General features: G+C 58.4%; 50 protein-coding genes and 4 pseudogenes (1 of these 54 running past the window's edge). 15 read left to right on the top strand and 39 right to left on the bottom strand.

All coding sequences use genetic code 11. The features are described 5' to 3' along the window. From AAC014_RS10475 to AAC014_RS10465, 3 genes and pseudogenes are all read right to left on the bottom strand, one after another. Positions 1-482 (bottom strand): annotated as a pseudogene (locus AAC014_RS10475) (IS3 family transposase); it reaches 572 nt to the left of the window's first position. Positions 483-932: 450 nt separating this feature from the next. Further along, positions 933-2,183: an MFS transporter gene (locus tag AAC014_RS10470; RefSeq protein WP_339708058.1), complete on the bottom strand. Its 1,251-nt coding sequence runs from the start codon at positions 2,181-2,183 to the stop codon at positions 933-935. A 27-nt stretch (positions 2,184-2,210) separates the two neighbouring features. After that, positions 2,211-3,395 carry an amino acid aminotransferase gene (locus AAC014_RS10465; protein ID WP_339708055.1) on the bottom strand — a complete coding sequence of 395 codons (1,185 nt, stop codon included), beginning with the start codon at positions 3,393-3,395 and terminating at the stop codon, positions 2,211-2,213. A gap of 164 nt (positions 3,396-3,559) precedes the next feature. Here AAC014_RS10465 and AAC014_RS10460 point away from each other — a divergent pair, with 164 nt between their 5' ends. Both AAC014_RS10460 and argE read left to right on the top strand, forming a co-directional pair. Then, entirely contained in the window at positions 3,560-5,176 is a 1,617-nt protein-coding gene (locus AAC014_RS10460) for a thiamine pyrophosphate-dependent enzyme (RefSeq protein WP_339708052.1), read from the top strand. A gap of 17 nt (positions 5,177-5,193) precedes the next feature. After that, a complete protein-coding gene (gene argE, locus AAC014_RS10455; RefSeq protein ID WP_339708049.1) occupies positions 5,194-6,357 on the top strand; it encodes an acetylornithine deacetylase in 1,164 nt (387 codons plus the stop codon). 6 nt (positions 6,358-6,363) lie between these two features. On the opposite strand, the gene AAC014_RS10450 is transcribed toward argE, so the two are convergent. Next, on the bottom strand, positions 6,364-7,125 hold the full coding sequence (locus AAC014_RS10450) for a helix-turn-helix domain-containing protein (RefSeq protein WP_339708046.1): 762 nt from the start codon (positions 7,123-7,125) through the stop codon (positions 6,364-6,366). A gap of 93 nt (positions 7,126-7,218) precedes the next feature. Then, on the bottom strand, positions 7,219-8,250 hold the full coding sequence (locus AAC014_RS10445) for a protocatechuate 3,4-dioxygenase (protein WP_339708044.1): 1,032 nt from the start codon (positions 8,248-8,250) through the stop codon (positions 7,219-7,221). Between the two features lie 84 nt (positions 8,251-8,334). Here AAC014_RS10445 and AAC014_RS10440 point away from each other — a divergent pair, with 84 nt between their 5' ends. Then, positions 8,335-9,309, top strand: coding sequence for a fumarylacetoacetate hydrolase family protein (locus AAC014_RS10440; RefSeq protein WP_339708041.1), 975 nt, complete (start codon positions 8,335-8,337; stop codon positions 9,307-9,309). Here AAC014_RS10440 and AAC014_RS10435 read toward each other — a convergent pair. The 4 genes from AAC014_RS10435 to AAC014_RS10420 are packed head-to-tail and all read right to left on the bottom strand — an operon-like array spanning position 9,306 to position 13,999. Continuing rightward, positions 9,306-10,715, bottom strand: coding sequence for an aldehyde dehydrogenase family protein (locus AAC014_RS10435; RefSeq protein ID WP_339708038.1), 1,410 nt, complete (start codon positions 10,713-10,715; stop codon positions 9,306-9,308). The genes AAC014_RS10440 and AAC014_RS10435 overlap by 4 nt on opposite strands. Next, entirely contained in the window at positions 10,712-11,698 is a 987-nt protein-coding gene (locus tag AAC014_RS10430) for an amidohydrolase family protein (protein WP_339708035.1), read from the bottom strand. The genes AAC014_RS10435 and AAC014_RS10430 overlap by 4 nt, the downstream gene beginning before the upstream one ends. Positions 11,699-11,703: 5 nt before the next feature. Further along, complete coding sequence (locus AAC014_RS10425; protein ID WP_339708032.1) at positions 11,704-12,666, bottom strand: fumarylacetoacetate hydrolase family protein; 963 nt, start codon at positions 12,664-12,666, stop codon at positions 11,704-11,706. Positions 12,667-12,721: 55 nt separating this feature from the next. Beyond that, positions 12,722-13,999: an aromatic ring-hydroxylating dioxygenase subunit alpha gene (locus AAC014_RS10420; protein ID WP_339708028.1), complete on the bottom strand. Its 1,278-nt coding sequence runs from the start codon at positions 13,997-13,999 to the stop codon at positions 12,722-12,724. Positions 14,000-14,146: 147 nt separating this feature from the next. Between AAC014_RS10420 and AAC014_RS10415 the strand changes: the two genes are divergently transcribed. Then, on the top strand, positions 14,147-14,932 hold the full coding sequence (locus tag AAC014_RS10415; protein WP_339708025.1) for an IclR family transcriptional regulator: 786 nt from the start codon (positions 14,147-14,149) through the stop codon (positions 14,930-14,932). 4 nt (positions 14,933-14,936) lie between these two features. Here the strand turns inward: AAC014_RS10415 and AAC014_RS10410 are convergent, their stop codons facing one another. From AAC014_RS10410 to AAC014_RS10395, 4 genes are all read right to left on the bottom strand, one after another. Then, positions 14,937-15,854: a DJ-1/PfpI family protein gene (locus AAC014_RS10410; RefSeq protein ID WP_339708022.1), complete on the bottom strand. Its 918-nt coding sequence runs from the start codon at positions 15,852-15,854 to the stop codon at positions 14,937-14,939. Between the two features lie 20 nt (positions 15,855-15,874). Then, positions 15,875-18,634, bottom strand: coding sequence for a TonB-dependent receptor (locus AAC014_RS10405; RefSeq protein ID WP_339708019.1), 2,760 nt, complete (start codon positions 18,632-18,634; stop codon positions 15,875-15,877). A gap of 973 nt (positions 18,635-19,607) precedes the next feature. Further along, on the bottom strand, positions 19,608-20,375 hold the full coding sequence (locus AAC014_RS10400) for an anti-sigma factor (RefSeq protein ID WP_339708016.1): 768 nt from the start codon (positions 20,373-20,375) through the stop codon (positions 19,608-19,610). Next, a complete protein-coding gene (locus tag AAC014_RS10395) occupies positions 20,372-20,884 on the bottom strand; it encodes a sigma-70 family RNA polymerase sigma factor (protein WP_339708013.1) in 513 nt (170 codons plus the stop codon). Before AAC014_RS10395 ends, AAC014_RS10400 begins: the two co-directional genes overlap by 4 nt. A 152-nt stretch (positions 20,885-21,036) precedes the next feature. Here AAC014_RS10395 and AAC014_RS10390 point away from each other — a divergent pair, with 152 nt between their 5' ends. Together AAC014_RS10390 and AAC014_RS10385 are read left to right on the top strand one after the other, a co-directional pair. Next, entirely contained in the window at positions 21,037-22,113 is a 1,077-nt protein-coding gene (locus AAC014_RS10390; protein ID WP_339708010.1) for a catalase family peroxidase, read from the top strand. Next, positions 22,110-22,718 carry a cytochrome b/b6 domain-containing protein gene (locus tag AAC014_RS10385; protein ID WP_339708008.1) on the top strand — a complete coding sequence of 203 codons (609 nt, stop codon included), beginning with the start codon at positions 22,110-22,112 and terminating at the stop codon, positions 22,716-22,718. Before AAC014_RS10390 ends, AAC014_RS10385 begins: the two co-directional genes overlap by 4 nt. 489 nt (positions 22,719-23,207) lie before the next feature. On the opposite strand, the gene AAC014_RS10380 is transcribed toward AAC014_RS10385, so the two are convergent. The 15 genes and pseudogenes from AAC014_RS10380 to AAC014_RS10310 all read right to left on the bottom strand — a co-directional run bounded on the left by AAC014_RS10380 (position 23,208) and on the right by AAC014_RS10310 (position 35,931). Next, positions 23,208-23,468, bottom strand: coding sequence for a hypothetical protein (locus AAC014_RS10380; RefSeq protein WP_339708005.1), 261 nt, complete (start codon positions 23,466-23,468; stop codon positions 23,208-23,210). 114 nt (positions 23,469-23,582) lie between these two features. Then, positions 23,583-23,906, bottom strand: a pseudogene (locus tag AAC014_RS10375) (integrase core domain-containing protein); the annotation flags it as partial. Positions 23,907-23,968: 62 nt separating this feature from the next. Then, on the bottom strand, positions 23,969-25,051 hold the full coding sequence (locus AAC014_RS10370) for a maleylacetate reductase (protein WP_339708002.1): 1,083 nt from the start codon (positions 25,049-25,051) through the stop codon (positions 23,969-23,971). After that, positions 25,048-25,818, bottom strand: coding sequence for a CoA-transferase subunit beta (locus AAC014_RS10365; RefSeq protein ID WP_339708000.1), 771 nt, complete (start codon positions 25,816-25,818; stop codon positions 25,048-25,050). Before AAC014_RS10365 ends, AAC014_RS10370 begins: the two co-directional genes overlap by 4 nt. After that, on the bottom strand, positions 25,815-26,690 hold the full coding sequence (locus AAC014_RS10360) for a CoA-transferase (protein WP_339707997.1): 876 nt from the start codon (positions 26,688-26,690) through the stop codon (positions 25,815-25,817). The genes AAC014_RS10365 and AAC014_RS10360 overlap by 4 nt, the downstream gene beginning before the upstream one ends. Before the next feature lie 14 nt (positions 26,691-26,704). Further along, a complete protein-coding gene (locus AAC014_RS10355) occupies positions 26,705-28,171 on the bottom strand; it encodes an aldehyde dehydrogenase family protein (RefSeq protein ID WP_339707994.1) in 1,467 nt (488 codons plus the stop codon). A 13-nt stretch (positions 28,172-28,184) separates the two neighbouring features. After that, complete coding sequence (locus tag AAC014_RS10350; protein ID WP_339707991.1) at positions 28,185-29,222, bottom strand: hydroxyquinol 1,2-dioxygenase; 1,038 nt, start codon at positions 29,220-29,222, stop codon at positions 28,185-28,187. A gap of 48 nt (positions 29,223-29,270) precedes the next feature. Beyond that, on the bottom strand, positions 29,271-29,765 hold the full coding sequence (locus AAC014_RS10345) for a hydroxyquinol 1,2-dioxygenase (RefSeq protein ID WP_339707988.1): 495 nt from the start codon (positions 29,763-29,765) through the stop codon (positions 29,271-29,273). A gap of 70 nt (positions 29,766-29,835) precedes the next feature. Next, on the bottom strand, positions 29,836-30,684 hold the full coding sequence (locus AAC014_RS10340; protein WP_339707983.1) for an alpha/beta fold hydrolase: 849 nt from the start codon (positions 30,682-30,684) through the stop codon (positions 29,836-29,838). Between the two features lie 44 nt (positions 30,685-30,728). Then, the gene (locus AAC014_RS10335; RefSeq protein WP_339707980.1) at positions 30,729-31,616 is read right to left on the bottom strand and encodes a VOC family protein; all 888 of its coding nucleotides are present in this window, start codon (positions 31,614-31,616) and stop codon (positions 30,729-30,731) included. Continuing rightward, entirely contained in the window at positions 31,613-32,455 is an 843-nt protein-coding gene (hcaB, locus tag AAC014_RS10330; RefSeq protein WP_339707977.1) for a 3-(cis-5,6-dihydroxycyclohexa-1,3-dien-1-yl)propanoate dehydrogenase, read from the bottom strand. The genes AAC014_RS10335 and hcaB overlap by 4 nt, the downstream gene beginning before the upstream one ends. Then, complete coding sequence (locus AAC014_RS10325) at positions 32,452-33,687, bottom strand: FAD-dependent oxidoreductase (RefSeq protein ID WP_339707974.1); 1,236 nt, start codon at positions 33,685-33,687, stop codon at positions 32,452-32,454. The genes hcaB and AAC014_RS10325 overlap by 4 nt, the downstream gene beginning before the upstream one ends. Then, a complete protein-coding gene (locus AAC014_RS10320) occupies positions 33,684-34,019 on the bottom strand; it encodes a non-heme iron oxygenase ferredoxin subunit (protein WP_339707971.1) in 336 nt (111 codons plus the stop codon). Before AAC014_RS10320 ends, AAC014_RS10325 begins: the two co-directional genes overlap by 4 nt. A 7-nt stretch (positions 34,020-34,026) precedes the next feature. Then, complete coding sequence (locus AAC014_RS10315; protein ID WP_339707968.1) at positions 34,027-34,548, bottom strand: aromatic-ring-hydroxylating dioxygenase subunit beta; 522 nt, start codon at positions 34,546-34,548, stop codon at positions 34,027-34,029. Positions 34,549-34,590: 42 nt separating this feature from the next. After that, entirely contained in the window at positions 34,591-35,931 is a 1,341-nt protein-coding gene (locus AAC014_RS10310; protein WP_339707965.1) for an aromatic ring-hydroxylating dioxygenase subunit alpha, read from the bottom strand. 173 nt (positions 35,932-36,104) lie between these two features. Here AAC014_RS10310 and AAC014_RS10305 point away from each other — a divergent pair, with 173 nt between their 5' ends. Next, complete coding sequence (locus AAC014_RS10305) at positions 36,105-37,049, top strand: AraC family transcriptional regulator (protein WP_339707962.1); 945 nt, start codon at positions 36,105-36,107, stop codon at positions 37,047-37,049. A 498-nt stretch (positions 37,050-37,547) separates the two neighbouring features. Next, positions 37,548-37,643: pseudogene (locus tag AAC014_RS10300) on the top strand (IS110 family transposase); the annotation flags it as partial. Positions 37,644-38,130: 487 nt separating this feature from the next. Here AAC014_RS10300 and AAC014_RS10295 read toward each other — a convergent pair. Beyond that, entirely contained in the window at positions 38,131-40,527 is a 2,397-nt protein-coding gene (locus AAC014_RS10295) for a TonB-dependent receptor (RefSeq protein WP_339707960.1), read from the bottom strand. A gap of 409 nt (positions 40,528-40,936) precedes the next feature. Here AAC014_RS10295 and AAC014_RS10290 point away from each other — a divergent pair, with 409 nt between their 5' ends. From AAC014_RS10290 to AAC014_RS10280, 3 genes are read left to right on the top strand one after another with little or no spacing between them, the layout of a single operon-like run. Then, a complete protein-coding gene (locus AAC014_RS10290; protein ID WP_339707957.1) occupies positions 40,937-42,145 on the top strand; it encodes an NAD(P)/FAD-dependent oxidoreductase in 1,209 nt (402 codons plus the stop codon). Between the two features lie 17 nt (positions 42,146-42,162). Beyond that, positions 42,163-43,743, top strand: coding sequence for a class I adenylate-forming enzyme family protein (locus AAC014_RS10285; protein ID WP_339707954.1), 1,581 nt, complete (start codon positions 42,163-42,165; stop codon positions 43,741-43,743). After that, entirely contained in the window at positions 43,740-44,216 is a 477-nt protein-coding gene (locus AAC014_RS10280; protein WP_339707951.1) for a MaoC family dehydratase, read from the top strand. Before AAC014_RS10285 ends, AAC014_RS10280 begins: the two co-directional genes overlap by 4 nt. A 168-nt stretch (positions 44,217-44,384) precedes the next feature. Here the strand turns inward: AAC014_RS10280 and AAC014_RS10275 are convergent, their stop codons facing one another. The 6 genes from AAC014_RS10275 to AAC014_RS10250 form a co-directional block, all read right to left on the bottom strand. Next, the gene (locus AAC014_RS10275; RefSeq protein ID WP_339707949.1) at positions 44,385-45,737 is read right to left on the bottom strand and encodes an MFS transporter; all 1,353 of its coding nucleotides are present in this window, start codon (positions 45,735-45,737) and stop codon (positions 44,385-44,387) included. Between the two features lie 20 nt (positions 45,738-45,757). Further along, positions 45,758-46,903 (bottom strand): thiolase family protein, encoded by a 1,146-nt coding sequence (locus AAC014_RS10270; RefSeq protein WP_339707946.1) that lies wholly within the window; start codon positions 46,901-46,903, stop codon positions 45,758-45,760. Between the two features lie 5 nt (positions 46,904-46,908). After that, positions 46,909-47,337 carry an OB-fold domain-containing protein gene (locus AAC014_RS10265; RefSeq protein ID WP_339707943.1) on the bottom strand — a complete coding sequence of 143 codons (429 nt, stop codon included), beginning with the start codon at positions 47,335-47,337 and terminating at the stop codon, positions 46,909-46,911. After that, positions 47,334-48,104, bottom strand: coding sequence for an SDR family oxidoreductase (locus AAC014_RS10260; protein WP_339707940.1), 771 nt, complete (start codon positions 48,102-48,104; stop codon positions 47,334-47,336). The genes AAC014_RS10265 and AAC014_RS10260 overlap by 4 nt, the downstream gene beginning before the upstream one ends. Positions 48,105-48,165: 61 nt before the next feature. Next, positions 48,166-49,719, bottom strand: coding sequence for an AMP-binding protein (locus AAC014_RS10255; protein WP_339707937.1), 1,554 nt, complete (start codon positions 49,717-49,719; stop codon positions 48,166-48,168). A gap of 11 nt (positions 49,720-49,730) precedes the next feature. Beyond that, a complete protein-coding gene (locus AAC014_RS10250; protein WP_339707934.1) occupies positions 49,731-52,016 on the bottom strand; it encodes a TonB-dependent receptor in 2,286 nt (761 codons plus the stop codon). 173 nt (positions 52,017-52,189) lie between these two features. Between AAC014_RS10250 and AAC014_RS10245 the strand changes: the two genes are divergently transcribed. Next, a complete protein-coding gene (locus tag AAC014_RS10245) occupies positions 52,190-52,699 on the top strand; it encodes a MarR family winged helix-turn-helix transcriptional regulator (protein WP_339707931.1) in 510 nt (169 codons plus the stop codon). A gap of 558 nt (positions 52,700-53,257) precedes the next feature. Next, positions 53,258-53,542, top strand: a pseudogene (locus tag AAC014_RS10240) (IS3 family transposase); the annotation flags it as partial. A 69-nt stretch (positions 53,543-53,611) separates the two neighbouring features. On the opposite strand, the gene AAC014_RS10235 reads toward AAC014_RS10240, so the two are convergent. Further along, positions 53,612-54,931 carry a type II toxin-antitoxin system HipA family toxin gene (locus AAC014_RS10235; RefSeq protein ID WP_339707928.1) on the bottom strand — a complete coding sequence of 440 codons (1,320 nt, stop codon included), beginning with the start codon at positions 54,929-54,931 and terminating at the stop codon, positions 53,612-53,614. After that, the gene (locus AAC014_RS10230; RefSeq protein ID WP_339707925.1) at positions 54,921-55,205 is read right to left on the bottom strand and encodes a helix-turn-helix domain-containing protein; all 285 of its coding nucleotides are present in this window, start codon (positions 55,203-55,205) and stop codon (positions 54,921-54,923) included. Before AAC014_RS10230 ends, AAC014_RS10235 begins: the two co-directional genes overlap by 11 nt. Before the next feature lie 546 nt (positions 55,206-55,751). Here AAC014_RS10230 and AAC014_RS10225 point away from each other — a divergent pair. Together AAC014_RS10225 and AAC014_RS10220 are read left to right on the top strand one after the other, a co-directional pair. Further along, a complete protein-coding gene (locus AAC014_RS10225; RefSeq protein ID WP_271257001.1) occupies positions 55,752-56,027 on the top strand; it encodes an AbrB/MazE/SpoVT family DNA-binding domain-containing protein in 276 nt (91 codons plus the stop codon). After that, positions 56,014-56,403: a type II toxin-antitoxin system VapC family toxin gene (locus AAC014_RS10220; RefSeq protein ID WP_271257002.1), complete on the top strand. Its 390-nt coding sequence runs from the start codon at positions 56,014-56,016 to the stop codon at positions 56,401-56,403. Before AAC014_RS10225 ends, AAC014_RS10220 begins: the two co-directional genes overlap by 14 nt. A 129-nt stretch (positions 56,404-56,532) precedes the next feature. Here the strand turns inward: AAC014_RS10220 and AAC014_RS10215 are convergent, their stop codons facing one another. Both AAC014_RS10215 and AAC014_RS10210 read right to left on the bottom strand, forming a co-directional pair. Continuing rightward, positions 56,533-57,261: a transporter gene (locus AAC014_RS10215; RefSeq protein WP_271257003.1), complete on the bottom strand. Its 729-nt coding sequence runs from the start codon at positions 57,259-57,261 to the stop codon at positions 56,533-56,535. Between the two features lie 168 nt (positions 57,262-57,429). Beyond that, entirely contained in the window at positions 57,430-57,603 is a 174-nt protein-coding gene (locus tag AAC014_RS10210; RefSeq protein ID WP_339707913.1) for a hypothetical protein, read from the bottom strand. Positions 57,604-57,671: the final 68 nt, after the last annotated feature.

Raw genomic sequence — 57,671 nt, 5'->3', positions numbered from 1 at the left:
GAGCACTCACCATGATCCTTGGGAAGACCGCGCCGCGGCCTCGCCCGAAGACTCTGCTGGCGATGAGCCGATCGATCTGGCGCAGGTTGCCGGATATCCCGTCGGCCAGCAGGTCGTGCCAGACCTATGTAGCTGGCACGGACCTTCGTACCGATCACCTGGTTGTCGCGGGCACGCTGCGATGGCGGACGGATCAGCCTGGCACGGAAGCCACTCCGCGAGACACCCAGCGCCCCGCACATCCATGCAACCGGCCAGATATCTCGGTGCATCGCAATAAACTGGAATCTCATATCGAGTGACTCGCGAAGTAGGCGGCGGTTTTTTGGGATGTCGCGCTCCGCCTTCATTCACCTGACCGTGGCCGGGAAAGGCATGGCCCCGATCGGTGGCAAGCTCCCGGACCCAATTCCACAGCACGTCCGCATGCACATCCAGATCACGCGACGCCTGGGCGATCGTCACCCCCGCTCGCGGCCCATCCTCACCGCCTCAAGCCTGAACTCGTGGCTGAACTCCCTTCTTTGCGTCGTGGCCCTCCGATAGGTCGAAACACGCAATCTCAGTGTCCACCAAACCGGCAGTGGGCTATCATTTTGATGGTGCAGCCGATGGATTGGAATGAATGAGCCGAATTCCATTCGGTGACATTAAGTGAAAAAGTGCTGGGAACCAGCCGCTTTCTGGACGTTCCCGGACCTCGCGGGACCCTTAGCGCCCAGCACAGGACAGTAGTGAATGCGCTGCGCTGGTCAATCTCGAATTTGAAGCTCGGGACCGCTCCACTGAACAATAACGATAACTGCCAAGAGGACCGAGAAGGTCAGTCAGGCCAACGTAGAAATCACCTAATGAAATGCTTGGCACGCGTCGTCCGAAAACTTCCGCACTGCGCTTACGCAGAAAAAATGACGCCCTGTACTGTGTCACTATCATCTCATGGTCAGTCCACGCTGTTGAAGCCAGACCCCGGGCTTTACGATCAGAATCGCGACCACCGAAACAACGGGCAAGAGCATAAACAGCATCAGCGCCTCGTCGTATGAGCCCAGCCGATCAAACAGGCGCGCCATCAACCACGGCCCCGTCGCCGAGCCGATGTTCGCCATGGCGGTGAACAGGCCGAGCAGGACGCCGAGGTGCCGTACGCCAAAGCAATGTCGCCCGAGCACGGGGCCGTCGATCATCACCCCTGAATGGGCCAACGCGCGCAGCACGATGAAGAGTGCAAAGACGGCGGGGTTTGCGAGAAACAGGCAAAGGAACGCCACGACCGTCAGCAGAAGATAGAAAAGCGCGAGGCCCCGGTTCGAATAGCGATCGAGCACCGTGCCGGCCACGATCCGGCCCGCCATGCTGAGCAGCCCGATCAGGCTGACGCCGAGCGCCGCCATTTCCGGCGACACACCCGCATCATTGAACATAAGCACCTGATGCTGAACCAGCGCTTGATCGACGATGGTGACAAGAAAGAAGGCGATTGAAAGCAGCCAGAACGTGTGGCCGCGCATAAGGTCGCCGATATATGCGGCGGGTCCACTGCCCGCCGGCTCGTCCGATGCGTTCCACTCGTGGTCGCCGGCACTTGCAACAGCAATTGTCCGCATACCGTATATGAGCAGTGGCACAGCAATCAGCCAGATCCCCAGCGAAAGCAGCGCCATGCCTGCGCGCCATCCGACGGTGCCGATCAGTGCTGCCGTCAACAGCGGCATAACGACACCGCCGAGCCCGGTTCCCAGGAGCGCAATGCCAGTTGCCGTGCCCTGTGCTTCACGGAATGTGCGCGCCATCATCACGAACACGGTGACCATCGCACCTGGACCTGCAATACCGAGCATGACACCCGCAATGTAATATGTGGTGAGATCGCCAATAAAGAGGAAGCCGACGAGCGCCAGGCCACCGACCATGATCGAGAGCAAAAGCGCAATCCATACGCCGGTGAGATCGAGAAACCGGCCGACCAGAATCGAAGCCACCGCGCCGGTCAGATACTTTGCGGAAGCAAGCAGGGTCGCCTGTTCGCGCGTCCAGCCGAATTCGGCGATAACTTCGGGGTAGAGGAAGGGCAGCGCATAGGCAGGCGCCGAAAAACCGAAGAATAGCACTGCGAACGCAATCACCAGGATGCGCCAGTTTTCACGCAGTTCGCCACTAAGCGCAGAGTCAACCCTGAACATACCGTCCCTCCCGCCCCGGAACCGTTTCTATAGATCACTCACCGAAGCGATAGCCCTCGCGACGCGCTCGACATTCGCGATGTTGAGCCCAGCGACATTAGCCCGGCTTGTTCCGGTCATATGCACATGGTGCTCTTCGCGCAGTGTACGTACGGCTTCCGGACTGAGCCCCAGAAGCGCAAACATTCCGCGCTGACGGCTAAGGAACGCATAGTCGCGCGCAGCGCCCCCGAGATGCTTTACAAGCAGAGCGCGAATCATGTTGATACGCGTACGCATCTCCGCCAGTTCCTGTCGCCAGTCGGCGGCGAGTAGCGCATCTCCCAGAACATGCGCGACCACAGCTGCACCGTGATCGGGCGGCATCGACCACAACGCGCGCGCAAGCGGCATAAGATGCTCATAGGCACGATCACTGTCCGCTGCATTCGCGCCGACGATCGTGAGTGCACCGACCCGATCGCGATAAAGCGCAAAGTTCTTCGAGTAGCTCGACGCGATAACGACCTCCGGTAACCGCCGTGCGAGCAGCCGGATGCCGTAAGTGTCCTCCTCCAATCCCTCGGCAAAACCAAGATAGGCGAGGTCAACAAAGGGCAACGCGCCGGAACGTCCCAGAGTGTCCGTGATCGCCCGCCAGCCATCCGCGTCCAGATCCGCGCCAGATGGATTGTGGCAACATCCGTGGAGTAGAAGCACATCCTTTGCCGCGAGGTCCTGCAAGGCCTCCATCATCGCATCGAAGCGCAGCTTGCCGGTGGCGACATCGTAATAGGGGTAGTTCACAACTTCGCATCCGGCCGCCGCGAGCAGATGACCATGATTGGTCCACGTTGGTGTCGGAATGAAAACGCGCCCGCCGGGCCGTGCCACGCGCAGGAAATCCATGCCGAGGCGAAGCGCACCTGTGCCACCGGGGGCCTGTACGGTACGGCTGCGGGTGAAGGCGTCGCTTTGCGCACCGAAGAGTAGCGAACGGGTTGCGCTGTTGAAGGCATCATTCCCCGCCGAAGAGAAATAACGCTTGCTCATTTGCGTTTCGGTGAGCCACCGCTCAGCGGCCTTCACCGTGGCAAGCACGGGGACCTCACCGGCCTCGTCCTTGTAAACGCCGATGCCGAGATCCACCTTTTCAGGTGACGAATCGGCCGCGAAGAGCTGCGTAAGCCCAAGGATGGGATCGGCCTTGGGCACCGCAAGGTCGGAAAACATGGCGAACTCCCCTCGTCAATTGACACGACGCAATCGGCACGTCGGATTAGCACTTGCACATTATCTCATTTTTCGCAACATAGTATCGTATTACGTAACAACTTACAGGACGGTCGAGCGTGGGGAACGAAGCAAAAGCGATATCGACGGCAACGGCGAAACGGATGACCGGCGGTGACATCCTCGTCGCAGGTCTGCAACGCTGGGGAGTATCCGACATGTTCGGCGTGCCGGGCGTCCAGCTCGATGAGCTGTTCGACGCGCTCTACCGGAACGGCGAGGACATCCGCCTCGTCCACACGCGCCACGAGCAAGGAGCAGCCTACATGGCGCTTGGCTATGCGATGGTGACGGGGCGTCCCGGCGTCTGCGCCGTGGTACCTGGCCCCGGCCTCCTCAACGCCGGTGCGGCGCTTTCCACGGCCTATGCGTGCAACGCGCGCGTGCTCTGCCTGACGAGCACCGTGAACAGCGCGCTCATCGATCGCCGCCAGGGCGCCCTCCACGAGATCAACGATCAGGATGGCCTGCTCCGCAGCCTGACGAAATGGAGCGCGCGCGCCTCGCACGCGAGCGAGATCCCGGCACTTCTCGACGAGGCCTTCCGACAGCTTCTGACCGGACGTCCGCGCCCGGTCGCGCTTGAAGTTCCGCCCGACATCCTCGCGCAGACCGCAATGATCGCATGGGCGGAAAAACCGGCACTCGTGACCCCCGGCATCGACCCCGACATGATCGCGGAAGCGGCAGCCCTGTGCGCGGATGCCGAAACGCCGATGATCGTCGTCGGCAGCGGCGCGCAGGACGCCGGACCAGAGATCCGCCGCCTCGCGGAAATCCTGCAGGCCCCAATCGTCAGCCGCCACATGGGACGCGGGGTCGTGCGCTCGGACGATGCCTATGCCCTGCCCGCTGCCGCGGCGCTTCCGCACTGGAAGGATGTCGACCTCGTCATCGGCATCGGCACGCGGCTGCAGCAGCTACGGGAATGGGGATACGATTCAGGGCTCAAGGTCATCCGCATCGACCTTGATCAGGCGGAAATGACCCGCGTGGCGCCGCCTACGATCGGTATCTGCGCCGATGCCGCGGAGGCCACGGCACTGCTGGCCGAGGCGCTCGCCGCGCGCGGCATCGAAAAGCCGTTGCGCACCGCGACGTTCGCCGCCATTCGCGGCGAATTCCGCGAGGAAATCGAGCGGGACATTCAGCCGCAGATGTCCTTCCTGGACGTGATTCGCGAGGCGATGGCCGACGATGACGTGTTCGTGGATGAAATGACGCAGGTCGGCTATGCATCGCGCTACGGCCTGCCGATCTATTCGCCCCGCACTTATGTGAATTCCAGTTATCAGGGAACGCTCGGCTACGGCTTCGCCACAGCGCTCGGCGCGCAGGTCGGCGCGGGCGCTCGGCGCGTGATCTCGGTGAACGGCGACGGCGGTTTCCTGTACACCATGCCGGAACTCGCCACTGCCGTTCTGCACCGGATTCCGTTAATTGCGATCGTCTTCAACGACGGGAATTTCGGCAACGTACGCCGGATACAGGCGAACAAGTACGGCGGCCGCCTGATCGCCTCCAACCTTCACAACCCCGATTTCGTGGCACTCGCCGAATCGTTCGGTGCGCTAGGTATCCGCGCCGAAGGACCTCAAGGCCTGCGCGAGGCGCTCGCACGCGCGAAAACCGTCGACGGGCCGGTGCTGATCGAGGTGCCGAGCGACCTTGGCAAGACCGCGTCGCCGTGGAAGCATGTCCACGGGCGCAAGGTGCGCTGAAAGGAACCCGCCAGACCATGCGCCGTCCCGATCCCGCAACGCTCGACATTCTGAAGACGCTCGTCGGTTTTCCCACGGTGAGCCGCGATTCCAACCTCGAACTCATCGAATGGGTGCGGGACTATCTGGCGGAACATGGCATCGAAAGCGTGCTGACGCGCGGCGAGGATGCGCGCAAGGCGAACCTCTTCGCCACGATCGGCAACGGCAGCGGCGGCATCATCCTGTCCGGCCACACGGATGTCGTACCCGTCGACGGACAGGCGTGGTCAACTGACCCGTTCGAACTCACCGAACGAGACGGCAAGCTCTACGGGCGCGGCACATGCGACATGAAGGGCTTCATCGCGGTCGCGCTTGCCAAGGTGTCCGTGTTGAAGGCGGCGGCTGGTGAGGAACCCATCCACCTCGCCTTTTCATTCGACGAGGAAATCGGCTGCAAGGGCGTCGGCCACATGCTCGCCGACCTGGCGGCGCGCGGCCTTTCGCCACGCGGCTGCATCGTCGGCGAGCCGACGAGCATGAACACGGTTGTCGGCCACAAGGCCGGCGCCGTCTATTCCTGCACGGTCTCGGGGCTGGAGGTTCACAGCTCGCTCGCGCCGCAAGGCGTGAATGCCGTGGAATATGCCTCGCGGCTGGTGAACCGCATTGCGGAGATCGCCGAGCGCATGGCGCAGGAAGAACGCCGCCACGACGGCTATGAAGTCCCCTACTCCACGATGCAGACCGGCGTGATCGGCGGCGGCCATGCCGCCAACATCGTGCCTGCCGCCTGCACGTTTCGTTTCGACATCCGCACGCTGCCCTGGACCGATCCGGAGGCCCTGATCACGGAGGTCCGGGATTTTGCCGAAACTGCACTGCTCCCGCGGATGCACACCATCGCGCCAAACGCCGCTATCGAGATAGTACGGATCGGCCATGTCCCCGGCTTCGCCATCGACGACGATGCACCGCTGACCCGCTATGTACAGCGGCTCAATCGCAGCAACGCCGCGCCGCGCCATGTGACGTTCGGGTCTGAAGCCGGGCTGTTTCAGGCGCGCGCCATCCCGGCGGTGATCTGCGGCCCCGGCTCGATCAGCCAGGCACACAAGCCCGACGAGTTCATTTCGCTCGAACAACTTGCGCTTTGCGAGGACTTCATGGATCGCCTCGCCGCAACCGCGTTCGAGTAAGCGAGGCTATGCGCCTTGCAGCGGCATCAGCGGTGAAACCACACCTTCGGCATATTGATCCTGAATCGCGCGCGCTGTCGCCTTCACGTTTTCGAGAAGCGCCAGGTCGGGCTCCGGCATCAGCAGCGCCGACGAGAGGATGATACTGACAGTGGCAGCGATCACCCCGTCCGGCTCGAAAAGCGGCGCCGCGATACCTCCAAGACCGTTCCCGCGCACATTCGCCTCGAAATCGACTCCATAGCGTGTGAGGTTCTCGATGACGCGCGGCGGCGTTGGCTTCTTCTTTTCGAAATAATAGATGAGGCGCGCCGCAGGAGATTCCGGCAAGCCGAGAACAGCGCCGGGATGGATCATGACCCCTGGCTCGAACTGGCTGTTGACCGAAAGCACGACCATAGCGCCGCCCCGCGTGGGCGTGGAAAGTAGCGCGGTATGACCCGTCGCGTTGTGCAGATCGATGATGAAGGGCCGTGAGATTTCCACGATATTGCTGCGGTAGACGGCCGCCCGCCCGAACTTCAGCAGCTTACGGCCAAACACGTAGCCTTCGCCTTCCCGTGCCCGGTCGACCAGCCCCAGATTGGTGAGCGTCTGCAAGTGGCGCGAGACACGCGCCTTGGTCATATCGAGCTGACGGGCGAGATCCGTGACACGGACAGCGCCCGAGGCTTCTGAAAGCACGTCCAGGATCTGTACGGTAACCTCCACGCTCTTGACCCGCGCCGACGCCGCACCTTCACTGCTTCGTGTTCTTCCTGCCGCCATTCGTCATCCAATGCCCGCAGGGTGAGCCTGCCTTGTCGTTTGGCACTAGCATGTAGCCCCGGCACCGAGAAGCCCGTTCCCGACCCGGTTGAATCAAGCCACGGGTTGCCAGCGTGTGAAGGCGCAGGACGAGCCCGTACCCCCTTCGGTGCGATACAGCTTCTGATAATCCACCACCGTCATCGAAAGGCCCGCCCGATCCATCGCGGCCGATGCCGCGATCCAGCTCTTACACTCGGACGTGCCCGCCATCAGTTCGTTCTGGGGCAAAGCCCGCAAGGTCTTTGCGTCGCGCGTACGCATCGCTTCTAGGAACATACGGTCCCAGGCTTCGTCCACCACGAAGTGGGTAAGGCCGCCCGTCGTCAGAACCACAACCCTCGCGTCGACATCCCACGCGGCGATAGCATCGGCGAGCGCGGTTCCGAAATCATGACAGCGTGCCGCGGTGGGGCTGTTCTCGTAGTACCAGCAGTTCACATCGACGGGGACGTGCGGCACGACATGATCGCGCATCACGTTCTTGTAGAGAAAACCGTAAGCGTGCGGCATTCCGAAGAGCAGCGAGCGATCGCCTTGCACCGTGGGCTTTTCATGGCAGAGCGTGACATCGAAGCCGGCTTCCCGGACGAGATGCGATGCAAGGTGAAGACCGAGCGTGCGGTGGCCAGGATAGATCGTCCGATCGTCCGGCAGATGACCGTGATCGGAAATCTCGATGCCGATCGGCAGGCGCGCATTCTGTTCGGATGTTCGCGGCACGTTGACGATGGTGTCCGCCGCGATCACGGCGAAGGCCGGAATCATGTCGGAGAAGATTTCCTTCTGGTCGTTGCCGACGATCACCACGACATCGGGTGCCGCCGCGACGAAGGATGCGTGAAGCGCGTCCATCGCCGCGAAACTTCGGCGAAGCGATTCCTCGCGTGTCGCCAGATCGAGATACCGGCCGAGATTTTCGGCATCACGCTCGCGTTCCAGTTCCGCGTAGGAAAGTTTCCGCCCACGGAACCATAGCGGCACGCCGTCCTGGCGGTCGCGATCGCCGCGAATGTCCCAGTCGCGCGCAAGCGTGTGCAGTTGCGGTGTGTGCGCGCATCCGATTCCAAGCACGATTCTTGCCACGACCACTCCTCGCTTGACCCGTCATATTGTTGCGTTATTCGTTACAGTATTGCGATTTGCGATACAACTACGGATAGGCTTTCAATGAAACTCGCGACATTCGAAGCCGGCGGCGGGGTTAGAATCGGCGCTCTTGTGAAAGATGGCCTGCTCGACCTCGCAGCCGCCGCGAACCTGGACGAACGCGTATTTTTCACCTCGATGCAGACGCTGATCGAAGCAGGTGACGCCGGCCTCGATACGGCGCACGCACTGGCAGCGCGCTGGCGCGGCGATCACACCCTTGCACCGGAAAGCGTGCGCTTCCTTCCGCCGCTCCCCGTGCCCAATTCGATCCGCGATTTCGCCAATTTCGAGCTGCACTGCCTGCAGGCGCTGGAAACCAGCATGAGAACGCGCGCTCGCGGCGAGGCGGACCCGGAGGCGGCCTATGCGCGCTTCAAGGCGAGCGGCGCCTATGACCTGCCGCCGATCTGGTATCAGCGACCTTTTTACTTCAAGGGCAACCGCATGACCTGCTCCGGGCACGGCGCTACGATCCGCTGGCCGCGCTTTACGACGACACTGGATTACGAACTCGAATTCGCAGCGGTGATCGGAAAGACGTGCGTGAACGTTGCACGCGAAGACGCAGCCGGCTGCATCTTCGGCTACACGATCTACAACGATTTCAGCGCGCGCGACGAGCAGGTGCGCGATCAGCAATTCCGCATGGGGCCATCGAAGGGCAAGGACTTCGATACCGGCAACGCCATGGGGCCATGGATCGTGACGCGCGATGAGTTGCCGAACGTCTCGAATCTGTCGATGGAATCGCGCATCAACGGCGAGGTGCAGGGCCGGGCGCAGTCATCCGGCATGTGTCACAGCTTCGCGGATTGCATCGCCTTCGTGTCGCGCGACGAGACGCTGTATCCGGGCGATGTCTTCGGGTCGGGCACCGCCGGAAACGGCTGCGGGTTCGAGACAGGGCGCTATCTGGAACCCGGCGATGTCATCGAACTCGAGGTAGAGGGCATCGGCACCCTTTGCAACACGATCGGCGCGCGGCCCGGTTAACGGGGGACGCGCACCGTCTGGAGCTGCATATATTCATCAAGGCCGTGCAGGCCGAACTCGGTGCCGATACCGGACTGCTTGGCGCCACCGAACGGCGCATCGGGCGAGATGACTGAGTGATCGTTCACCCAGACATTGCCGCAGATGAGACGCCGCGCCAGTGCCGTCGCCCCCGCGATATCCGACGACCATACCGACCCGCCGAGACCGTTCTCCCCCGCATTGGCGCGGGCGAGCGCGTCCTCCGCGTCCGTATAGCGGATGATGGGCAGGATCGGGCCGAACTGCTCCTCGTCCACGACGCGCATCCCATCCGTCACATCGACGAGGATCGAGAGCGGGAAGAAATAGCCGTCGCGGTCGAGCGGCGCGCCGCCCGCGAGGAAGCGTCCGCCCTTCGCAAGCGCGTCTTCGGCGAGGCCGCAGACGAAATCGAACTGCGCCTTGTTCTGCACGGGGCCATACTCGCTCGCCGGATCATCGCCCGGTCCCATCACGGACGCGTGCGCGTGTTCAGCGAGGCGACCGGCGAGCGCATCGTGAAGGCTTTCGTGGACATAAAGCCGCTTCAGCGCCGCGCAGGTCTGGCCGCTGTTGTTGAACGCCTTCAGGAAAATCTTCTGCGCGATGGCGTCGACATCCGCGTCGGGAAGCACGATGGCGGCATCGTTGCCGCCGAGTTCGAGCGTTAACCGCTTCAGGTTCGCCGCGCCGCTCGCCATGATGGTGCGTCCGGTCGGCGTCGATCCGGTGAACACGATCTTGTCTATACACGGATGCGCGCAGATGGCGCGGCCCATGTCACCCTCGCCCGTCACCACGTTCAAAACGCCCGCGGGCAGATGCGCGTTCGCGATCTCGACAAGGCGGAGCGTGCTGAGCGGCGTACAGGATGACGGCTTGATGACGACCGTGTTCCCGGCGAGCAGCGCCGGCATGATGTGCCACACGGCGATCAGAACCGGGTGATTCCATGGCGTGATCGAGCCGACAACGCCGAGCGGCAGGCGGTGCACCTGCACCGTGCCGCTTTCGTCGTCGCGGATCGTCTCTACCGCGGGCCGTAGCTTAGCGGTTGCCCGCATCCACATGATCGCGGCGTTCATTTCGCCCATCGCCGCCGTCCGCGCGGGCTTGCCCTGCTCGGAGGAGAGCAGCCGGCCGAGCACCTCCTTCTCCGCTTCCACCGCGTCCGCGATGGCGGCAATAGCCGCCGCACGCGTATCGGCCGGAGTCGCGGACCAGCCCGGAAACGCCCGCCGCGCGGCCAACACCGCCGCTTCCAGATCGTCGAGGCTCGTCAACGGGCAATCGATGAAAGCGCGGCCTGTCGCGGGATTGATGACAGGGAAAGTCGTCGCCGTTTGCAGCGGCTTTCCATCCACGATCGGTACAGGTGCACTCATAGCCGGAACAACCTTTCCGCCGTGCCGCTACGCACCATGCGCGCGGCATCACCGCCGAGCGCATCGACACGGGCAAGGCAGCCTTCCATGTCGCCAATATTGTGCGGATAATCCGAACCGTACATCACTCGCTCCGGCCCGCCCGCGACCTCGATGCAGAGATCGAGCGCACCTTTTTCATAAACCACCGTGTCGTAGTAGATGCGCTTCAGGTAGCTGGACGGGGGCGCGCTGATCTTCTCCGCGCACGCCGGAATGCGTTCGTGACAGCGATCGAGCCGCCCGGCGAGGTAGGGCAGCGTCGCGCCACCGTGCCCCGCGATGATACCGAGCCTCTCGTATCGATCAAAGAAGCCGTCGAAGATCATGCGAGAAATCGCGAGCGTCGTATCGAACATGAAGCCGACAGGCGGCACCAGCCCGTATTCGTCCATGCCCATTGCGTCCGCGCCCTGCGGCGCTGTGGGATGCACGAGCACCGGCAGCGCATGGCGGTCGATCGCCTCCCAGACCGGCGCGAATACCGGGTCGGTGAGGTTCTTCTCGTCCACGTTCGCGGTTACGAACACGCCCGCCGCGCCGGCCTTCACCGCGCGGTCCAGCTCCGTGACCGCGCGGTCGGCATATTGCCACGGCAGCGTCGCGAACCAGCGGATACGGTCCGGGTAGCGGCCCTGCTGGAACGCCATAAGATCATTCATCCCCGCCGCCGTCGCCGCGCTCACCTCCGGCCCGCCCCAATAGGCACTCGGGCAGGTCAGCGAGACGATAGCCACATCGACGCCCGCCTTGTCCATGTTCTTCACACGCAGGTCGTAATCGAACATCTCGGGGGTCAACGTCATGAACGGCGCGCCACGCAGGAACACCGAGTCCTGCCCTGCCTTCGTGGGACGGACATCGTATTTGGGGGCGCCGTGTCGGCGGAGTTCTTCCACCCATGATGCGCTCAGCATATGTGTGTGAACGTCGATAACGGGCATAGCGACTACTTCTCCAGATTGATACGGTTAGAGAGACGACCGAGACCTTCGACCTCAACGTCGGTCAGCATGCCGTCGTAGAGATTGAGGTAGGTGCCGATATTGCCGCGCGGATGTTTCTGCGTGCCTTTCGACGCTGTTCCGGTGTGGATGCAGTCGCCTGATTCCATCGTGAACCACTTGGTCGCCTCGGAGATGACCCGCTCTACGGGGAAGAAATAATTCGCCGTGCTGTCATCCGCGTAACATTCATCGCCGATGTAGCCCCGCACACGCAGGGCGTTCGGATCGGGAATCTCATCCTTCGTCGTCAGCCACGGACCCATCGCGGCGAACGTGTCCGCGCCCTTCGACTTGCTGTGATAGATGAACAGGAGATAGGTATCCTCACCCTCGAACTTGGGGCGCCACGCCAGATGGTGCGGCTTTACAACCTCGGGCCGCTGCTTGAGCGCAATTGAATCCTGCGAGAACTTGACTCCGCTCGCCGTCACGTCGTTGGTGAGCGTGTAGCCGAAGACATAATCCAGCGCCTTTTCGGGCGGCACGTTCTTTGCCGTTTTTCCGAACACCACCACGGGCTCCGGCTCGGGAATCGACTGGCCGTGATCCTTCAGGATATCGATGGTCTTGTTGTGTCCGGTGAGTGCCGAGCGGCCCTTGGTGAAGAACATCGGCGCCGTCATCGGGCGCACGGCATACTGGTTGAGATTGTTGTTGTTGACCGCGCAGCCGAGAATCTTGGAAGGGCGTGGGTTTGGCGCCATCCAGTCCGCGCCTGCAAGGTCAATCACAGGCAGCTTTCCTGCGATCGCCGCCTCGATCGCAGCGGCGGCGGCATCGAGCCCGGCGTTCTCGGCCTCGATAAGGTCTTCCATCCAGCGGTATTCAAGCGCAACGGCCTTGTCGTCCGCTACGCGCGCAATGACCGTGGGCCTGCCCTGATACCTGATCGTCCCGAGTTTCATGGTCGCTCCTCTCCTCGCCGCAGCGCGGCAGTCCTGCTTTTATTCTGCTTTCGATTCAGATCAGGTGCGCGCCTTTCGCGATCATCCCCATCGCCTCCTGGTATTCACGCTTCACGCCATCAGGCTGGCCGATCTGGTGTTGGTAATCCGGCCGGTTGAGGCGATAGGCGAGCGAGTCGCCGAGTGTCCGGCTTTCCTCAAGCGACATCGATGTCGTGAACAACTCCCTGTGCTTGATCGGGAGCTCCACACAGCGGTTGAACTCGGGATCGCGGATGACCCCCTTGGGATCGCGTCCTTCCTCTACCGCCCTGATGCTGTCCTCATACGCGCGCCGCATCATCGCGATGCCGCGATCGCTCTGCCCAAGATGTTCCTTCGTGCGGTCGGCGATCGCCCCCTGGCCGACCCACGCCACAATATCCTGATTGAGCACGTGACTGGTGATCCATTCGCCGTTCTCGTCCTTCACCGGACCGGTCCAGTACGGCACACGCTTCTGGACATACGGCTCGCGATCCTTCGGTACGCGGTGGAACATCCACGTAATGCTGAGCGTGTTCTCGTCGTCCACCGGCACGCGCCATTCGATGTGATCCCCGAGGAAGAAGGCATTGGGCCACAGCGCGGTCGCACCGACCGTCCAGTGCTGGTTGTCCTTGTCCGTATCCTCACGTACGCGTCGGTAGATGTGCCCGAATTCGAACTCGTCGAACTTCAGCTCAAGATGCGTCGGACCATAAGCGCCGCTTCCAAAAAGGCGCGACGACCAGTTTCGGTGCATCCATTCGAAATGCACGGGATCGAGACTGTTTTCCTGACACTGGAGCCAGTTGCACGGAACGTCGGCGAATACGACCTGCCGAAAGCCGTTCTCCCATGTGAAGGGCTCCCAGTTCGGCACCAGCGGGGCAGGCTGCGGTCCGAGATAGGCCCAAAGCATCCCGGCCTTTTCCTCCACCGGATAGGCGGTAATGCGAATCTTGTCACGGAAGCGGGCGCGCGGATTCGCGATATCCTCGAAAGGCTGCTCAAGACATTGGCCGGACTCCGCGAAACACCAGCCGTGATAACTGCACCTGATGCCATCCTGTTCGATGATGCCATGCGCCATATCGGCGCCGCGGTGCGGGCAGTTGCGGGCGACAAGGCCGTAGGTCCCGTTCCCTGCCTTAAACAGCACGAGATCCTCGCAAAGCAGGCGCACCCGCTTGACCGGCCGATCATCGAGTTCGGCCGTCGCCGCTATCGGATGCCAGTAGCGGCGCAGCAACTCGCCCATCGGCGTACCCGCCCCAACGCGCGTCAGGCGCTCGTTCTGACCGGCTCTCACGAAATCATGCCCCTCATCTGTTTCATGACCGCTGACATGGGCGAACTTCCATGTTTATCGCAACAAAATGAATGACAAGTTGCGTTATACGAAACTCCATCATAATGTGCCTGCATGTCAGAACGTGATCCTCGTCGTCGTGCGCCATTGTCGGCACCGGCCAGCATCGAAACCGTCGCAACCGCCGCCGCGATCGTCGACCTGCTCGCCGAGCGCGAGGAGCCGCTCGGCGTGCAGATGATTGCCGATCTGCTGGGCATGACGAAATCGCGGATTTCGCGGCACATGACCAATCTCGAATCGCTCGGGCTGGTCGCGCGGGGCAGTTCGGGCCGCGGCTTCCGGCTCGGCTGGCGTACGATCCGTTGGGGGCAGATCGCTTCCAGCCGCATGGCGCTCGCGCAGATTCTGGCGGAGCCGCTTCGTGCGTTCAACGAACGCAGCGGACGTACCGTTCTGTTGTGTGCCGCCGCGGGCGGCGATGCGATCGTCATTCAATGTCTCCCGGCGCCCCGCGCCTTTCGCATCGATGTTCAGACCGGTTTGCTGCTCGCCCTGCCGCATTCGCCCACGGCCCGCGTGTGCTACGCGTTCCAGCCCCGTGAAACGCGCATGGCGCTCATCGATCATCTGCGCCGGCGCGAACCCGGCTTCCGCCTGGAAAACGAGGCCGCGTTCGAAGTCGAGGTCGCGGCGATCCAGCGGCGCTATCATTCATGGGACGCGAACAAGTTCAGCCACGGCTACGCGGCGATCGCCGCGCCCGTTTTCGATCGGGACATGGCGCTCATCGCAAGTGTGACCGTCATGCTACCGAGCCACGAAATCACTGACGCAACCCCGCCAGCCGACCTTGTCACGGCGCTGCTGGCGTGTGCGGAAAACTGCTCACGCCAGCTCGGCTCCACGATCCGCTTTCCGGCGGCTCGTTAAATAGTCAAATCTTGAGCCGTTTTCCTGCCGCGGCGGCGAGATCAGCGGCCTTTTGAATTGCTGGGCCGCGCGAGGTCATGATCCGGTCGTAGATCGCCTTGGGCGCGGTTTCCGGCGTTCCGGCATTGAACGGCGGCTGGGGTGCATATTCGATCGTGAGCTGGATGCGCTTTGCTTCGTCCTCGCCTTTCAGAATCGCCGCAAGCGTCAACCCGAAATCAATCCCCGCCGTCACGCCGCCGCCTGTCACACGGTTGCGATCGACGACGACGCGCTCGTGAACCGGGGTCGCGCCCATAAGCGCCAGCTGATCCCGAATCTGCCAGTAGCCGGTAGCCTTGTATCCTTGCAAAAGTCCGGCCGCGCCCAGCACGAGCGCGCCCGTGCAATCGCTGGTAACATAGCGCGCCGTCTTGCCGCGATCGGCGAGGAATGCGAGCACCTCGGTATCCTGCATCACCATCATCGACCCATTGAGGCCGCCCGGCACGAACAGGACGTCGAGATTATCCGGGCAATCGGCGAACAGCGTGCTCGGTGTCACCGGAATGCCGACCTCGGTTGAGACCGGGTTCAGGTCTTTCCATACGAGGTGGATTTCGGAATGCATGAGGTTGAACACGGTGAGCGGGCCAATGAAATCCTGCATCACCATGGCTGGATGAACAAGCATCGCGATAACCGGGCGGCCCGGTCCACGCCCTTCTGTGCCGAACACCCCCATCATCGGCCGGCGTCCGCCTTCGGCCATCATCTTCGCATGATCATGGGCAGGCGCGCCATGCGCGGGGTTATGCGCCGAATGATCCCCGGCATGCTGCGCGAACGCGGGCGCCGACGCCAGACCCGCGGCCGTCAACGCCGCACTCCGGAGGAAACGGCGCCTGCCGACGGCACCCTCATTTGTATCATCGCCCATCATCAACAGTCTCCTTCGCGACACTAGAACTTGAACCGCAGACCAACGCGATAGGCCCGCCCGATGAGATCGTAGAGCACCCCGCCGACCGGATTGTAACCACCCATTGGCGGCGGATCCTTGTCGAATACATTGTTGACGACGCCGAACAACTGCAATGATCGGTCGCCATCCTGCACGATGTCGTACTGTGCCGAAAGATTGACGTAGGCGACGGGCGACCGGCGATTGAGGTTTAGGCTGTCCGAATTCGCAGGATCGTAGTCGGGATCGTCCGGGCCGACCAGGGTCGAGTCGAACAACGTCGATCCGAGATAACGAAGCTGCGCCATCGCACCAAAACGGCCGTACGAATAGTGGACAGAAGCATTCCACGTCCATTTCGGGACGAGCTGGCGCACACGATCGATCGGACCGGTGACGCCGGTGAGCACCAGCTTGTCGACATAGGTACCGAGCGCCCGCAGCGTGACGCTGCCGGGGATCAGCGTATCCTGCGGCAGCGCGTAGGACAGCTCGACATCGACACCTTCCGTCTTCAGCGAATTGAAGTTGAGCGACTGGCCGCGCACCTCGGTGATCGTTCCGCCGGCATTCCGGATGATCAGAGCGCACAGGTCAAGGTCGCCGTCCTCGCATTGATCAACGATATTCTGTGCGGTGAGCTGGGTGATCACGTCCTTGATCTTGATGTTGTAGTAATCTACCGACGCGCGGAACCCGGGCAACCATTCCGGCTGGTAAACCATACCGCCGGTAAACGTGTCCGCTCTCTCGGGATCGAGATCGAGGTTGCCGCTGACGATCGAATTGACCTGATAGCTCGTGCCCAGGACGGGGTCGACGACAAGCCCGCGCCCGACAACCGCCCCGGCGAACAGCTCGTTGAGGTTCGGCGCGCGAATGTCGCGGGATTGCGTGACGCGAAACCGAAGGTCTGCGAACGGCTCGTAGCTGCCGCCGATCTTCCATGTCGTGACCGTACCGCTGGTGGAATAATCGGTGAGCCGGATCGCGCCGTTCAGTTCGAGCGATTTCGCGAACGCCGTCTCACGCGCCAGCGGCACGACCGTTTCGAAATACAGTTCCTTCGTATCGTAGTTGCCGCTGATCGCCTGATAGTTTCCGTAATCGAAGCGGCGCGCCTGCGAGTCCGCATTGACAGTGCTGTGCACCTTTTCTTTGCGGTACTCGGCGCCGAACGCCACGGAGACCGGACCGGCCCAGAGATCGAAAGCATCGCCCGCAACGTTGATCGCAGCCACCTGCTGCTTCGTCGTCACGTCGTTCGTCATGATCTTGCGAACATAATCAACGGCCTGATCCGAAGGCGAGTTCTGACCGAAAATGTTAAAGGGTACACAGCCCGCATCGGGACTGCCGGCCGCCCCGGGACGGCAAACGATATTGCCGCTGCCATCGAACACGGCGTCGATGGCAGCACGATAGTTCGCCATCTCCGTGCCTTCATTCTTCTGGACGTAGTTGCTACGCCCCCACTGATAATAGGCATCCCACGACCAGCGTTCAGACAGCTCACCCTTGGCGCCGAACGCAATGCGATCAACCTCCTGATCGGTGCGTAGCTTGTAGAAGCCGAAATTATCGTCGTAGGCGATGCGCCCGACCGTGATCGACTGCAGACCGAGCGTCTGCATCTGCGTACGAACGCTTTCGGGCAAGAAGGCATTATCGACCCGAATGGTGAGATTGGCATCGTCGCGGTGGCTCGCCGAATACCCTGAGAATTTCGATTCGGCGCGCGATCCCTCGACGAAGAACTCGACGCCGTCGAACGCTTCGTAGGTGAGGCGCGCGAACGCCGCGTAGCGCTCAATCGGGTTCACGAGATTGGAACCGGCAGCAAAATAGATGCCGTCGTTGCTGTTGTTTGCCCCGCCGCCCAGCATCTGGTTGCCGCCCACGAGTGTTCCTGGCGTGAAAGTACGCGTGATTCCGCCGGGCAAGAACTCGATATTGTCGAGAGGGCCGCCGACGATGACGCCGCCCGGCGCCATGCGATCCGATATGCGAACGTCCGGCAGGATGTTGCGCGACGGCGTCCCCGCAGGACGCGCGGAGAGCGCAAGATTGCCGTAAGCCTCCCTGCCCCAGTCACGCGAAGTGAAGGCGTCCGGGACACCCTTGTTGTTCACGTAATCGATGCCCGCGATGATATGGCCACGCTCGCCGGCGAAGCCGGTGCCCGCTGCCAGGCTCAGCGAATATTCCTTGTAATCGCTTTCGTCGGACTGGCCGTAGGCGATCGATCCTTCAAAACCCTCCAGCTTGTCTTTCAGCAGCAGGTTGACGACGCCCGCGACCGCATCCGAACCCCACGCCGCCGACGCACCGCCCGTCACCACCTCCGTGCGCCGGATGAGACTCGTGGGAATGAGGTTGAGGTCGACCTGACCGATCTGGTTCGACGGAACGAACCGCCGGCCATCGACAAGCACGAGCGTGCGCGCTGTCGGCGCGCCGCCAACCGCGCTGAGGCCGCGAAGATCGACGAAGCTGCCACCGCTCGATGTGCCGCCCCGCGCCGCAGCGGCCGGAGTCTGGCTCGGCCGGAATGCCGGAACCTCGTTGATGGCATCGATGACATTGGTAATGCCGCGCGCTTCGATCAATTCTTCACCGATAACGGTCGTCGGCGTAGGTGCGGTAAATCCCGTGGATGCGATACGGGAACCGGTTACGATGATTTCCGCGTCGGACACTTCGGCGGGCGACGCCGGGGCAACGGCAGCAGCCACGACGCCCTGATCTGCCGCAGCCATTGACGCTTGAGCAAGCACGGCGAATGCGCAACCGCCGAAAAGTACACGATTCCTGTTCTTCATAACCCCCTCCACAAACGTTCCCGTCCTGACGGACTTTTTTCCTCTATAAGGCTTGTTCCTCGCACCTTGTTGCAAGGCTAACATCCGAAAAATCGAGAAACAACGTTTTGCATGACAATGTCTCGTATGTCGCAACAATTTTGTTAGAGATGGCGATCCGCCGCCCCCCACGCAGCAACTTCGGCGCCGTGTATTGCAGTGGACGGCACTCACAGTCCGATGGGTTATCGAACCGGTCGTCGCTGGCGTCGGCGCCAGCTGGAGCGGCGTGTCTCGCTCTATTTTCTGAAGGAAATGATCACGTATCGTGGCCATTCCTGAACTGCGCACAGACCGCCTGCTATGAGCTTATGGCACTGCTCTTGGATGATACAGCCTTTGATATCCGCAGTTCATCAAATGTGCGCGAGCGGGGAACACAGTGATATTGGTATGCTCGTTACCACATCGGCAGAGAGACGGGAGATCGCTACCTCGGGGAGGATAGCGAATTGTTGCGCCACCGCATTGCTCGCGACAAGCATTTGAAAACCCGGTAAGAAGAGCGCCGCGTGGAGTGCGACCAGTTCATTCGCCTTTTGAGGAGCGAACGCTTTTCCAACATAGATAATGTTACGGGCAGTCCACCACCACGGCGAAGTCTGGCGTATTTCGATTTGATGGGGTTCCGTCGGCAAGAACGCCATTCGGTTCGCTGAGGGGCGAGCAGGAGGCCCGGCTCTCGTTCAATCAAGCTGCACTAACTCAACATATCGATATAGCAAGCTTTGAAAAACCATCACGGGATGCTGATCAGTTTATGCGAGATATTCGGTGATCCTGCGCAATCTCTTTCGGGAGATATCAAATGATGTTTGCAGGCGCCCAAAGCACCATCCTTTCCCAATCGAGTATTCGAGCGGGCGGATTGTCATGTCCGCCCATTTTGCGCCCGCACGAGGTCGGCCGCGCGATGCAGGAATTCCTGCGGCGCAGCGCCAAACACACCGAAGCCTAGTCCGTCGTGAGCCCAGGTCCATCCGCGAACGCCAGCGGCCTCACGCTGGCGCATACGGTCGGTTCCATCCGCCTTCATGGGGCGAAAATAGAGCGCGACCCGCTCGCCGGTAGCGTCACGATAGATATAGAGACCCGCCGGGCCGTGTTCGGTCGCGACGAGGCGGCCGCCGATCAGATACAGCCCCACTGCGTCCAGATCGGGCGCGGTGACCGACCGCGCCAGTCGTTCGGAGAGCCATCCGTCCAGTGCCTGACGCTCGCTCACCGCAACCTCTACCGGCCGCGCATTGTCTCTGGCATAGACAGCGTAGCTGGCCGCTGCTTCGCGGGCAAGCACTGCGGTTCCGGTGGATGGCGGAGCATCCCATCCGCGCAGCGCCCATCCACCCGCACCGCCGACAAATAGCAGGCCCGCCATACTCACGGCCTTGATGGCGGTGCCCCAGCCCCGCTGCGTCCGCGAACGAAGCCGCAGGTCCAGCGCCGGCGGCAGCGGTTCCTGCATCATCGGGATGAACGCCGCACGCAGCGCATCGCGCTGCTCGCGATAGGCTTCGATCCGTGTCCTCTGTTCGGGCAGCTCGGCGAGCCAGGCCGCTACAATCACCGCGCGCTCGTGCGGCAAGCGGCCATCGACATAGGCCTGAAGCTCGGCCTCGGTGATTGGCCCCTGGCTCATGATACGATTTTCATTATCGGCTGCGACATAGCGCTCTCTCCTTCCATCATCCGCCGTAGTCGCTCGCGCGCCCTGGCCAGGCGGGACATGATCGTCCCTTGCGGCACGTCGAGCACGGTCGCCGCCTCGGCATAGCTCAGATCCTCGACCGCGATGAGGAGGAGAACGCTACGTTGCTCCTCTGGCAAGGCCGCCACCAGCGCCAAGATATCGGCCCGCGCAACCGCGGCTTCCTGACGCGCAGGATGGGCGAGCTGCGCTTCGGGCACTGCGTCGATCGGTTCGATCATGCCACGCCGCGTGCGCTGACGCAGGTGGTCCATCGCGAGGTTATGCAGAATTGTGAACAGCCACGCACGCACGCTGGCCGAGCGGCGGCGCTGGTGCCAGCGAACCAGCGCCCGCTCGATCACGTCCTGCACCAGATCGTCCGCATCTTCCCGGTCGCGCAGCAGCGAGCGGGCATAGCGGCGCAGGGCCGGAATCAACGGCTCGACAAGTGCGATCATCTCTGCGCTCGGTTGCATGGACGGACTCATAGCGAATGAGACGCCACGCGGCGCGCTTTATTCCCGTGACCAATTATATTTCGGGCTTCATGGAATAAGACTGCCATCGTCATCGTCCCATTAGCAACTTCGATGACGATTGGGATTTTTTCATGCTTTTCAGAAATCGCCCTCCTGCCGGACCGGTGGCGCTGATCGGCGCCGTCGTGTTGTTGCTCGCGGGTGGATTCGCTTGGGCGGGCGGCTGGATCGGCGGCAGCCGCATAGACGGTGCGGATGTCATCGCCGAAATCGAGAGCAATGGCGGCAAATATCCGGGATACCGCCGCGGACACGCGAAGGGCTTGTGTTTCACCGGTACGTTCGAAACTGACGGCGCTGGCGCCGCGCTTTCCTCCGCGAGCGCGTTTCGGCCGGGACGCTATCCAGTGATCGGGCGCTTTTCGGTGGCCGGCGGCAATCCATTCGCTCCCGACGGCCGCAACGTGTTCCATTCGATGGCGCTCCTGCTGATGACACCGGATGGGCACGAATGGCGGATGGCGCTGGACCACACTCCGATCTTCCCCGTGGCCGATGTCGCATCGTTTGTCGCTCTCCAGCGCGCGAGTCGGCCCGAGCGCCGGACCGGCAAACCCGATCCTGCGGTCATGAAGACATTTCTTGCACAGCATCCGGAGGTGAAGGCCTTCCAGGATTATCTCGCGCAAGCGGTTCTACCGAACAGCTTTGCCAACGCGACCTATTACAGCATCAACGCGTTCCGCTTCACGGATCCCAAAGCCGTGACTCGGCTGGTTCGGTGGCAGTTCGTGCCAATGGCAGCCTCCGGTGGCCTGGACAAAAAGCGGATAGACGAATTGCCGCGCGACTATCTGTTCGAAGAGATGATCGCGCGCACGGCAGAAGGGCCGTCGCGCTGGCGCCTTCAACTGGTCGTCGCCAATCCCGGCGACGTGACCGACAAGGCGACCGTTGCCTGGTCCGGGCCGCACCGGACGATCGAGGCGGGCACACTGACTCTGTCGGCGGTCCAGCCGGAAGAAACCGGGCGATGCCGCGATCTCAACTTCGATCCAACCATTCTGCCGCCGGGAATTAGCCTATCCGAAGATCCGCTGCTCTCCGCGCGGTCGAAAGTCTATTCATCCTCTTTCACGCGTCGCGCCGAGGAGGGGCCGGGGCCGAGCGCCATCGGCCCGCAACCGACTGGGGAGAATGCACGATGAACCGCAATGCGCTTGATTTCCATCTCGCTATGCGCGTACTTCACTGGTTGATGGCAGCGATGGTCCTGATCATGCTGTTCCTTGGGGTGGGCATGGTGTCGACGACCGGCCCGCAATATACGGCGCTGCTTGCGCTTCACCGGCCGGTCGGTGTCGTCGTCCTGCTGCTGGTCTTGATCCGCGTACCGCTGCGGCTGGCGACCGGCGCCCCGGCTCTGCCCGGCGACCTGCCGCCGTTGCAGAAGCGGATTGCCACCGTGTCGCACGTGCTGCTCTATCTCAGTATGATTGCCATGCCGCTGATCGGCTGGGCCATGCTTTCGGCCGGCGGCTATTCAGTGCAGGTGTTAGAAAGCCTCGCTCTGCCGCGAATCTTGCCGCACGATCTCGAAACCTATGCAGTGTTGCGGACTGCGCATACTGCGGTGGCGATGCTGCTCTTCGCGTTGATTTTGGCGCATCTGGCGGCCGCCCTTATGCATGGGTTGATTCGCCGCGATGGCGTGCTGCGGAGCATGACGGTCGGCCATCGTCATGTTGCCGGCGGAGACTCGCAAAATAAGATGCGGGACGTTGCGGGGACGATCGATGAATCTCGTGGATAGCGTGGTTTGTTGCCACCTTTACTATCATCCAAGCGTTATCAACGGCGGTGCGTTGAACCTTAGAGAGCCGGCTGTCCGAATCTTAGGCGTGGGAGCATCCGTACATGCTCCCCCCCAATGAAGGATGTATCGCGTCAGATGCCAAGCCGGACTTCAACCACTTCTGCGGCGAGGCTCAGGACTATTCATTCGCTTACGGTGGGGGTTGATCGGTTCATCCAACGGCGGCGTCGAGGAGGCGCTGCCGATGAGTGTTCCGTTCTGGCTGAGTCAGGCGCATACTCCGGAGCGAGCCGTTTAATATCAGGCTTCGACCAAGCCGCGAGCCGCGTTCGGGAAAGCAGCAAAAACAGCGTGGTCAGTGCGGCCTCTCCGGATCTCCCGCCCTCGCATCATGATCGCAACGGGAAGATGCCTGGTCCGGCCCTCGACTCTGGCGAATGTCATGGTTCGGACGCAATTCAAGTGGGCACATTGCCATATCCCGGGTCATTCCGACGCAGCATCACTCGCGGGGCCAATCATCGCGACGGCGCGCGTCTCGTCAATGCCGCCGAGATGGAGTTCGCCGCGCGGATTGAGGAAGGCTGGCACGCCCGTCAGGCCCAGTTCTTCCGCGATGTTGCGGGCCGCTTTCAGATAGCGCTTTACTCTCGGCCTCTCCATTTCATGGGTAACGACATCGACACTAAAGCCACGCGCGCGCGCATGTTTTTCGATCAGCGCCTGATCTGGCGCACTCCCTTCCATGAGGTCACCATGGAGGCGCGCGAACGCCGCGGGATTAATGTGTCCGTCGTCAGAACATTTGGCGCAACTCGCGGCGTAAATTAGCGGAGCGCGGGCCTCGTCTGGGGGCTGATATTAGGCGGCGAGCTTGCGGTGCAGCAAGCGCCGATGTTCGATGGTCTGTCGTTTGATCCTTTCGCGCTGTTTGATGATGGCAGGTGCCCTGCCGAAGTAGGCGTCGGCTGGCGTCACGTTGCCGAGGCTTTCATGGTATCGGCGGTGATTATAGTGGTCGATGAAGGCCTCGATCTGGGCCTCCAGATCGCCGGGCAGGAAGTAATTTTCCAACAGGATGCGGTTCTTGAGGGTCTGGTGCCAGCGTTCGATCTTGCCCTGGGTCTGAGGATGCATCGGGGCACCGCGGACATGGCTCATGCCGTTGGCGCCGATCCATTTGGCCTGCCCCATTAGGCGGGTCCGCTTTAGCCGTGTCACCTCATAATGCTTTGGGGTCATTCCATTCAGTAGGGAACACTACCGAAATAGGCCGCTTCAAGCAGCGCCCGAACACCATCCTTCGTGACCGGCGCCGGATTATAATAAGGGTTGGCGACCGCCATTTCAGCAACATGATCAAGATCAGCAGGCGTCAGACCGAAAGCCTGCAGACTTTTGACTGAACCCACCGTCAGCATCAGATAGTACAGTCCCTGTGGCGCATCCTGCGCATTCAGCGCACGTGCAATTCTACCCATCGCCTCCGGTGCGGCGCAGCGATTGTAAGCAGCGGCATAGCAAATGAGCAGGCAGTGAATATCCGCATGGGGCAAATTATAGCTTCCACCAAGAATGTGACACAGCTTGTGATGGATCGCCATTCCCGCCATACCCAAACAGGCTCCCCCAAGCCAGGCGCCATAAAGCGCCTCGGCCCAGGCATCGGCCGGAGCATACCCCGTGGCAATGACCGGCAAAGCACGCCCGAGCGCGCCGATAGATTCCTCTGCCCACATGTCCACGATCGGATCGTGGTTCTCGGCGTAGAGCGCTTCGACGGCATGTGCGATTGAATTCATGCCCGAGGGTCCGGCCACGGCAACCGGCAAGGTTTCAACAAACTTTGGATCGTAGATCACTGTACGCGGCAAGACGATGTTTTCCCTCAGCGTCGTTTTGACGCCATGTTCCGTCTGTCCCAAAATAGGAGTCATTTCCGATCCCGCAAAAGTGGTCGGCAATGCAATCTGAGGCAGTCGCGTACGAAGCGCCAGGGCCTTGGTCAGCCCGATGGCTGAACCACCGCCAAAGGCCACAAGGCAATCAACCCGGCTTTCGACAAGGAAACTCACGGCCCGTTCCGTTACATCGACCGGTGTGTGCATTTCAGCATAGGGATACACACCTACCGAGCGAGTGCCGATAAGCCCTGCGATTTCCAGCGCCTGATCCTTTTGAGGCGCGGATGAGATGACAAGCGCGCGCTGACAACCCAAGCGCTCCACCTCCTCTGCCAACTGGCTTCGTTTCCCAAATCCAAAAATGACGCGTTGGGCGGAAACGTCGTGCGTGAAGCTGCTCGTCGCAAGACGACTGACGGCGTTCATCCGTTCATCTCCTTCGTCCGGCGCTCCAGTTCCCGCAGCGTTGCAAGTTCATGCGGTGTCGGCGGGCTTATTTCGTCAATGCACGTGGAAATCTTGAGATCCCATTCGGTTGCGGCCTTTGCCTCATCCACTCTACGTCCCGGATGAAGGGACACCAGGGTCAGTTCGCGGTCCAGCGGATCTGGCATGAGAATGCCGATATCCGTGACAACGACTGTTGGCCCCCTTCCCGGCAGTCCCGCCCGCTGACGGGAATCCCCTCCATCGAGATGACCGACGGATGTCATGAAATCCAGCTGATTGACAAATGCCTTGGGTGTCTGCTTCAGAACGATCAGCACCTCGCCTGCCAATGCCGCAATTTCAGGGGCGCCCCCTGCACCGGGCAGCCTAACCCGTGGCGCCTTGTAATCGCCGATCACCGTAGTGTTGATATTGGCGAAACGATCTATCTGCGCAGCCCCCAGAAAACCCACACCAATCCTGCCGCCCTGTAACCAGTAACGGAATATCTCATGGGTAGACACCACGGTATCAGCCGAGGTCGAAAGCGCACCATCACCAATCGACAGCGGCAATGCATATGGCTTTGCGCCAATGGGGCCGGATTCATAAATCAGCGTTACATCCGGCGCATGGGTTAGGCGAGCCAGATTGGCAGCCTTGGAAGGCAGGCCGATGCCGACGAAACAGACCGCATCCTTGCGAAGCAGGCGCGCCGCAGCGACCACCATCATATCGGACGTTGAATAATCGCTAGTCGTCATGCCGGTGACACTTCCTCAGGGATATTTGAAAGCGCATCGAGAAATGCACTGAAATCGCTGCTTTCCAGCACATGACGCTTCATCCACGCCGTAAAGCCTTCCCGGTCCTTCGATATGCCATCCCACGCCTGATAGAAGCTGTTGTCGCGTTCATAATATCCCTGCGCATAGGAGGGCCATGCACCACGCGGCACGACACATACCGCATCCAGAACCCAATGCGGCATGATACAGGCATTGGGTGGTGCAGCGAGATCGTCGACAATCTCCTCGACGGTAACTATTGCCCGCCTTGCGGCGAGGCAGGCCTCCTTCTGGACGCCTAGAATGCCCCACATCAGGACATTTCCTTTCCGGTCGGCCTTTTGCGCATGAATGATGCTAACGTCCGGCCGGACGGCAGGAACAGCGGCCAGCCTCTCCCCGGTAAAGGGGCAGGTCACAAAACGGACCCGCCTGCTCTGTTCGACAAGATCAGTCGCGATATAACCGCGCATCACGGCAAACGGCAGATTGCTGGCCCCAGCTACAAAGGCATTGGCCATATCGGCATGCGTACGTTCTTCAATCTCAATTTTATGCGGCCACCCGCGTTCGATTGCATCCCGAAAGCGATGAAGTGAGCCAACCCCCGGATTCCCCCCCCAGGAGAAGACAAGCTTTTTCGCACATCCCATGCCGATCATCTGATCGTAAATGAGATCGGGCGTCATCCGATAAAGGGTGAGCTCGCCCTTCCCCTGACGGATGATTTCATGCCCCGCAGCAAAGGGAATAAGGTGAGTAAAGCCTTCGAGCGCGACATGATCGCCATTGTTAACAAAATGCCGCACGGCTTCATCCAGCGGTATAATTTTTGAACTGATCGACACAGAAAATGCTACCTTCACGGACGCTTGTAAAATGGGGAAATTTGGGCATCGACATTGACCCATACCGATTTCGGCTGGGTATATTCGCGCATCACCTCAAAGCCCATTTCGCGGCCATAGCCGGACTTTCCGACGCCCCCGAAAGGCGACCCCGGATGAACCACTTTGTAGGAATTGATCCAGACCATGCCCGCCCGAATTTCCCGTGCCATGCGATGTGCACGCTGCAGATTGTTCGTCCACAGGCCGGAACCAAGGCCGTATGGCACGTCATTGGCAATGACCAATGCATCCTGGTCACTGCTGAAGGTTGTCACACTGACAAACGGACCGAACACTTCTTCCTGACAGATACGATCTGATGGTTTCGCGCGGACGATCGTAGGTTCAACGAAAAAGCCGGCAGCCAGTGCAGGGTCGGACGGCACCTTGCCGCCCGTCAGAATTTCTCCGCCTTCCTCGACGGCCAGTTTGCAATAGGCTAGCACGCGCTGCTGATGTTCTTTCGACGTCAACGGTCCCATTTCGGTCAACGGATCCAGCGGATCGCCCAAACGAATGGACCGCGCCAGGCCGATGAACCGTTCAAGAAATTCATCCGCAATCGCCTCTTGGAGGATTAGTCGTGAGCCAGCGATGCAGGCCTGTCCCTGATTGTGGAAGATCGCCCAGGCAGCGCCATTCACCGCCGCTGTTATATTGGCATCCTCGAACACAATGTTCGCGCCTTTTCCGCCTAGCTCAAGCTGAAGCTTCTTCAGGTTACCAGCCGACATGCGCACGATGTTCCGCCCTGTCTCCGTCGATCCGGTGAAGGACAGTTTGCCGATTTCGGGATGGTCCGCCAGCCGCGCACCGGCCGTATGCCCATAGCCCGGCAGAATGTTGACGACGCCTGGCGGAAATCCCACGTCGCGGACCAGTTCAGCGATGCGCAGGCTGCTCAATGGGGTCAATTCGGCCGGCTTCATGATCACGCAATTGCCCGCGGCCAGTGCGGGCGCCAACTTCCATGCGGTGAACATCAGCGGGAAATTCCATGGCACGATCTGTCCGACAATGCCCACTGGCTCCCGCTCGACGTAGTTCAGGAAGCCCGGATAGACTGGCGGCACAAAGCCTTCGAACTTATCGGCCATGCCACCGAAATAACGGTAGCATCGCACGGTACGCGGCACATCCAGATTACGCGTGTCGCGCAGCGGATGCCCCGTATCGCGCGCCTCCAGCTCAGCCAGTTCATCGGCATTGCCTTCAATAGCGTCGGCCAGTCTCAGCAGCAGCAAGCCACGATCAGCGGCATCCATCGCCCGCCAGCCGGGCAGCGCCGCCCGTGCAGCCGCAACCGCACGATCAACATCGGCGGCCTCTGCCCCCGCAACCTCGCAGATCAGGCTATTGTCGAAAGGGTTGCGGACAGGAATGGACGCTCCCGAAAGGGCATCCACAAATTCACCATTGATGAATAGACGCGTTTGCACGGAATAGGCCCTATTACCAGCTTACGGGTACGACAGGGGCGGTCCCCGAGCGTACAAGCTCGGGAATTTTCGGCGACCCGTTTTCCCAGACCAGCAGCATCGACCGCTTGTTCGAATAGCCCTGATGACGAACATCGGCGGGCATGCAGGCAATATCGCCGGCACGCATGGTTACTGTTGCCCGCGGCCTGCCCTTTTCTGCGCTTTTGACTTCCCAAACAATTTCATCGGAAAGCTGGAGGAACCATTCCACACGATCATTGCCATGTTCGACGGGAAGAGTAAACTCCTCGGTCGTCGGACAAAAGAGGCTATCCTTCACGACTGAACAGACCGAAGGATTCCATGTCACATCCGAACGGGACAGATAGCCGAACAGGTTGAACGCGGAGACTTCGCCTTCGAAGCCAGGTTCAGCGTATACCTTGGGTTCCGACTGGTCGACATCTGTAAAGGCGCGATTGACGGGATAGCCGCTTTCATCAGAACGGAGCGGCATATCACCGGGCAGACCCACCATGCGGCGCGCTGTCACCCGCTGGCGATTGATCGCGTCACTGTTATACCCCCGCTTTTCACCCCAAGGTGTCGCGGTTTCCAACGGCGCGGCAAAAGGATCGTAGGATTCTATGGTCCAGTCATCCAGCATCTGCCGGAAAACCTGCGACAGTTCATCCGACTTGAACCTTTGGATGAACTCACGCCCGGCCGACGTATAGGCTTCGTTCATCGCACCGGCGAAAACGTCAACCTCGCCATAATAATTGGTCGTACCAAATACACCGTCGAAATTGACCGTTCCGTAAAAGAAATTCCAGGCGACGTCTCGCATCAATGCGCGAAGGAAGATATCGATCGACATCTGGTGATTACCGCCCGGCCACGAGATTCGGGCAAAATATTCGTCGCGCCGAAAATTGAAGGCGCCCGCGCGGAAGGATTTATATCCGGTTTCGTTGCTGATTGCCCCGACTTCCAAGTCGGAAATCACCGGAAGCCCAAGAGGGTTCGCGATTTCGTGCACTTCGGTTGCGTTATCGTTCATTGCCATGATGTTTTCTCCGTGCTGACATTCTCGCCTGTTCCGGCTGGGTCAACCTCAAGCGAGGCAGATGTCCGCCCATTTTTCAACGGTTGCAGGGCCCTGGATCGTCTGGAACATGATCACGCCCGGCTTTGCGGATTCAAATCGATAGGCTGCGCCTGCAGGAAGCAGCGCCATATGCCCCCGCCTAAGCACGATACGGCCCATCATCCTCTGCCCTTGGGGCAGGTCATCCAGCCACTGCGCGCCCTCGATCGTCATGTCGATGGCGGCATGGGGCGCATCCAGCTTCACCAGATGCACTTCGACCTCGCCATCCATGCACACGACGAATTCGTCATGGGCACAGGCATACCAGCCCGACTGCCCCTCCGCCCGGGAAACCTCGATGACATATTCAAAGTTCTTCGCCGAACAAACGCGCTCATATGGGGCCGAACGCGCAGCCGTTTCATATATGTTTGAGAACACGTAATTCTTTGGATCATCGTCGATAACGACGACATTACCCTTCTGATAAGCTTCGAGCGACCCGAAAACCGTCTTCATACTATCGCCCTTCCCCTGAGATTCATGTCCGGTTGCGCATTGGGTGTCGGATTACCGTCAATCGGGCCGATCAGCGCGCGAGGAAATCCCCAACGATGCGGTTGAAATCATCAGCGCGCTCCCACTGCGCCCAATGGCCGCAATTCGGGAACACATGGAACTGCGCGTTACGAAGCTGGTTCATAAGAATAAACGCGGAATCGAGCGGTAGAACACGGTCCTCACGCCCCCAGATGATGAGGAATTCATTCTGAAGACTGCCCAGGTCTTCCCGCCACAGATCCTCAATCGCAGGTTTTCCGTTCTTCGGCAGGATGGACGGTGCCGTCACCACTTCGGGGTCGATGGAATTCTGGAAGCGTTCTTCCAGAAGTTCATCCGACACCTGCGACGAATCGAAGACCATCATTTCAATGAAAGCACGCAGCTTTTCACGGGTCGGTAGACCGTCGGTGTAATAGCCGAACATGCGCCGCAGCCCTTCGGTAGGCATCGCCGAGAAAATCGGCAGGCCGCCGCCCGCCCCCATCAGAACGACTTTGCCAGCACGTTCAGGTGTATCGATTGCAAATTTAAGCGACGTACCGCCACCGAGCGAATTGCCGATGAAATTCGCACGTTCAATGCCGATTGTGTCCATGAAGCTGCGCACGACCCGGGAATAATAGCCGAATAGCCCCTGCTGCGGCCCAACCTTGGATGAGCGGCCATAGTTAGGCAGGTCGATAACAATCACACGCCCGGTTTCAGATAAAGCATCGACATTGCGGCGGTAATTGCTCCACCCAGTCGCGCCCGGACCCCCACCGTGGATAAGTATACTGGGAAACCCCTCGCCTGCATCATTGTAATGAATGGTAATTCCATCAAACTCCACGGTACGGCTTGTCGATTCATATGTATGAACCATATTGGTCATCCTCCTCTATTATCGATTATTTGGGAAATATCGGGCATGCGCCTTTAATCGTTGACCCGTTCATGCCCCCAGATCGAGGTTGATCGATAACGTGAAGGCACCCAGTTTTCGGGATCGATAGGCTGGCCATCACAACCAAATTCGAGCTCAAACCCTGATGGTGTCTCCATGTAGAAGGACAGCATCCGATCATTGGTGTGACGACCAAGTCTCCCCGATATTGTTACCCCATGCTTTTCAGTTTCAGAATAAAGACGTCCGACGTCATCTATATTTTCTACTTCAAGCATGAAATGCACCAGCCGCTTTGGAAAAGGCGCTGCGAGCAGGGCAATGCTGTGATGCCTGGAATTGCAATGAAGAAATATCGCTTCTGTCATAAATTCTGGACCCAATTGAATGTCAATGTAATCACTGAGATTAAAACCCAGAACATCGCAGTAGAATCTACGCATTTCGGAAATTTTCTGTGTCGCCAGAACCGCGTGTCCCAGCCCCTCGGCGCCAGTGACAAATGGTGAACTCAAGCGTGCAGAAAAAAACGGCTGATCGGGACAACGACGCGGCGTATGGAAAATCTCTATTTCATTTCCATCCGGGTCGCGAATGCTGATCAGTTCATCAACCATGCGGCGACGGGCATGATCCTGATCCGCTCGTACGACTTCCACTCCGCTCGCTGTGACCTTGTCCTGAAGCTGAGCAAGCACCGCTGCATCACGCACCTCAAATCCCAGCACCGCAATATCGTCTTCGGCTGCGGGAATGGTGATGATGCGCGCCGCATAATCATCGATCCGATAGACTCGTTCATCGCCGATACCCCCGGTCGCCCCTTCCATCGTACCCAGATAGTCTGTGAGGAACTGGTTCCAGGCCACCTGATCGGATACACCGAACACCAGATACCCGAGCGCGTCGATACGGCTCATGGTTCTTCTCCCTTGCAAAAGCGATCGAATAATTCTTCACCACCTGACGGTTTCGTCAGGCCTTTTATGCCAATTCCCCCATCGACATTCAGGATGGCACCAGTTGTCATGCGGGAATGCCGGCTGGAAGCGAGAAGCACGTAAGCTCCCACATAATCCTGCGCTCTCGGCAGGTCGGGCAACGGGGAGTTCTGAGCTACCAGCTCTGCCATAGGCAGATTTCCGATAGACTGATCATGCAGCCCCAGGCTTTCTGGACCACGCAAATCGGAAGCTAGCGGACCAGGAGCGACTCCATTCACGCGCACATGAGGCGCAAGTTCAAATGCCAACTGCTTGACAAGGCCAACGCCGGCGAACTTGGATGCAGTATAGAGCACCCCTCCTCCGTTCGAATAAAATCCTGCGTTGGACAGGGTCAGGACAACGCTTCCACGGCTTTCAAGAAGAGCAGGCAATGCCGCTCTCGCCCCTTTGAGATAGCCGCCGACGTTAATCCCCATGACTTCGGAAAACGCATCATCGAAACGTTCAGGATCGATATCTGCGAGCGCAGTTTGATAATCCCATATCCCCGCATTGCCGATAAAGGTGTCGAGACGGCCGAAGTGCCTGACGGCAATATCCACCGCATTTCGATTATCGGCATAGCTGCGCACATCACCGCAACAGATGGCGACCTGCGTACCCAGCTTGCTTTTCAGTTCATTGAGTTTTTCCTGTGAACGGTCGAGAACGACAACTTCCGCGCCCTCCTCCACGAACCTTTCAGCGATTGTACGCCCAAGGCCTGATGCACCGCCTGTCACCAGCGCTACATTGCCTGTAAGCCACGTCATGCGGCGACCCTTTCCAATTCACACAGCAGCAATCGCAATTGTATTCCCGGGTCGGCGATCAATGCCGCTGTCGCCGGCTGAATCCGCCGACCGACGAACCGCTTCAGGGCGGAGAAATCTGCCGGAGCGTTAATAGCAAACGCACCGATTGCCTGCCCGCTCTTCAGAACCAATGCTGAAATTGTCTGAGCATTCCCAGCATGACGGATGACGGTCGTGTCACCTTGGGCATCACCTGCCCCTTGAATCTGAAGCCCATGCTGATCAGACCAAAAGGTCGACAGCATTGACCCGTCACTGACCTGATCGCAAATGGATGCTGCCACCACATGCGCCTGAAAAATGGCATCATTGTAAGTTTCGTACCGTTTTCCAGCTGGTGAATCCAATGCCCCCCAATGGGCGGCATCTCCGATTGCAAAAATATTCGCGTCGGATGTCCGACCATGACGGTCAGTATGAACCCCATCGGAAGTCTTTAGGCCTGCGGAAAATGCCAGGCTGTCATTCGGAACCGCGCCAATTCCACAAACCACCGCATCTGTGAGCAGTTCTGTTCCATTATCCAGAACGACCCCGCGCACGCGGCCCTCACCTGAAATCCCACATACTGTCCGGCCGAGTGCAAAGTCGACACCATCCGTGGAAAGACGATTGAGGGCAAACAAACTCAGTGCAGAAGGCAGTGAACGCGACATGATGAATGCAGTGCCTTCGACGACCGTCACCTGCTTGCCGTGCTCCAGCATTGCCGATGCGACTTCAAGACCGATCAGGCCACCGCCAATAACGACGACAGATGCCGCTTCGATCAGGGCATCACGCAAGGCGACAGCATCCGACCATTCCCTGAGGTAAAATACGCCGGCCAGATCGCTGCCTGCGGTCACAAGCCGTTTGGGCTGTGCCCCAGTGGCAATGACCAACTGATTATAATAATGGCGCCGCCCATCTGCGGTCAGCACATAATGTTCGGGCCGGACAATCTGTTCCGCCCTCTGCTGAAGGCAGAAGCGGATATCAGCAGCGTGAAGTTCGTCTTCCGACGTGAGAAGCGGAATCTGCGTCTTCCCATTGCCGAGAGCGGCCTTCGACAAGACCGGTCGCTCATATGGAAGTACGGCCTCGGCAGAAAGGATCGTGATACGGCCTGCATATCCGTTTCGACGCAAATGCCGGGCGCATTCCAGACTGGCGATACCGCCACCAATGATGACAATCCCGGCCGTCATGAACGCCCCGCAGCATGGGCGGATTCAGGAATATCGACCTGCACTTCATCACCCAAAATGCGCGTTGCATAGCTTTTCACTGGACATGTGGCCGGTGGAGAAAGGACTGCCCCCGTGCGCACGTCGAACTTTGCCATATGGAGCGAACATTCGATGGTGTGTCCTTCCAACCAGCCTTGCGACAAAGCCCATTCACCATGCGTGCATGTATCTGATATGGTGTAGAAATTGCCGCCTACATTACAGATCGCTACGGGACCATCCTGAGTATCAAATCGAACAATACTTCCATCTTCGATATTTTTTCGCAAAGATAATGTAGTATACGTCATTATGACCTCAGAAAAAAATGCTTATGCCATTTGCAAAAAGCAGCGTGTGATCCAGATATACAGTCCGCACCGTAATCTCTAGGCCGGGCTGCCGATCACAAACCCGCAGGCGATCCACGCGCTTGCCGCAGAAAATATCCTGCTGTCGGTCCAATCGGCCGCGATAGACCAGAAGGTTGCAATCAGCCTCAACCTCAACTTCGGAAATTTTTCGAACGCGGACATTGGAAACAAAATGTCGCGTTCTCGATGGCGGATCTTCAGCCCAAGCAAATCCGGTGCGCAGACGGCGTACCCTAGCTGTCAGGCCGCTGATATCGTCATCAATATGCGCCAATTCCCTGTCGCCACTGAATTCAGATCGCGGATCCCGTGCAGCCCTTGTCGTTCTGACAGGCACCAAATACCGAACATCCTTTGCAAACAGGCCCAGCCATTCTTCGAATTTGCGTTCGTCAAGAACAGCCGCCTCTTCGTAAAGAAACTGCTCAACCTTGCGCGCAAGTCCATCCTCGTCGCAACAATTCATCTGCCGCCCCTTGGCTTTATCTGTCGTGTGAAAGATCTGAAGTCATACGAGCGGCTGGGTCAGCTCGGCCCAACTCTGCCCATCCATCATGCGGGCCCAGTGTTGGAAAAATCCGCGCGACGCCTCTTCGGAGAACATGCCACTAACAATGCCAGGAAATTCGACATCCTCAGCCGCATGCCCCTTGCCCATGGACACATTGAATGGCGATATCCGGGCACGATGCCCTTTCAGTACGCGCTGAACCTCGATCCAGTTTTCTGCGTCGTCCTGTTCAAATATCCCGCTTGGCCCGAACATCCGGGTCACACGATCGCGATAGGCCTGCTTGACTTCATCCGGCGCATCCTTGTCGACAAGAATCATCGACCAGACTTCAATTTCTTCCGGCCCTTTGGGATGCCAGACCCGCAGTACATTGATTCCCGGAAGGAAGGAAAAGTTAGGGAAAATCGTCATGTGCTGGCCGGTAACCCGCCGCCCTCGCATCTCCCCAAGATGCCGAACGGCCCCATCAGAATGTTTTCCAGCAAGATAATCAACGATCGTCTGCCCCATGGTGTTGACGTTGAAATCCCACCCGCGTTCGCTGGTGAAGAATCCTGAACCATGACCGAAACGACGCGCCCGGAACTGCCGTCCTTCCTTTGGCCAGTCGGCATCCAGAGGCGCCGCATTCTCAGGCATGCTCGCAAGCACGGCCGAAAGGTGAGAAACGGGCGCATGATACATATCGCTTGCGAACTGTTCGGCAGCCAGTTTCCAGTTGCAGGAAATCGTCCATTTATGAACGCCGGAGATCAGTTCATTACCACCCCCAGAGCGATCGAACATGATGTCCATATACCATGCAGCTTCACCGATATAATCTTCGAGCTCTGGGACCGTCTCGTCCCAGCACCCGAAAACCAGGTTCCTGAAAACCGCAATGCGAGGAACGCGAACCAACCCCCAGGCTTCTTTGTCGATTTCACCGTGGTAAGCTTCTTTTTCCAGCGGTACATTCACCAGACGCCCGGAAATATCATATGCCCAGCCATGATATGTGCAGGTGAAGGCCCGCGCCTTGCCGCAATCCGTTCTGCAAACCCTCATACCGCGATGGCGGCACTGATTCAGAAATGCCGCCACGCTCCCGTCGGGCTGACGCACGACAATGATCGGATCCTCACCCATGAAGGTTGAGACATAGTCACCGGCGCTAGGTATCTGATCAGTATGAGCAAGAAAAAGCCATGATCGCCCGAATATCTGATCCAATTCCTTTTTGTATATATCGCCATCCGAATAAATCAGTGGAATTATCTGGCCGCCGTCATGATTTATTAAATCAATCATACTCTTTTCTTTTGGGCTCATATAATTGCCATCTTCCTCGGACATTCCAAATCACTCTCTTCTCGTTTCGCAAGGACAAACTGACATCATTATTGATTATGGCTTGACACCCGTTCAACCTCGACGCTTATTCTTGCTTTAAGAAACATAAGACGAAAGATGAGACTGTCACTGATCGTGGGTCTGTCTCTCTTGATAGCGGGTCCGGAGGGAGAGGTTTGAAGAGCAAGCTCGGCTATATCGACTTCGATGACATGGGCTATGAGGTCGTCCGGCTCACGCCCCCATGGGGATGCCATGTCTCCCCACATCAGATGCTGGCCCTGTTCGTTCTTAAAAGAGGGGGGGGCTGGCTTCAGACCGACAGCAAATTCCTGCCCTGTGTGGAGCTCCGGGAAGGAGACATCGTCGGCGTGTCGTCCGGCATCGGATATACAATCTCAAGCGCACCGGATCTGCCCGAAAAACTGATCATCGATGTCGAAGAACTTTATATGCAATCTGAAAAGCGAGATTTTTCAGATCGTTCGGGAATGACATCAAAAAATGAAATATTGATCGGCCGTGTCATCCCAACAAAAACAACCCTTACCGGAATATATCCGGTCATTTCTATAATAGGTCCGAAAGATGGAGAAAGATACACCAGGACGATTTCATTGATTGAACTCATTTCAAATGAGTATCTCAACACTTCTCGCCCATCCTCTCCGGGAATTATAAAGAGACTGACTGAAATTCTGGCCATCGAACTGATCGAAAATGTGGAGCAGAAGCGTGCACAAGGCGAGGACGCATTCTGGCATCCATCGACCGGGAACCGTCAGGTTGCAAAAGCGCTGGATCTGCTGCATCAGGATTTCCAGAAAGACTGGACGCTTGAAACTCTTGCCCGTGAGGTCGGCTGCAGCCGATCTGTCTTTGCGGAGAGTTTTCGCAGTGTGACCGGCGTTACCGCCATGGCCTACCTCACCTCCATCAGGATTAATCGCGCCATCACCCTCATCGAAGGCGGCTCGACATCACTCAGCGAGGTTGCACATCTGGTTGGCTATCAATCCGAGGCCGGATTCAGTCGCGCCTTCCTGCGTGAAATAGGCGTCACACCGGGACACTTCCGCACCACTGGACAAAAGCGTGACAGGCCTCAGGCGAACGCGTGACATCTGTCAAACTTCCACGTCAGCCTGCGACACAACAGATCGACCGCCAGCTGTGTATTTTAGGGCGTGAACCCGGCGCGTGGCAACGGCCCCGCCCCGGCACCCCGTCAAGATAGGTCCCATTTCATTTTCCCAGATGCCAGGGCGTGTGGTCGCGCCACCACAGTCCGCACAAGTGCCGCCAGACAGGGCCGAGCCGTTGCGGAAAGCGGCACGGCAACACGTCCGCGACACCGCCGCCAAAGAATGCCTTGTCAACATCCCGTCGTTCTCCACCCGCGGTCGCCGACGCCCAGCCACCGCCACCGACGAGATCATCGGACTGCGGCCACAACGTCGCTTCCAATCACGCGCAGTCCCAGATGCCGGCACCGACGAAATGGTGCAGCCGGTCATAGCTGGCTCCCCATGATGATGTGGGCGCCCCCGCACCGACCGTCAGCGGGTATATGCAGCTGTTGGTCACCCGAAGCAGGAAGAGGAGCGTTTACGATGACGATGGCGATCACGACGATAGGATCGGACCGGGCGATGAGTGTGTTCCAAGCACACGGCGTCGACGAGAACGGCGCCACGGTGCTGGTCAAGCGGCGCCACCGGGCCCGGATCGCATGGGTCGTGCTGACTCGGGAAGAAGCTTACAGACCCTACCAGCTGGCGGCCTGAAAAAAGCCGAATACCCGAATTGGCAGTGGCAGTGGCAGTGGCAGTCAATGATGTGTAACTAACGAGCCTAAAGCGAAATCAACCCGCGCGATCTATCGCGCTTTTAAGCGCGCCTCGTTGGAGACCTCGTCTGCGGATTTCCATCAAGGCCAGCGTCTATCATAAATCCGTACAAACAGGCCGGACACATGGGAGCAGCCGTTCAGGCCCATCTCGACAACAGCCCTTACCATAGGGGGCCCCACATATGAATTACGCATTTCCGACCAAAGATCCCAAAAATCATACCTCCGCCAAAGTGGCGCGAGGCCGGAAACTGTGACAACATTTCTGAACGACACGAATACCACCTCATTCCAATCCGCCGGATGCAGTCGTCAGGTCATGCATCCGGCGAATTGAGCAGGAGTTCCGATCAGAAGGTCTTCTTGATCAAAACGCCCCATTCACGAGGACGGCCCATGGTGGCAGCCGCCTGGCCGAAACTGGCCAGAACCTGCAAGCCGCCGGTGATATACTGCCTGTTGGTCAGGTTCTTCACATAGGCTGCCAGTTCCAGCCCCGCGTCATCTTCAGTGAACATGACGCGCGCATCGAACAGGTGAAGGCCGGGGGCTTTCAGGCTGGCCGTGTTTTCTGCGTTGTTGTACACTGCAGAACGGTAACGCCAGTCACCACGCAGGCCGAGCGACCAGTTATCGCTCAAACCGACATTGTAGATAAAGCCTGTCTTTGCGGTCCATGTCGGCGTCTGCGGCAACTTGTTGTTGATCCCCACCGACACACCCGGATTCAAGTGAGTGTATTCCGCGTCGATATAGGACAGCGCACCGTCAATGGTCAGGTTTTCGGTAGCGACGAAGGTGTATTCAAGTTCTAAGCCACGCATCCGCGCCTTGCCGGCGTTCTCAACCAGAAGAACCAGGTTTCCAGACGTGTCAGCACTGAACTGATTGATCTGGATATCTGTGTAATCGTTCCAGAACATAGCCGTATTCAAACGAAGCCGCCGATCGAACAGATCGGATTTCAGCCCCATTTCGTAAGTCCAAACCCGTTCCGGGCCGAAAGCCGAAACCTCTGCAAGGGTGGTGGGGCGACCATTGAAGCCGCCGCTCTTGAAACCGCGCGAAGCCGAAACATACAACAGCTTACGATTATCAATCTTGTAGTTGATCCCGACTTTCGGTGACAGACTGCTGTCAGCACGATCCGTCGTCGTCGGGGCAACCTTGTAGACACCCGAATTGATACGCTGGTGCGCAAGGTAATATTCTTTCTCGTCCCGGGTATAGCGCAGACCACCGACGACCGAGAGGCTGTCATTGAGGTTGAACGTCGCCTGACCGAACGCCGCATAACTGTTTGTTATCATGCGGTTAAAGTCATGAAAATCCAGGTCGAAGGCGGTGTTGAACGGATTTCCCGCTCCGCCCAGACACGGCGCCGGGAAAGGTGCCGGGCAAACAATGGCCGGATCGAGCGGAACAACAGCAGCAGGCAGGCTTTCGAGGCTGTCATAAAGCCCCGAGGCTAGGCGAACCTGATTGCTGTCCGTCGCCTTTTCGTAGAAATAGTAAAGCCCGGTTACAAAGTTCAACTTGTCCTCAAACACTGAACCGGAAATCTGGATTTCCTGTGTAAAGCTCTTGCTATCCACATCATTGAGCGACTGCGTATACTGATACGGGCTGTTGGTCGCATCGAAACCGAAACGCGCCTCCATTTCACGATAGCCGGAGATCGTGCTCAGCTTCAGCTCCTCAGTAAGGTCGTAACGCAGCGTCATCGACGTGCCCCAACTATCGAGATTGCTAACATTCGGCCCGGTGGAATGGGAAACGTAACGATTGTCCTTGTTCTCCAGAACCGGCAGCCTCCCATAACGCGCGATATAATCATCCACCGCAGCCGAGCCTGCAGCACTCGACGGGCGCTCGATCACCGGCATCACGAAAGGCGCAAGGTACAGCGGTGCCAGATTGCCCGTTTGTACGAATTCGGTAATGTAAGTAGGGCTTGAATCATTGCGCGTTCGCGTAGCATCGACTGCAAAATCGACGGTCAGCCGGTCGCTGGCTTCCCACAGACCGCGCAGACGCCCGACCAGACTGTCATAACCACCCAGCTTGTCACCCGCGATGACGCGGTCAACAAAACCGTCAGCCCGCTTGTAAGCGCCGGATGCACGTACCGCGAAATTGTTGCTGATCGGCAGATTGATGCTGGACCGAAGCGACACATGATCGAAACGCCCAAAGGCGACCTCGACCATACCGCTCACCTCACTAGTGTCGGGCTCGACGGTCGTAATGTTGATCGCGCCGCCAATCGTATTACGGCCATAGAGCGTGCCCTGCGGCCCGCGCAAAATTTCAACACGCGCGATATCTGACAGGTCAAGAAGACCGCCCGTTGTGCGCGGATAGAAAACACCATCAATATAAACACCGACGCCCGGATCCGTTGTAATGATGAAATCATTCTGACCAATGCCACGAATATAGATATTGGCGCTTGTGCTTCCGCCTGTTGGGTCACCAGTACTGAAGGTTAGACTTGGGATGCCGGATAGAGCTTCCTGCATATTGGTGAGGCCACGCTCTTCAAGCGCGGAATTATCAAGTGCGGTAACAGCAATCGGTGTATCCTGCAGCCGCTCCACCCGACGCTGTGCGGTTACAACAATATCCTCAACGGCAAGTCGGTCCCCGGCCGTATCCGCAGCCGTTTGCGCAAAGGCAGACCCGGCAACAAGAACCGAAAGGCAAATTCCGCCATTTAGCATGGCCTTGTAAGCACTTGACTTCACGAAACAGCTCCCCTCGCGTTATGTGATTTTTTGGCAATCAAAGCTTCACGCCGCGAAAGTGACATGAACACCAGCAAGCGGACAATTGCCGTGCGTCTTGATCTGGCGACGAACAGTCCTGCCTTAACGAATGGAAACCTCAGCACTCAAACATGCCACAAAGCTCATACCTTTGCAGGTCGATAACCCTTGTCTTCTGAAACGGAAGTTTGTTTTTAAGTAATTGAAATTACTTAATTATCATTTCTACCAATATGCAACCCATCTGAATTCAGAATGAGTACAGGACGCTCAGTCGCCATATTGGGACTGGCTGCAATTGTTGAAGAGCCAGCCCCTGTGTCACCCTTAATTCAACTCATCGGTCATGCGGCTGAAACAATGACCCCAAACTCAGAAAGGGTTGGAGATGCAAGGGGCAAACGACATTATCGTAGTTGGAGCCGGTCCTGTCGGGCTGACAGCTGCGCTTGCGCTGCGCGCTCAGGGGCTTCCGGTCACTATCATAGAGGCCGAACCCCAAGACCGGGTAAGGCCCGGCAGCCGAGCCATTTTCATCCATCGCGAACCGCTGCAGACACTTGACCGCATGGTTCCCGGCCTTGCCCGTAAAGTTGGCGAAGCCGGCAATATCTGGACCGGTGCAGAATTCACCTACAATGGACGAATTGTTTACAAAAAGGATTTCAAAAAATCCAACTATGAGAATTATGGAACCAGCCTATCTCAACTTTCAACAGAGCGAATTCTCTACCTGGCCGCCATCGAAAATGGCGTCAAATTCATGTGGTCAACACCGCTAAAGGCTGTTGATGCACATGATGAGTACGTAAAGATCATAACCGAAAATGGTAAGACGATAATCGCACCCTATGTGGTAGCGGCCGATGGCGCGCGATCGACAGCCCGGCAATGCCTGGATATTCCGCTGGAAGGCAACAGTTCCAACACCGCCTATGTTATCGCAGATGTGACGTCGCCGACGCTGAAATCGTGGCCGCTGAAGCTTTATTTCCATTATCAGCACAAGAATTTGGCTGGCCGCAACGTCATGATCGTTCCTTTTAAGGAAGGCTGGCGTTTCGATCTTCAATGCGAACCTAACGACGACGTTGAACAGCTCGCTTCGGAAAAGGGATGCCGGGAATGGATGGCGCAGTTCGACACAAGGTTGAGCGATATCAAAATCTCATGGGTTTCCGTCTACCGCTTCCGCCAGCTCGTCGCCCGTGATTTCTCAGATACCAAACGCAGGGTTCTGCTTGTCGGCGAGGCCGCTCATCTGTTCGCCCCCTTTGGCGGGCGCGGCCTGAATTCGGGCATCATGGATGCAGCTGTGGCAGCCAGCGCTATCCGCAGCGCCCTCGAATCCGGCAGTCGCCAGAGCGCGATTGCCTGTATCGACCATTTTGCCCGTGAACGGCGAGACGCTGCACTGTTCAACCGGAGCATTGCAGCGACCGCACTGGAAAGGCTGGCTCCATCATCTCTCAGCGCACAAGCCAAACGCTGGCTGATGGCACAGCTTGCGCGCTGGTTCGGCAGTGCTGGACGCTGGCTGACCCAAGGCGCCGCGGGTGTTTCGCACGGGCGCTACCCCGGCGCCACAATCTACTGAAGCAAAGTGATACTGGCATGGTTGACTGCATCGTAGAAGACACACTTTACAATCGGATCAGTGCCATCGCGCGACAGAAGCCCGCACATTGCGCGCTCGATTCAAATGGCCACAACATCTCCTATGCACGCCTGGTCGAACTGGCGGATCAATGCGCGGCCGCACTAGTGAACAAGGGGGTACGACCGGGGGACCGGGTTGCTTTCATGTCTCCACCCCGGCCCGAGGTGATAGCCGTCCTCCTGGCATGTTCAAGGCTGGGGGCGATCTTCGCGGGGCTTGGTTTGAGGTTGCAGGACGATGAGCTGAAGCACGTGCTGACCGATTCCGCTCCGGTCGTCATCTTCTGTCCTCGCGATATGGGACAACGCTCCTGCGGTGATGAAATCCAGCCCCTGCTACCTGGCAATAGATCTCAAACAATAGTGCGGCTAAGCTTTGACAAGGCCAGAGAGATCGCAACTGAGTTCGAAGCTTTTCTGGCCGAAGGGCATGATGTGGAAGCCGTGAACAACGGCCAGCCGGAATCGCCCCTCGCGCTCATCTACACGTCCGGCTCCACTGGCAAACCCAAGGGCGCGGCTATTACAAATCTGGGCATTTTGACATCCGTGACAAATGCTCTTTCGCGTATCAACATCGACAATGTCAGGTCACTGTCTCTCTTGCCGATCGATCATGTCGCCTTCCTTGCCAATGAAGTCGTCATGGTCCTGCTATCGGGCGGCACCAGCGTGCAACTGGAACGCTTTGACGTTGAAGAGGTCCTCACCACGATAGAAGGCAAGCGGATCACGCTGTGGGCACCCATCCCGACCATGCTGCAACGACTTGCCGCATCGGGACGGATGGACGATTTTGACCTGTCCAGCCTCGATTACGTCTGGTGGCCCGGACCACTTTCAAAGGACGCCTTTGCAGCTATCCGCCGCAAGGCAAGACGGCTGGGCGTCTCTTACGGCATGACCGAAGCCGCCGGCGGCATCACTTTTTCCTGCAATGAGACCGCGCCCGACAAACTGCTGCACATCGTTGGCAAACCATTGCCAAGCCTTGAGGTGCGTCTTGACGAGCCGACTGAAATGGACGGACACATCGTTGGCGAGATCCTGATCCGCGGACCACAGGTCATCAAGGGATATTGGCACCGGCCCGATGCGACAGCGGCATCGTTTACCCCGGATGGCTGGTTCCGAACGGGCGACCTCGGCGCATTTGATGGGGGCGACCTGTCCATCGTCGGGCGAAAGAAGGAGCTAATCCGGTCCGGCGGCTATAATATTTCACCTTATGAGGTGGAAGCAGCGATCGAAAGTCACGAAGCCATCGCCTTCGCAATCGTCGCCGGTATCAGGGACGACGAGTTTGGCGAAGTGGTGGTCGCCGCCGCTTCGTTCGTCAGCGGGCGCAGCTTATCGGTTGACGATATCCAGACGCATGTGAGGCGGCATCTGCCCGGCTACAAGGCGCCCAAGTACATCTCGACCCGCGACAACATTCCGTTCCTGGCCAATGGCAAAGTCGACCGTAAGCTGTTGCAGGAACAGCTCGGCAAGGAATGGGCCAATCATCAAAGCAGAAAGAGCAGGATGCTATGACCGTTACATTCAAGGGCATTGAAGGAATCAAGGCATATCGCGGACAGCGCATCGGATCGAGCCAGTGGCATGAAGTCACGCAGGAACAGATCAACATGTTCGCCGATGCCACCAAGGACTGGAACTGGATTCACGTGGACTCCGAAAAGGCAAAGGATTGCCCATTCGGCCGCACCATCGCACATGGATACTGGACTCTTTCGATGCTTATCCCGTTGCTGCGCGATATCTACACGCTTGAAGATATCGGTATGGGTCTGAACTACGGCATCGAAAAAGCGAGATTTCCCGCGGCAGTTCTGGTCGATTCGAAGATCCGGTTGCACATGACGTTGAAAGACGTGACCGAGGTGACAGGCGGCGTCCAGTTGCTGATGGGCTGTGAGATGGAAAGCGATACCGTGGAAAAGCCAGTGCTGGTGGCCGACATTTTGTTCCGCTTCTACCCATCGAACAAAGTGGCTGTGAACTGAATATGCCGGCTCGGGAGCGATGAAAGGCGCCGAAGAAACAGCCGAAGCGTCATCGCCTCTGTTTGGGTGAGGATCGAGCTTCCCGCTGCGGCCGCCACATCGCGGGGCATGTCTTGGCCAGGCGAGCACTGAAATTCGAGAGGAGTTTTCGAAGGTTGGAACTATCGACTAGCTTTTTCCAACCTCCGTAGGGGCGACAAAGGCGCGGCCTGCGAACCAGGCTCCCAGCAACGCTAGCGGCATACATACTGACGCCATGACCAGAAGCGACATATTCAGCTTGCCTTCGGCTGCGAACAGATAATCAGTCAGGAGCGCAACGATCATCGGCCCCGCACTCAGGCCAAGCAGGTTGACGCAGAATACGCTGAGCGCGGCAATACGCGCCCGAAATGCCGAAGGCGTCACCTCCTGAAGGGCCGCGGGGAACAATGCGATCGGCATGGCCGCCAGAAACCAGTACGGGGCAACGAAAAACAATGTCCATCCGCCTGATGGGGCGATCGGCGCGACAAGGGCACAGGGAAGTGCAACGATCATCGCAATAAACGAAACGCGCAAGCACGCGTCGGCGCATTTTCTCGCTTTCAGGGCATCAGCAAGCACACCGCCAAGAAGCGTGCCGCTTGTTCCTCCAATCAATATGATCATTCCATAAGCGAAACCGACTTCATCCAAGGTCCAATCAAAACGGCGCACGAGCAAGCTGGGAATCCAGGTTGCCATGCCGTAACTCATGGATGCAATCAACGCGAAAGAGGCGAGGAGCGGTACATAGAAACGCCGCTGGACACGAAGCAAGCTGATGAAGGATTCTTCCGGCATTGTCGCCGGCGTCCCAACGTCCCGTTGTACCAAAGGCGCGGGCAACCGGCGCCGCTCCCGCAACGTCAGCATCAGGAGCGCCAGAAGCATACCCGGCATACCGACCGTCACGAATGCGGCCTGCCATGGTCTGATTATACCGATGAATGGTATTTCGATCGGCGGCATGGCGGACACGGCGACCACGACATGCCCGCCGATCAGCAGGGCCAAGCCTGCACCTATGTTACTTCCCGTTGCATAGACCGCCAACGCCCGCGCCAGACTTCGGCGAGGGAAAAGGTCACTGATCAGAGAGTGCGCGCAGGGCGTGAGCGTTGCCTCGCCAATTCCAACCCCTGCCCGTGCAGAAAACAGCTGCCAGAAGTTTCGGGCCAGGCCGCAGCCGACGGTTGCAACGCTCCAGAGCATGACTCCCGAAAACAGGATCCAGCGCCTGCTGATCCGGTCTGCCAGCCAACCGAACGGTAAACCCGCGACAACATAAACAAGAGCGAACGCGATGCCGACCAGCAACCCGATCTGCGTATCGCTGAGCAGAAAATCACGCTTGATCGGTTCGACCAGGAGATTGAGGATGGACCTGTCCATGAACGACAGGATGGATGCGAACGTCAGCAAAACGACCGAGCGCCAGCTGCCAGGTATGGGCTCTCCCGACGCCGTGCTTTCGTCCGAACCATCCGACCTGGACATATTCTGCTCTCCCAAGCCGTTCAGGCAGTCAGCACGGCGACCGTGCAGGATTTCGTATCACCTGCTATATCACCGCCCATGCAATGCGCGAGACCGACGCTTGCACCAGGCACCTGGCGCGCTCCCGCTTCACCGCGCAATTGCCGCGTGAGTTCCACGAATTGCGCGACGGCCGTGGCCGCAATGGGATGGCCGCGACTGAGAAGGCCGCCAGACACGTTAACGGGGATACGCCCACCGAGCGCTGTCTCGCCGCTTTCAGTCAAGCGCCCGCCTTCTCCGATCGGACAAAGCCCCAATGCCTCGATATGCAGGATTTCTGCTATTGAAAAAGCATCGTGACATTCTAGCACATCGATGTCTTCCGGACCGATACCGGCCCGCTCATAAGTCTTTGCCGCAACGTCCCTGTCCGTCGCCCAAGTCGACAGCGCTGGCGGACGTTCATGACTGCCGGAGCCCAGCGTGCTCGCTGCGAGCCTGACATGTCGTCCACGACCGGAATTCCCTACCTTCGGGCCGCGCGACAAGATGAGTGCCGCCGCACCGTCCGCCACAGGTGAACATTGCGGTCTTGTCAGGGGGTCGACAATCATGGACGCCGCTAGAACGCTCTCGATGCTCTCGGTCTTTCGAAACATTGCAAGCGGATTGAGCGCGGCGTGCTTTCTGTTCTTGACCGCGACGGCCGCCAGTTGCCTGTCCGTCGTTCCGAACTCATGCATGTGCCTCTTGGCGCGCAGCGCGAAGCTTGCCGGGGCGACAAGGCCCAGCATCGTATCGAGATCCTGAAAGCCCGAGTTGATCAGCCCCATTTGAGGGACACACATTTTTTCAACGCCGATTACAAGGACGACGTCGCATTGTCCCGCTGCGATCGCCATATCGCCGACATGGACTGCAGAAGACCCGGACGTGCAGGCATTTTCCACGTTGAAAACCGGTACCTGCCGAAGTCCAGCGCGGTGCGTAATAGATTGCCCGATCGTCGTTTCGCCGAACAGCATGGCACCGAAGGCGTTGGCCACCACGACACCATCAATGGCATGTTTGTCGATGCCCGCGTCCGCCAATGCCGCGCGCAGGACTTCAACTCCCATATCGACAAGACCGCTTTCAGGAAAGCGCCCGAAAGCAGTCTGGGCAGCGCCTATGATGTAGCTCATACGATCTATCCTGCTCGGTCCAAGGTGCCAAAGACCGGGCGCAGACAATTCTCGCCCTGACTATTTATTCCAAGCGGCTTGACCGACAGACATACCGGCATCCCGATAAATGCCTCCGCGGCGTCCGGGTCCATCAATGCAAAGAGTCTCAAAGGCACATCATCGAGATCTACAAAGGCCACCGAATACGGCGTCGGCAAACCAAACGGGGCCTTCGTTCTGATGGTCGTCACACTAAAAATGCGCCCAGTATGCCCCAGCGATGTGTTGTTCGTGAGTGTATCGCAATCCCGGCAGAGATTGTCTGCGGGAAAGTCGAAACGTCCGCACGCCGGACAGTGCGACCCCGCCAACGCCATGATATCACCGTCAACGGAGATTATGCCGGGCCACACCATAGGCAGGCCGATTCCCGCGTCAGAGGTATCTGTCATACCGGAATACTCTGGGAAAGCCCCCCATCGACCGTAAGGCTCGTCCCGGTGATATAATGCGCATCATCTGATGCGAGGAATGCGGCTGCCCGAGCGACATCCCAGGCATCGCCCATTCGCCCGGTGGGGCAGATCGCGTTTCTACGATTGCGGAAATCTGCCCGCTCGATATTGGCTTTGTCGGCGAGCGACGCATAGATGGTGGGCGTATCCATGTAGCCGGGAAGGATCGTGTTCGCCCTGATCCCCTTGGACGCATATTCAAGAGCAACGGAACGAATGAGTGCGATCATACCGGCTTTCGAGGCGCTGTAGGATACGTAGGATGTTCCCGACCAGCAGTTCGCTGCCAGCGAACCGACAGCCGTAATCACACCTTTTCCCTGCTTTTCCATGATCGGAAGAGCGTGCTTGCAAAGCAGGAACAGGGAGGTGAGATTGACCGACATGACCCGTTCCCAATCCTGCAACGATTGCTGAACGGGCCCTCCCAGGGCCGCGATCCCTACATTGTGGTGCAAGACATGAATGCCGCCCATACGGGAAACACAGGCCGCCACGGTTGCCTCGACGTCCTCCGCATTACCCGCATCGGCGGTGAAGGCTTCTGCAGAATAGCCCTCCTCGCGAATGATATGTACGGTTTCCTCTGCGGCTTCGCCGTTCACATCCACACAGAAAACGCTGGCACCTTCGCGCGCGAATTGGATCGCAGCGGCCTTGCCGTTACTCCACCCTGGGCCGGTCGACCCGGCTCCGACAACCATTACCACTCTTCCCGAAAATCGCGATACCATGAAGCCACTTTCCCTGAGCCGAAATCATTGATCAAATGGAGCGACCTGCGTCAGCCCAGAAGACATCCCTCACTTTGCGGCGGAGCGTCTTGCCTACGGCACTTCGCGGAAGTTCAGCCCAGCATTCCACCGATTTGGGCGCCTTCACCGAACCGAGATGGCCCTTGCAAAATTCCATAACGGCGGCAGCGTCATAAACCTGTCCAGGCCTGAGTTCGATAACGGCCTTGACGGCTTCACCCCACAGTGGATGGGGCACCCCGACCACGACACAGTCTGCAACCGAGGGATGAGCCAGGAGCACTTTCTCGACTTCCGCCGGATACACGTTGAATCCACCGGAGATGATCATGTCTTTCAGGCGGTCGACGATATAGAGATAGCCGTCTTTATCGAAATAGCCGACATCACCCGTCCGGTGCCATCCGGCCCTACGGATGGCTTCCGTCTGCACCGGATCATCAAGATAGCCCGGCGTCACAAGGTCACCCTTGACGACGATCTCACCGGCCACGCCTGGTTCGACCACATTGCCGCTAGAATCCATGATAGCGACGGTGACGAGAGGCGTGGGTTTGCCACAACTCTTCAATACATCCGGCGCGGAGGCGAGCGCCTTCACATGGTCATCCTGACTTAGCACAGTGCAGACGAGAGGACATTCGGTCTGACCATAGGTCTGGACCATGACTGGTCCGAACAGATCGATCGCTTCTCGCAACCTGTCGACGGACATGGGCGCAGCGGCATAGAAGAAGTGCGTCAGTGATCTGAATCGCTCTGCACTCAAGCCGTGCGAGTCCAGAAGTTTGTATATGGCGGTCGGCGGCAGAAAAAGGTGCGTGACACCATGTTTTTCGACCATTTCCGGCAGGGCGCCGACATCGAAGTGATCCATGAACACCTGCGTTCCACCTTGGGAAAGCAGACACATGGCGATCCCGCCCGCACCGTGCGTCATAGGTGCAACGACAAGGTGTACGGGCGGTTCGTCCACCGGGAACACAAGCCGATGTGTTGCGATCATGGTCGCCCACATACGGTTCGTGAACATCACGGCTTTCGGTTCGCCTGTCGTACCGCCGGTCGAATATAGCGTCACAAGGTCATCGGGGTCAGCGATGACCGGAAATGATGGGGTATCGCTGCCCTTTGCCAGGAAGCCCGAAAGATCGACCAGCCCTTCCGGTGCTTCATCACCCAGAAGAACGATCAGTTTCAGGCACGCCCCCGCCGCCCTGAGATCGGGCAACTTGTCTAGAAATTCCGGGTGAAGAAAAAGCACTTCAGCCTGTGTCTTCGATAGGAACTTGCCGTTCTCTTCGGCTGAATTCGCGGCATTCAAGGGTACCCAAACACTGCTATTCCGAAAAATGCCCAGAATGCACGCGAAAGCATGCGCGCGGTTCGGGCTGAGGACGGCGATACGGCTTGCTGCCGAAAAGCCATAGTTGCGCAAGGCGTTCGCTACACGCCAGGTCATGCGCACCACGTCCACATAATTCAGGATGCACACGTCATCGACGAGGCAAGGGCGGTGGGGAGCGCTCTGCACTCCCCTGTCCAGGTAATCGATGATGTGCATGTCACGCATTTTCAGAAGCGGGCCTTGACCGACACGCCCCATTCTCGCGGGCGGCCATAATAGGCCTCGGATGTCCCCAGCGACGCCAGGAACGAACTCCCCCGGTTGATATACTTCTTGTTCGTGAGATTCGTCGCGAACAGGGCGAGCGTCCAGTTTTCGTCCGCGCTGTCCCAAGCCAACCGCGCGTTGACCAATGCATAACCGTCCTGAACGAGCTCTGGTGAGTTGAGGACGTCCTGATAGAGCCTGCTCTTGTAATTCACGCTGGCCTCGGCGCTCAGGGCGGCACCCGACTCCATCGGAACAGTATAACGCGCTGTCAGGTTCAGCATCCATTTGGGTACGGCGACGAACCTGCTGTCTTCCGTTACTTCCCGTGCGGTTGCAGCAACATCCGTGAATTTCGCGTCCGTAAAGCCTGCCCCCGCGACGATTTCGAAGTTCCGGAAAGGAACTGCCGTCAATTCGGCTTCAAAGCCCTGAACACGTGCCTTACCGACATTGTCGGTGATCACGACCTGATTGCCCTGAGCGTCCGCAGTGGAGGATGTCAGCAGAATATCCGAATAGTCATAGTAAAAGGCAGCCGCATTGAAGCGAAGACGATTCTCAAGCCACTGGGATTTCAGGCCGACCTCGTACGCAGTCATTTTCTCCGGATCATATGGCAAGACACCCCCGGACGTTCCACCGCGTCCATTGAATCCACCGGAACGGAACCCGCGTGAAATGGAAGCATAGACCATCAGGTCTTCGGCCGGCGTATAGTCAATCGTCAACTTGGGTGAAAGGTTGTTCCAGCTGTCCCGGCGCGTAGTCAGCGGAATCACAATGCGGCCGCTTGCAGGGCGATACTGCTCTATGGAGTAGATTTTCTTATCGTGCGTATAGCGCAACCCCGTCGTCACGTTCACCTGATCGCCAAGCGCATAGGTGAGCTGCCCGAACGCAGCGTAGCTATCCGTTTTCAGGCGGTCGTCGATCCGGAACGAGACGTCGAGATTGGCAGGATTTCCAGCACCACCGAACGGCAGGCCCGGGAGAGGCCCGGGCAACGCCTCCATCGCTTCCCACAAGCCGCCGAATGCCGTCGCCTCGAGATAGGAACTCGCCTTTTCACGAAAATAATATGCTCCAGCGATCCATTTCAGGCGTCCTTCCAGAGAGTCGCCGGTCAGCTGAAACTCTTGCGATACCTGATATTGATCGACACCGCGTACACCTTCGACCATGGGCAACGGCGAATTGTCGCCGTCGCGGGTAAAGCTGTTCTCCATATCCCGATAGGCTGAGAGCGATTTGAACGTGATGGCATCTGAAACTTGCCATTCTGCCGTGGCCGAAAGACCCCATGTATCCAGATTATTGAAGTTCGGGCCGGTGCCATTTGTCGTGAACGGACTATCCGTCTTCCAGCGGTTATCGAACTGGGTCCCATAAACCGGACCGGCTACGAGTTGATTGAATAGACGCACAAGCGTCGCATCCGAATTTGCACCGCTCATCGTCATTACAAGGCCGGCTTCCCGACGATGCGTCAAATCACCCGACAGAACGATATCCAGGTCATCGCTCGGCTGATAGCGCACGACGACCCTGCCCGCAGACACATTGTCGTTACCCATCTCCTCGCCGTCGAGAAGACGGCGCCCGTATCCATCGCGATCCCGAAGCATACCCGACATACGAACGGATACTGCATCGCCTAGAGGAAACTGTACGGATCCCTTGACATCCATTCGATGAAAGCGACCTGCAGTCAGCTCGATCGAGCCCCCAAAATCGCCGTTTGGCAACCGCGAAACAAGATTGATGGCACCGCCCATCGTATTCTTGCCGTACAAGGTACCCTGGGGACCGCGCAAAACCTCAATACGTTCGAAATCGAGCGTGTCCAACAGCGACCCGACCGTCCGCGCAAGGTAAACCCCATCGAGATAAATCCCGACGCCTGGATCCGAAGAGATCAGAAAATCGAGCTGACCGATACCGCGAATGAAAATATTGGAGGTGGATTTCCCGCCGCCCTCTCCCGACGAGAACGAGACGTTAGGCGTCATCCGTCCCACGTCGGAGACGTCTACGAACAGACCTCGGTCGAGCGCATCCGCGCTGAATGCAGCAACGGAAATGGGCGTCTCCTGAAGCCCCTCGGCCCGCTTTTGCGCCGTGACAACGATTTCTTCCAGCTCAACTTGGGTTTCGGCAGCCGTGGCGGAGCCCGCCGTCGCAGCAGCTACGGCAAGTCCGGACACAGCAGCAAAAAATGCAGGCAGCAGCTTTATATTTTTCATCAGATCTCTCCCCGTTGACCCACGCTTCAATCGTTGAAAATAGTAACGTTTGTTATTAATTAGTCACATATGTTATGAATTTTCTCGTGTCAAGACTGGCTTTGACGGGCAATGTGTTGTTTTTCTCGAAACGCCATGCGAGGTGCGATCCCGCGTGAAGGAAGATGATGGTCATGACGAAAATCCAGGAAAACAGGGACTGGCGCAGTCACCCATTCAGTGTGGAACGCTCCACGCTGTTCCGTATGATCAGGATCATCAACTATGTCGGACAGGCATATCAGCAAAATACGCTGACCCAGAGTTTGAGCCTGTCGCGACGTGAGTGGCGGGTCCTGCTTGTCATTGCAAGTCACCCGGATGTTTCCGCCACCCAAGTCAGTGAAATATCAGGCTATTCACAGATGGCGATCAGCCGTGCCGTACGAAGCCTGATCGGACAGAATCGTCTCGTACAGAAAACCGACCCGGCCGACCGCCGGCGCAGTTGCCTTAACCTCACTGACGACGGGTGGGCTGTCTACCGTCAGTTGGTTCCCGTTGTCGTCGGCTTTGAGGATAATGTCCTCGGCGCTCTCGATACGCACGAACGCGAAATTCTGGATAATGTTCTTGATCGTGCCGTTTCCCGAATAACATCTGAACCGATAAGAAGTGATTGGCAAGATGAGGATGACGATTAGCAGGAGCTCGGCTGAGCTGAGCATTTACTTCTGACGCATCTGCCCAGAAAGCGGTCCTGAGAAATGTGTTCGAGGCCTGTTCGTGAACATGCAAAGTAGGCTCGTGGAAGCACCGACCCGCTCTCAGGTCCAAAATGACAGGTTGAATATGATCGACTAATCGTCCGCAATGCAGCTTCATCGACAATCTTATGGGAAGGTTCCGGTGCAACGCAGCGACCAATCATCTGATTGGGGCCCTGAATGGACAGGCATTGCGATGCCGTCGATTTCTGCTTCGCGCATTTTCGACATAGAAATCGTCCGAATCGATTTTCTCAGTTTCAATGCTTCATCCGCCAAACGATCCGGTCCGCTCGTCATATACCATGGGGTCGAGTCCGGGGTTGACAAATTTTTCGGGGACCACGGGGGGGGGCACATGGAAGTCCTTACAATTTTTCTTGTTTATCTTCAAAATCTTATCTCGTATTTTGAGTCCGACATCCGGCGAGCAATGCCACTCCGGCGCCTTGCGACGGCGGTCAAATCTCGTGATCCATACCCATGCCTGCCATGTTCACCAGCATCGACTGGGCTGCGTTCATCCGTGCTCACAATCTTGAGCACTTGATGAGCCGACGCGGAAACTGCCACGACAATCCCGACGCGGAGAGCTTCTTCTCGTCGCTCAAGCGCGAGCGCATCCGGCGCCGAACCTACAAAACACGCGAGGAAGCCCGGCAGGACGTGTTCGATTACATCGAGATGTTCTATAACCCGGTGCGTAAGCAAGTCAGGAACGCGATGCTGTCGGCCGTCGAGTTCGAACGACAGCAGTTTGTGAAAACGGAAGGCGTCTAGAAAACTAGGGGCTACTCAACGCGGTAATCAACGGCGCTGGGACGTAGCGAGTTTCCGGCACCTTTCGGCTCAAAGTGGCAGCGTTCCGTCGACATACCCTTCGAAGGCATAATCGTTGAGGAACTGGCGGCGCCACAGGTATCCCCGATCGACCTCACTCAATTCGGCTTCATCGCAAATCGCGCTCCATAGCTGCTTGATCACCCCGACCTGGCCCTTGATCAGATGACGGGCATCGCGATCGCTCAGCAGAAAGTTCGACGCCGAAAGGCGGCAGCTTTCGAGAAGGCTGCGCCTGTCCTCCCCATTGACAAGCATCGCCTGATTGGCCTCACGACCGCTACGCGGTTGCGGGCATATGTCGTATGCCTTCGTGAGCGTGAGATGTGCACCGTCCCAAAACGCCGCATGGTTGCGCGCATGATCGTCAGTGTTGCCCGTCAGCACATTAAAGACCAGCCGGCCGAACAGTTCACGCAGTGTTTCCTGCGGATTGGTAAAGCGCGCGCGCACCATCTCGGCGAGATCGACGTAGCTTGCATAGCGGGCCTGCATTTCGCCAAGCCTCAACATCGTCAGGGCGGAGACCATCGCCCGGCGTGTCCACCCCTTCCCGCTCCATTCCCGATCGAATCGGCGCACCAGAAGGACATCCTTGCCATTGGCCTTCGCCAATCGAACGGACGCGACGTTCAGTCCCACCTCGGCTGCCAGGCGCATCGCAACAAACTCAGCCTTCACGATAGCCATGGTGTCGTTGGTTGCCGAGAACTTGGCGATAAACTTGTCCTTGCCGTCCTGTATCAAAGCCTTGGGACGTGCACCGCCGATGGAACTGCCATGGAATAGCGCCTTGTCGAGTGCTGGCGGAACCGGCTCGCCCCGCTCGACCCGTTCGGCCGCTTCCAACAGCTCTTCAAGCGTCGCGTTGTCGTGCTCGCGGGGCTGATACCATTCCGCTGACGTCTGGAAATCGAGAGCGCCGATACGGTCCGATCCCGAGTTCAGCATGAATGTCAGTTCATCGAACTCGACATTGCGCGCCGCTTCGCCGCCCAGGCCCGTCAGCCGATTGATGATGACCCGGCGGCCCCACGCATCGGGCGCGCCGTCTCGCAGGCACCCGGCCATATCGAGCGGGGCTTCGGGAATGACCCTGCCGCGCTGGAGGGGCAATTCGGGTAAATAGATCGGTAACGCGTCGGTGCGTTCCAGATAGGAACGACCATAGTTGAAGACATAGAGACCGTCCTCCAGCGCGATCCGACCCGCAACCACGGGCTCAAGCGTATCCGGCAGCCATATCCACACGAAGGCTTCGGTGGCTGCCGGGATCGGAACGTAAGCAGTGCCATTCGCCGCAGCAGGGCGAAACCGGTCAGAAGTCATCTTTCACCGTCTTCCTCGGGGCCCGTACCGACCGGGGAAGAAGTGCCAGTTTGTCGTTGACCCGCGAAATCTCGGGAGCAAGCCTTGAAGGTTCATCGACGAAGAGCGGCAGACCCACCAGTGTTGCCGCCTCGAACACCAGTCCGATTTCTACCTTGGGATGACCCTTTTCGATTAATTGCAGCGTGCTGCGAGCGATTCCGACCCGGGCTGACAGGTCAGCCTCTGACATCTTGCGCTGTTTGCGTGCGAGGCGAATGAGCCTACCCATCATGGTCAACGCTTCGCGCGTTATGCGAGAATAAGTGCGAGTATGCTCTTTCACACAAAATGACCGTTATATCGTCCACAAAATAGCTTTACGACTTCTATAGCGGTCAATATCATTGCTGAAGTTGAAAATCAATGGCTCGCGAGCCGGTCGGTCGGCGTGACGTGGGCATCATTGTCCTTCTCAGTTGCTTGAGACACCAATGATATCCATCGCTCGAAACAGCAGGAATAGTTGGCTGCCTGCCCTCGTCCCGAACAGGCAGACCAAGCCGAAATATCAATGAGCCTCATCGCTCGGAAAGTCATCAGAGAGGGCGCCCGGAGCGCCGGCTTGCAACGAGCGTTCTCGACAGCGCATTGCTGTTGTCCATTTGGACGTGTGTGTACGTGCAGCGTGGAGCCGATCGAGCAGAAGTGCACGTGTCAGAGACGAGCAGTATGATCGCCCCGCCTGTTCAGCAACGCTCCGCGCCTTCTTTCTGGCGACACTTGCCCAGAAAGCCGGGACACGCTATCTTACCCGCGTCTTACTTTGAGGAGATTCGCCGTGGCTGCAGCTCAGGAACGGCTCACCACTACTATTTCGACTAAGGGTCAGGTCATCCTGCCCAAGGCGGTTCGTGACCTGCGGCACTGGCCTGCCGGCACCCGGCTGGTCGTCGAAAGTACGGCCGAGGGCGTGCTGCTGAAGCTGGCACCCGTGTTCCCGCCATCAAGCATCGACCAGGTATTCGGCTCGCTGAAGCACAAGGGAGCTGCTCTGTCGATCGAGGACATGGAAACTGCCATGGTAGCCGAGGCGAAGCGGCGTGCGCGGGATTGACACCAATGTGGTCGTCAGGTTTCTGACCAACGACGACAAGCGGCAGGCGAAAGCTGCACGCGCCGCGATTGAAGCGGGCGATATCTTTATCACGACAACAGTGATGCTCGAGAGCGAATGGGTACTTCGAAGCGGCTACGGCTTCACTCCCGAACGGATCGTCACCGGCTTACGCGGCCTCGCAGGCTTACCCGGCATTACAGTCGAGGAGCCCACACGGATTGCGGAGGCATTGGACTGGACGGCTGCCGGTATGGACTTCGCCGATGCATTGCATCTTGCAGGCTCAAACACCTGCAACAGCTTCCTCAGCTTTGACCGGAAGCTTATCAAGGCGGCCAAGGGCAAACCGGCGATTCCAGTCACCACACCTTGAGTGTGTGCATCCCGTTTGCAAAACTGCAAGGAGAAATTCCAGTTTGCCCCCATCAGAACGTCCGAAACGCAAGCGCAGGATAGATCACTTCTCAGTAAAACCCGGTGGGCGAATTTCTTGGAATCATCACTACCATCTAATTTCGTAAGCCATCTTGAACTCATTTTCGGTTTGATCGTCAGTGGTATGAAGAGTCCGTCCGACGAGTCCCTGCAGCTCGCTGTTCTTGCCAATTTTTAGCTTGAAGCCAACGTTTGCCCGCGTATCGAGACCGAAATCAATTTCGCTCGTTTCAAGGATGAACTCTGCGCCCAGTCGCAAGCTGGGCGTAAAGTGACGCATGGCAAGTATCCCAGTATAACCTTTATGATCGGTACTGCCAAAGACATGCTCGTAGCCGACCTCTCCCCCCAAATCCCAAGCTCCCGCCTCGTAACCCAAGATCAAGGGCAGCGTGATGCCGATATGACTATCGCCAAGCCCCCGGCCGTAATCTCCCGAGGGAAGTGACAGAACGGGTTCGATCGCTATCGCGATCCGCCTTTCGTCAACTTTCAGGAAGTTCCATTTCGCTTTCAGTTCAATATCGCCGAAACCGGTTTGGGAGTGTGCGCCGTCTTCATCGATCGTGCGGACATGTCCCTTGACGGCAACACTGAGCCCCGGTGCGACCGGCACAGTCAATTCCAGCTTGGGCAAAATCAACGTGTCCTTGCCCGGTGTATCCTTGAACTCTGCAGCCAACCTGATCCTGTACTGCCTTGCTGCGACGGGCGAACTGACGGTAAACGGTGCCGCGATCGCGGGGATGGCCATTCCGAATGCCATAGCAAGAAATGCTGCATAGGATATGATCATGCATGAGACGTTGCCTTTAGGCTTGACTGATCTCCGCCAGATGATCCGCGCGTATAGTGAGTACATTGACGCCTTGAAGTGTCTGCGATTTCTGATTCGCTCTACGAATCTAAAAAAATCGCCCGGCGGGGTACGCCGGGCGGAAGTCGCTCTACTATATCTTGCTGATCAGAAGAATTTAAACGACGCAGTGACACCGATACGGCGTACAGACGGTTCCAGCTGCACACCGCTATAGAACGCCTTCTCGTAGGTATTCGTGTAGTAATCGGCCTTGAACAGATTTTCCACGTAACCAATCAGACGGATGCGGTCGCTCTCCGTGCCAATACGGAGATTCACATTGTGATATCCCTGGCCTTCCCCCTGAAAACTGGTCCGCTTTGAAAGTGAGAGTTTCGGCTATTTTG

Origin of the sequence: uncultured Sphingosinicella sp. (assembly GCF_963974575.1) — a bacterium.
In the GTDB taxonomy this organism is placed as follows: Bacteria; Pseudomonadota; Alphaproteobacteria; order Sphingomonadales; family Sphingomonadaceae; genus Sphingosinicella.
The sequence above is the reverse complement of the archived record's forward strand: the minus strand, read 5'-3'. Positions and strand labels throughout refer to the sequence as shown.

Coding starts and splice junctions, on each gene's coding strand:
- AAC014_RS10390 (WP_339708010.1), top strand. CDS start 21,037: ATGCTTTTCAGAAATCGCCCTCCTGCCGGACCGGTGGCGCTGATCGGC.
- AAC014_RS10345 (WP_339707988.1), bottom strand. CDS start 29,765: ATGAAGACGGTTTTCGGGTCGCTCGAAGCTTATCAGAAGGGTAATGTC.
- AAC014_RS10260 (WP_339707940.1), bottom strand. CDS start 48,104: ATGGTTGTCGGAGCCGGGTCGACCGGCCCAGGGTGGAGTAACGGCAAG.
- AAC014_RS10250 (WP_339707934.1), bottom strand. CDS start 52,016: ATGAAAAATATAAAGCTGCTGCCTGCATTTTTTGCTGCTGTGTCCGGA.
- AAC014_RS10395 (WP_339708013.1), bottom strand. CDS start 20,884: ATGATCGCACTTGTCGAGCCGTTGATTCCGGCCCTGCGCCGCTATGCC.
- AAC014_RS10235 (WP_339707928.1), bottom strand. CDS start 54,931: ATGACTTCTGACCGGTTTCGCCCTGCTGCGGCGAATGGCACTGCTTAC.
- AAC014_RS10440 (WP_339708041.1), top strand. CDS start 8,335: ATGAAACTCGCGACATTCGAAGCCGGCGGCGGGGTTAGAATCGGCGCT.
- hcaB (WP_339707977.1), bottom strand. CDS start 32,455: ATGACGTGGCTTACAGGCAATGTAGCGCTGGTGACAGGCGGTGCATCA.
- AAC014_RS10230 (WP_339707925.1), bottom strand. CDS start 55,205: ATGATGGGTAGGCTCATTCGCCTCGCACGCAAACAGCGCAAGATGTCA.
- AAC014_RS10320 (WP_339707971.1), bottom strand. CDS start 34,019: ATGACGTATACTACATTATCTTTGCGAAAAAATATCGAAGATGGAAGT.
- AAC014_RS10385 (WP_339708008.1), top strand. CDS start 22,110: ATGAACCGCAATGCGCTTGATTTCCATCTCGCTATGCGCGTACTTCAC.
- AAC014_RS10435 (WP_339708038.1), bottom strand. CDS start 10,715: ATGAGTGCACCTGTACCGATCGTGGATGGAAAGCCGCTGCAAACGGCG.
- AAC014_RS10380 (WP_339708005.1), bottom strand. CDS start 23,468: ATGGAAGGGAGTGCGCCAGATCAGGCGCTGATCGAAAAACATGCGCGC.
- AAC014_RS10425 (WP_339708032.1), bottom strand. CDS start 12,666: ATGAAACTCGGGACGATCAGGTATCAGGGCAGGCCCACGGTCATTGCG.
- AAC014_RS10215 (WP_271257003.1), bottom strand. CDS start 57,261: ATGATCATATCCTATGCAGCATTTCTTGCTATGGCATTCGGAATGGCC.
- argE (WP_339708049.1), top strand. CDS start 5,194: ATGCGCCGTCCCGATCCCGCAACGCTCGACATTCTGAAGACGCTCGTC.
- AAC014_RS10245 (WP_339707931.1), top strand. CDS start 52,190: ATGACGAAAATCCAGGAAAACAGGGACTGGCGCAGTCACCCATTCAGT.
- AAC014_RS10255 (WP_339707937.1), bottom strand. CDS start 49,719: ATGCACATCATCGATTACCTGGACAGGGGAGTGCAGAGCGCTCCCCAC.
- AAC014_RS10460 (WP_339708052.1), top strand. CDS start 3,560: ATGACCGGCGGTGACATCCTCGTCGCAGGTCTGCAACGCTGGGGAGTA.
- AAC014_RS10470 (WP_339708058.1), bottom strand. CDS start 2,183: ATGTTCAGGGTTGACTCTGCGCTTAGTGGCGAACTGCGTGAAAACTGG.
- AAC014_RS10275 (WP_339707949.1), bottom strand. CDS start 45,737: ATGTCCAGGTCGGATGGTTCGGACGAAAGCACGGCGTCGGGAGAGCCC.
- AAC014_RS10410 (WP_339708022.1), bottom strand. CDS start 15,854: ATGATGGGCGATGATACAAATGAGGGTGCCGTCGGCAGGCGCCGTTTC.
- AAC014_RS10370 (WP_339708002.1), bottom strand. CDS start 25,051: ATGAACGCCGTCAGTCGTCTTGCGACGAGCAGCTTCACGCACGACGTT.
- AAC014_RS10270 (WP_339707946.1), bottom strand. CDS start 46,903: ATGAGCTACATCATAGGCGCTGCCCAGACTGCTTTCGGGCGCTTTCCT.
- AAC014_RS10315 (WP_339707968.1), bottom strand. CDS start 34,548: ATGAATTGTTGCGACGAGGATGGACTTGCGCGCAAGGTTGAGCAGTTT.
- AAC014_RS10430 (WP_339708035.1), bottom strand. CDS start 11,698: ATGCCCGTTATCGACGTTCACACACATATGCTGAGCGCATCATGGGTG.
- AAC014_RS10290 (WP_339707957.1), top strand. CDS start 40,937: ATGCAAGGGGCAAACGACATTATCGTAGTTGGAGCCGGTCCTGTCGGG.
- AAC014_RS10465 (WP_339708055.1), bottom strand. CDS start 3,395: ATGTTTTCCGACCTTGCGGTGCCCAAGGCCGATCCCATCCTTGGGCTT.
- AAC014_RS10350 (WP_339707991.1), bottom strand. CDS start 29,222: ATGGCAATGAACGATAACGCAACCGAAGTGCACGAAATCGCGAACCCT.
- AAC014_RS10335 (WP_339707980.1), bottom strand. CDS start 31,616: ATGAGCCGTATCGACGCGCTCGGGTATCTGGTGTTCGGTGTATCCGAT.
- AAC014_RS10265 (WP_339707943.1), bottom strand. CDS start 47,337: ATGACAGATACCTCTGACGCGGGAATCGGCCTGCCTATGGTGTGGCCC.
- AAC014_RS10400 (WP_339708016.1), bottom strand. CDS start 20,375: ATGAGCCAGGGGCCAATCACCGAGGCCGAGCTTCAGGCCTATGTCGAT.
- AAC014_RS10310 (WP_339707965.1), bottom strand. CDS start 35,931: ATGTCCGAGGAAGATGGCAATTATATGAGCCCAAAAGAAAAGAGTATG.
- AAC014_RS10340 (WP_339707983.1), bottom strand. CDS start 30,684: ATGACCAATATGGTTCATACATATGAATCGACAAGCCGTACCGTGGAG.
- AAC014_RS10405 (WP_339708019.1), bottom strand. CDS start 18,634: ATGGCTGCGGCAGATCAGGGCGTCGTGGCTGCTGCCGTTGCCCCGGCG.
- AAC014_RS10450 (WP_339708046.1), bottom strand. CDS start 7,125: ATGGCGGCAGGAAGAACACGAAGCAGTGAAGGTGCGGCGTCGGCGCGG.
- AAC014_RS10280 (WP_339707951.1), top strand. CDS start 43,740: ATGACCGTTACATTCAAGGGCATTGAAGGAATCAAGGCATATCGCGGA.
- AAC014_RS10365 (WP_339708000.1), bottom strand. CDS start 25,818: ATGACGACTAGCGATTATTCAACGTCCGATATGATGGTGGTCGCTGCG.
- AAC014_RS10325 (WP_339707974.1), bottom strand. CDS start 33,687: ATGACGGCCGGGATTGTCATCATTGGTGGCGGTATCGCCAGTCTGGAA.
- AAC014_RS10285 (WP_339707954.1), top strand. CDS start 42,163: ATGGTTGACTGCATCGTAGAAGACACACTTTACAATCGGATCAGTGCC.